A 55,342-nucleotide genomic window follows, 5' to 3' on the forward strand; every position below is an offset into this window, starting at 1 on the left:
GCCCGGCCCTACGCCGACCGGCTCGTCAACCCCCTGGAGGAGGATCTCCTTTCCGTGGTGGAGGAGGTGACGGGAAGCGGGGTGGAGGTCCTCCTGGAGTTTTCCGGGAATGAGGTGGCCATCCACCAGGGGCTTAAGGCCTTGATCCCGGGGGGGGAGGCCAGGATCCTGGGCATTCCCTCGGACCCCATTCGCTTTGACCTGGCGGGGGAGCTGGTCATGCGGGGGATCACCGCCTACGGCATCGCGGGAAGGAGGCTTTGGCAGACCTGGATGCAGGGCACCGCCTTGGTCTACTCGGGCCGGGTGGACCTAAGCCCCCTCATCACCCACCGCCTGCCCATGAGCCAGTACCGGGAGGCCTTTGGCCTCTTGGCCTCGGGGCAGGCGGTGAAGGTGATTTTGGATCCCAAGGCCTAGGTTCCCGGCCTCCAGGGGTGTGCGGGGTATACCCTGGGTGCCAGGTTCGTGTGTTAGACTTCCCCCAAAGGGGGTGGGCATGGTTTCCCGCAGGCGGGTGCTCCTGGGTTTTTTGGGGCTTTCCCTGGTTCGGGCGCAGGGGATTCGGGTGGAGGAGGTGGTGGGGGGCCTCGAGGTGCCCTGGGCCTTGGCCTTTCTGCCCGGCGGGGGTTTTCTCGTGTCGGAGAGGCCGGGGCAGATCCGCCTTTACCGCCAGGGGAGGCTCTTGCCTTACGCCAGGCTGGAGGTTTACGCCCGAGGGGAGTCGGGGCTTCTTGGCCTCGCCCTCCATCCCCAGTTTCCCCGGGTGCCCTACCTCTACGCCTACCGCACCGTGGAGGAGGGGGGCCTGAGGAACCAGGTGGTGCGCCTGAGGCACCAAGGGAATAGGGGCGTGCTGGACCGGGTGGTCCTGGACGGCATTCCCGCCCGCTTTCACGGCCTGCACTCCGGGGGACGGCTCGCCTTCGGTCCCGATGGGATGCTGTACGTGACCACAGGGGAGGTGTACGAGCGGGAGCTGGCCCAGGACCTGTCCTCCTTGGGGGGTAAGGTTCTCAGGATCACCCCGGAAGGCAAGCCGGCACCGGGGAACCCCTTCCTGAACCGTCCCGGAGCCAGGCCCGAGATCTATAGCTATGGCCACCGCAACCCCCAGGGCCTGGCCTGGCACCCGAGGACCGGGGAGCTTTTTGCCAGCGAGCACGGGCCCAGCGGGGAACGGGGCTTCGGCTATGACGAGGTAAACCTCATCGTTCCCGGGGGCAACTACGGCTGGCCCCGGGTGGTGGGACGGGGGGACGACCCCCGCTACCGCGACCCTCTTCACTTCTGGCCCGAGGGTTTCCCTCCCGGAAACCTGGCCTTCTGGAGGGGGGACCTGTACGTGGCGGGCCTCAGGGGGCAGGCCCTCTTGCGGCTGGTACTGGACGGGAACAAGGGCCACTGGCGGGTGGCGCGGGTGGAAACGGCCCTTTCGGGTTTTGGCCGCCTGAGGGAGGTGCAGGTGGGTCCCGATGAAGCCCTTTACGTCACCACCTCCAACCGCGATGGCCGGGGCCAGGTGCGCCCCAACGACGACAAGGTGTTAAGGCTGCGTTAGGCTTTAGGGGTGGAAAGGATCCTGCCCTTTCGCTTTGATGAGAAGGAAAGGGTCTTCTGGCTTCTGGACCAGAGGAAGCTTCCCCTCGAGGAGATCTGGGTTCCCGTGCGCACTGCCAAGGAGATGGCGGAAGCCATCCGGGCCATGGTGGTGCGGGGTGCCCCGGCCATCGGGGTTTCCGCCGCCTATGGCATGGTGCTGGCCCACCTGAGCGGGGAGGACCTGGAGGGGGCGGACCGCCTTCTAAGGCAGAGCCGGCCCACGGCGGTGAACCTCTTCTACGCCCTGGATCGCATGCGCCCGCACTGGGGGAACCTGGCGGGAAGCCTTAAGGAAGCCCAGGCCATCTGGCGGGAGGTGGAGGAAACGGAAAGGGCCATAAGCCTGCATGGGGCCAAGGTGCTAAGGGGCCAGGTCCTCACCCACTGCAACACCGGCCCCCTGGCCACGGGGGGGTACGGAACTGCTTTGGGGGCTATTGTGGAGGCTCACCGCCAGGGGCGGGTTTCCCATGTCTGGGTGGATGAAACCCGGCCCTACCTGCAAGGGGCCAGGCTCACCGCCTATGAGCTAAAGAAGGCTGGGGTTCCCGCCACCTTGATCGCGGACAACATGGCCGGCTTCCTCATGGCCCAGGGCCGGGTGGATGCGGTCATCGTGGGAGTGGACCGCATGGCCCTGAACGGGGACTTTGCCAACAAGATCGGCACCTATACCCTGGCGGTTCTCGCCCACCACCACGGGATTCCCTTCTATGCCGCCCTGCCCCTTTCCTCCGTGGACCCAGGCCTGGAAAGCGGGGAGGGCATCCCCATAGAGGAGCGTACGCCCGAGGAGGTCTTGGAGCTAAGGGGGGTGCGCCTTGCCCCCTTGGGGGTAGCTGCCTACCATCCTGCCTTTGACATTACCCCTCATCGCTACCTTACGGGCATCATCACGGAGAAGGGGATCCTCTACCCACCCTTTGACGAGGCCTTACGCCGTGCTCTGGGGATGGCTTGAAGGGCTTCTAGGGCACACCTGCCCGGGATGCGGGGGCAGGCTGGACGCCCCCCTTCTCTGCCAAAGTTGCCGCCAGGGTCTACGCGCCTTCTACGGGCAGGGCCTGGTTTACCTAGGTCTTTACGGCCGCATGGGAGGGGTGGTGCGGGCCTTGAAGTACCGGAGGCGGTTCGCCCTGGCCTCCCTTCTCGCAAAGCCCCTGGCGGAGGGCATCCAGGCCCGGGGCTGGGAGCTGGATGGGATTACGGCGGTGCCCACCCTGCTTCCCCGGTTGGTCCTGAGGGGGTACAACCCCCCGGAGGTCTTGGCCCAGGAGGTGGCGAGGCTCATGGGGATACCCTACCGGAGGGTGCTGAGGCGGATCCGTTACACCCCAAGCCAGCCCACCCGGGGCCGGGCCCGGCGCCGCCTGCCCGAGGATCTTTTTGTTCCCGTGCTGCGGGTGGAGGGAAGCTGGCTTCTCGTGGACGACGTCCTCACCAGCGGGACCACCTTCTTAAGGGCCAAGGAAGCCCTCCTTAAGGCAGGGGCAAGCCGGGTCTACGGGGCCTTTTTAGCGGTGCGGGACCCTGGGGCCCTGGGTCCTTACCGCTAAAGCCCACACTTTTCCCTATGCCTGGCCCTAGACTGAGGCAAAGGGGGTGGGTTTGCGTGAGGAAGTTTCGCAGGTTAACGGACCTTCTCCCCCACCTCCGGGAAGGCCGCTACCGTCTGGGGCCCCATGTGGCCAAGCACATGCTTCAGGAGGGCTTCACCGAGCTGGATGTGCTCAGGGCCTTGGAATGGGGCAGGGAGCTGGCCATCTACCCCGAGGACCAAAGGATGCTGGTCTTGGGCTACATGATCTTTCCTCCCCGGTTGAAGCTTCCCCTGCATGTGGTGCTGGAGTACGCCACCCCGCGGCACGTGGACATCGTGACCGCCTTCATCCCCAAGGAACCCTACCGGGTGTACTCCCGGGCCCGGCTGGCGGCCATCCTGCGCTTTGACGGGGCCTTGGAGGAGGTGCGTTGGAGTAGGCCCAAGGAGGCCTACCCCGCGTGGGACTAGGTGCACTCCGGGCAGCGGCCGTAGACCATGACCTCGTGCCCCTCGGCCAGGAAGCCCGGGGGCAGGGGGCCCTCCAAAGCCAGGTCGCAGCCCAAAAGCTCATACACCCTTCCGCAAAGGCGGCAGAGAAAGTGGTGGTGGTGCCCCTTTCCTGCGGGTTCGTAGCGGGAGGGTTCACCGGGAAGGGCCACCGGGGTGAGGAATCCCTCCTCCACCAGCCCCTTCAGGGTGCGGTACACGGTGGCGAGGCCCAAGGAGGGCACCTTCTTCCGGGCGAGCTCCAGGACCTCCTGGGGGGAAAGGGGACGGCCCGCCTCCAAAAAGGCCTCCCGGATGGCCCGCCGTTGCCGGGTGGAGCGCTCCATGGCCTTAGGATAGCAAGTTGAGAAGAAGTTTTCATCGTGGCCGGGTAGAGTGGGGGTATGCGCCCTTGGATACTTTTGGGGCTCCTTCTTTTTCCCGCCTTAGCCCAGGGGGATGGAAGGTATCTGGTGGGAAGGATCCTGGCCCTCGAGGCCCAACGGGATGTGGCCCTGGTGGAGGTGGAGGGCGGGAGGCTGGAAGCCCTTCTACCCGTGGACGGGGGCGGGTACCGGGTGGGCCAGCGGGTGGTCCTCTACCAGGAGGGCGGTAAAACCTACGTGACCGAGCCGGATCGCATGCCCTGGCTTCTTGGGCTCTTGGGCCTATTTGCCTTTCTGGCAGCACTTTTGGGCCGGGGGAAGGGGGTTAGGGGGCTTCTAGGTACCTTCCTGAGCCTTTTGGTGGTGGTCTACTTCGTGGTTCCCAGGGTGGCGGCGGGTGGAAATCCCCTTCTCTACGCCTTTTTGGGAAGCGTGGGGGTGCTTCTTCTCACCGTCTACCTGGTCCACGGGGTGAACCGCAAGACCACCGCCGCCCTTTTGGGCACCCTGGCCTCGGTGGCCTTCGTGTTGTTCCTGGCCCTCTTCTTCACCCGAAGCATGGGGTTTACAGGCCTGGCCTCGGAGGAAGCCCTGCTCCTCAGGCAATGGGGAGGTGTGGACCTCCTTTCCCTCTTCCTGGCAGGGGTGGTGGTGGGTACGCTGGGGGCCTTGACCGACGTGAGCGTGACCCAGGCGGCGGTGGTCCAGGCCCTGGCCCACGCCAACCCCCGCTTTGGTCTTGGAGAGCTCTACCGTAGGGGCATGGAGGTGGGCTACGACCACATCGGCAGCCTGGTGAACACCCTGGTCTTGGCCTACGCCGCAGGTTCCTTGCCTCTTTTCCTGCTGCTTACCAAGGACCCCACCCCCTTGCGCTTCCTCCTGAACACCGAGCCCTTTGCCGCGGAGATCGCCTCCATGGTGCTGGGTTCCTTGGGGCTTCTTCTGGCGGTGCCCCTCACCACCCTGATGGCGGCCTGGCTCTTCCAAGGGGGGAAGGGCGGGCCTCCCGAGGACCATGGCCATACCCATTAAGGCGGAAGACCGGTGGCTGGCATAATGGAAGCCGTGCGCCTATTGCACACCGCGGACTGGCATCTGGGCAAGGTATTAAAGGGTGTGGACCGCACTTTCGAGATCGGGGAGGCGTTGAAAACCCTTCTGGAGATGGTGGCCAAGGAGGGGGTGGACCTGGTGGTGGTTTCCGGGGATCTCTTTGACCGCCCCCAGGTTTCCGCCGAGGCCGAGGCCATGGCGGTGGAGTTTTTCCTGCGCCTTAGGGAGCTTGGGGTGCCCGCCTTGGTCATCGCCGGCAACCACGATCCCAAGGAGCGCCTCGAGGCCCTTGCCCCCCTCTTCGCCCTGGCGGGGGCGGCGGTGCGGGGAAGGCCCCTTTTCCGGGAGGAAGGAGGGGTGGTGGAGGTGGGAGGGCTCAGGGTGGCCCTTCTCCCCTTTGTATCCGAGCGCATCCTGGTGAAAAAGGTCCTGCAGGAGGCCGAGGAGCGCCACCGCACCTATGCGGAGGCCATGCGGCGGATCCTTGCCAACCTGGAAAGCCCCCTTATGCTGGGGCACTTTGCCCTGGAGGGGGTTCGCCCGGGGGCGGGGGAGTTCGTCTTCCACCTCACGGGAAGCTACGCTGTTCCCCCTTCCACCCTGCCCCTGGGAGCCCGTTACGTGGCCTTGGGCCACATCCACCGCCAGCAGCAGGTGTCCGAGGCCCCCGTGGCCTGGTATGCGGGAAGCCTCATCCAGCTGGACTTCGGCGAAGGGGAGGAGGCGGAGCGGGGGGCTTTGCTGGTGGAGGTGCCCGAGAGGGGGCCCGTCCGGGTCCACCCCATAAGGGAGCGCTGGGGGAAGCCCCTTAAAACCCTCCGCCTGAAGCCCGAGGAGCTGGACGGCCGGCTTCCCGAGCTGGAGCGCTTTCCCGGGTACCTCAGGGTGGTGGTGGAGGGCCGGCTTTCCCCGGCGGTGAAGGAGAGGCTTTTCCAAGTGCTTCCCCGTCTCCTGGCGGTGGAAACCGCAGGAGGGCCTGAGGAGGGGGGGAATGGGACCTTGGCCCCGGAGCTGGGTTTGGTGGAGGCCTACGACCGCTATCTGAAGGAACGGGGGCGGGAGGAGGAAGGGCTTCTGGAGCGGTTTAACCAGGTGCTCAAGGAGGTGGAGCTTGAGGCCCTTGCGCCTGGAGCTTGAGGGGTTTGGCCCTTACCGGGAGCGGCAGGGGGTGGACTTCTCCGATGTGGAGCTTTTCGCCATCACCGGGCCCACGGGGAGCGGGAAGAGCACCCTCCTGGACGCCATGGCCTTTGCCCTCTATGGGGTGGTGCCCCGGGTAGGGCGGAACGTGGGGAGCCTGGTCCACCCGGGTGCCAGCGAGGCCCGGGTCCGCCTCACCTTCCAGGTGGGGGGAAGGGTCTTCAGGGTGGAGCGGGTGCGGGGGAAGCGGAGCGAAGGGCGGCTCTTCGAGCTGGGTCCGGTGGGGGAGCGGCTTTTACCCTTGGAGACCCTGGACGCCTTGAACCGGGCCTTGGAGGAGCTTTTGGGCCTCACCTACGAGGCCTTTACCTGGGCCCTCCTCCTTCCCCAGGGGGAGTTCGACCGCTTCCTTAAGGGAGAGGCCAAGGAGAGGCGCAGGATTCTCCTGGATCTCTTTGAGCTTACCCGGCTGGAAAGGGTCAGGGAAAAGGCGGCTTCCCGCAAGGCGGCCCTGATGGAGGAGAAGGGCCGGCTGGAGGGGGAACTTGCGGGGCTTCTTGGGGTGAGCCTCGAGGCCAAGGAGAACTTGGAAAGGGCCCTGGCGGACCTAACCCGGGAGATCGCCCGCCTTCAGAACGAGAAAAGGCGCCTGGAGGAGGCGGTTTTGGAGCTCAAAGGCCTTCAGGCGCTTCTCCTTCGCAAAGGGGAGCTGGAAGGCCGCCTGGGCCGCCTCAGGGCCGAGGCTTCCCGCATGGCGGAGGTGGAGGAAAGGCTCAAGAAGGCATTGGAGGCGGAGGCCGCCCTGCCTTTGTGGCAGGACTTGAGAAGGAAGGAGGAGGCCCTGGCGGCCACAGCGCAGGAGCTCCAAAGGGTGCGCGCCCGGCTTGCCCAGCTGGAAGGGGACCGCCGGGCCCTGGCCTTTGACCCCGAGGCCCTAAAGGAGGCGCAAAGGGCTCTTCTGCAGGCGGAGGGGCTAAGGGCCCTCGAGGCCCTTTGGCGGCGGGTGGGAGTGAAGGAGCACCTGGCTCCCAGGCTGGGCCTGGCTCCCGAGGCCTACGCGGGGGCCTTGGAATCCCTCCTCCAGGAGGAAGCCCTTTTGGCGGACAGGGAGCGGGAGTTATCCCGCCTGGTGGAAGAGCAAGGGCGGCTAAGGGAGAAGGAAGAAGCCCTGAACCGGGTTAGGGAGGCCCTTAAGGCCTTGGTGGAGGAGGGAGGGCAGACCCGAGCCCAGGTGGAGGCTCTGGAGAAGGCTCTTAGGGGTGCGGAAGCCCACCGGCTTCGGCAGGAGCTGGAGGAGCTAAGGAGGAGGCGGGAGTTTTTGGAGGAGGAAAAAAAGCGCCTCGAGGCGGAGCTTGCCCAGCTGGCCAAGGAGGAAAGGCGCCTGGGGCTTCTCGCCTACCGCGATCTTTTGCAACCGGGGGAGCCCTGCCCCTTGTGCGGCGGTGTGGTTCACCACCTGCCCCCTCTAGTGGAGGGGCCCGGGGCTTCTGACCTCAGGAAAAGGCGGGAGGTGGGGGAGAAGGCCTTACGGGAGCTCCTGACCCGGCTTGGGGCCGTGGCGGAGGAGGAAAGGGCCAAGCGGGAGGCCCTGGAAACCCTGGGCGTGGAGCCCATCCCCGGGGACCCCAAGGAGCTGGAGGGGAAGCTGCAGGAAGCGCAGGTGAGGCTTCAGGAGCTAAGGGAAAAGTACCGGGAAAAACAGGGGGAGGCCCGGGCCCTCGAGGAGGAGGTGAAGCGGCTATCCCAGGAGAAGGAGCGTTTGCGCCAGGGGTTTTCTCGCCTGGAGGAGGCGGAAGTCGCCTGGGAAAAGACCCGGGAAGCCTTGGCCTCCCTGCGCTGGGAGAAGGAGGCCCTGGCGGCCGGGCTTTACCGCCTGCTTTGGGAGAGGACGGGGGGCAGGCCGGTGCCGGAGTACATCGGGGCCCTTTCCCGGAGGGTGGAGGAGCTGGAGAAAAAGGAAAAACAGGACCGCGATCTCGCCCGGGCCTGGGAGGAAGCCTCCCGGACCCTGGCGGGGCTTTTGGCCCAGGAGGAGGAGCAGCGAAAGGCCCTCGAGGAGGTCAAGGGCCGGGTGGTGGGCCTGATGCCCGAGGAGGAGGCCAAGGCCCTTTACCTTCCCCCCAAGGAGCGGGAGGCCCTGGCGGAGAGGATCCGGGCCCACCGGGAGGAGCTTGCCCAGGTGGAAGCCCTCCTGGAGGAGGTGGAGCGGGAGGCCAGGGCTCGCTTCCCCGGTTCCCTTCCCCCTTTGGCGGAGGTGGAGGCCCGCTTGCGGCGGGAAGAGGAAAGGCTTTCTGAGATACAGGGGAGCCTCGAGACCAGGATGGGAGAAAGGGCCGTTTTGGAGGAGCGGCTTAAGGAGGTGGGGGAAAAACTCCACCGCCGCCGGGAGCTGGAAGCTCGCCTGGCAGAGGTGGTGCGGGAGATGGGCCTCTGGGAGAAGCTGGCCTTTGACCTCCAGCAGAACAACTTCCCCGCCTACCTCCTGGGCCTCAGGCAGAGGAACCTGGTGGAGCGGGCGGATGAGCTCATGGCTACCCTTTCTGCCGGGCGTTACCGCCTGCGCTCCAAGGAGGATGAGTACCAGGTCCTGGACCTCTGGACCGAGGCGGTGCGCCCGGTGAGGACCCTTTCCGGGGGGGAAAGCTTCCTGGCAAGCCTCTCCTTAGCCCTGGCCCTCTCCGAGGAGCTTTCTCGGGGGCGGCTTGGGGCTTTGTTTTTGGACGAGGGCTTCGGTACCCTGGACCCGGAAACCTTGGAGGTGGTGGCGGGGGTGCTGGAGGCGCTTCCCACCCGGGGGCGGCTGGTGGGCATCGTCACCCACGTGGCCGCCCTTGCGGAGCGGTTTCCCGCAAGGCTCGTGGTGGAGAAGCGCCCCGCGGGGAGCCGGGTGTACTGGGCGTGACCTCTGCTTGGGTTTCGGGTGTGGAGCGCAGAGGGTTTAGCCAAGGGGTGTTTTGTGGCTTTTCTTGACCTATATTTAAGTTCTTCCTTAAAATGGGGCTCGGAGGTAAAAAGGATGAAGCGGCTTATCTCCCTGGTGTTCCTGTTGGCCCTGGCTCTGGCCCAGGGCCTCGAGGCCGTTTGGAAGGCAGTGGAGGTTCCAGGTGGCGTATGCTCTGACGGTTCCCCCTACCGGTTCTACGTGAGCCCGGGGGATCCCAAAAAGGTGGTCATCGACTTCCAGGGGGGTGGGGCCTGCTGGAATGCCGCCACCTGCGGCCCGCAAAGCCAGACCTACCGCAAGCGGGTGGATGTGCAGGAGCTTCTTCTGGCCCAGGGCATCTACAACCGCCTGAGCGTGGCCAACCCCTTCTACGGCTGGACCCATGTCTTCGTGCCCTACTGCACGGGGGATCTCCACGTGGGCCGGGCCACGGTGGACTATGGGGGCTTCAAGGTCCACCACCAGGGAGCCAGGAACGCCCTGGCGGCCTTGGAGTACGTTTTCCGCAACCACACCAACCCGGAAAAGGTCTTCGTGACCGGCTGCTCCGCCGGGGCTTACGGGGCGGTATTCTGGGCGGATAAGGTGCTTTCCACCTACAAAAACGCAAAGGTGGCGGTCTGCGGGGATGCTGGGGTGGGGGTGCGCACCCGGGACTTCCCGGGGTTTGGCGTGTGGAACCCGCGCCTGCCGGAGGTTCCTGGCCTCTCCCAGAACCCGGAGGTGGCGGAGATCTACCTGGCCCTGGCCAAGGCCTTCCCCCAGGCGCGCATCGCCCAGTACACCACCCTTTTGGACGGCACCCAGATCTTCTTCTACGGCCTCATGAAGGGGGAGCGGACTCCTTCGGAGGCCACGGCGCGGGAATGGGCGGAAGGCGCCATGAGGGCAGTCCTGGCCCCGGCCCAGGCGGAAAACTACACCTTCTACCTGGCCCCCGGTAGCCAGCACTGCATCCTGCCAAGGCCGGAGCTTTACACCTTGAAGGTGGGAGAGGTTTCCTTCCTGGAGTGGCTTAGGGCCCTGGCGGAGGGGAAGGCGGCGCCTCGGGTGCGCCCTTAAGCCCGAAGGCAGCAAACCAGGCCTTGAGTTCCGGGTAAAGCTCCAGTAGAAGCCGGTGCCCTTTCTTCCGGTCCAGGGGGGCGGCCTCGAGGAAGGCCAGGAGGAGGCCGTCCCCCTTCCTCTCCAGGATTTCCCGGGACTTCAGCGTGAACTGGGCCTGGAACCAGAGGGCGCTTTTCAGGTCCCCCCGCCTCCTCTCGTAGGCGGAAAGGCTTCGCCTTTCCGGTTCCAGGCGGCTTAGGTAGCGGCTAAAGGCCAGGAGGGATTCCGCTAGGTCCGGCCTGGCCTTGGCCAAGCCCAAGAGGAAGAGGTAGTTGGCGAAGAACTCGTCCAGCCACCTTGCCCCTGTCCTCAGGCGCCAGGCCACCTGCAGGGCGTGGGCGTACTCGTGGCCCAGGTTTAGGTCCAAGAAGGCAGGGATTTCCATGGGAGGAGGCCCTAGGGGAAGCAGGACCTCCCGGAAACGGTGGAGGAGCCTTTCGGGGTAGGTGAGGGGAGCAAAGAGGGAAAGCCTTCCCCCCTCGCTTCGCTGGAAGGCCAGGCCGTAGGGGTAGGGCACCAGGGCCCGCCAGTCCCCCTCGGAGAGCACGTAAAGGGTCACGGAGGGTACCGGGGCGTAGGCGGTGTAGGCCTCCCGCAGCTCAAGAAGGTAGCTTCGGAGGCCTTCGGCCCGCAGAACCCCTCCTTCAGAGGCGAAGGCGGGGATATGGGGATGGGGCAGGGCCCTCATCCCGGTGCTTCCCACCTCCCCTGGGTCGTTTCCAAAAGTCCGTTTCCTTCCTCAGGCATCCTTCTAGATAACCTCCCGGAAGCCGATGCGCTCCGCCTGGGCCCGGAGTTCCTCCTTAAGAGCCTGGTGCTGGGGCAGGGAAAGGTCGGGGTCCATCTCCAGGATGCGCTTGGCCAGGGCCCGGGCTTGCTCGATGACCTCGGTGTCCTGGGAGAGGTCCCCGAGCTTCAGCTCTGGGTAGCCGGACTGCCGGGTGCCCCTGAGTTCCCCAGGACCCCTTAGCTTCAGGTCCATCTCGGCGATGTAGAAGCCGTCTCCCGATTCCTCCAGGACCTTAAGGCGCTTTAGGGTCTTCTGGCTGGCTTCCCCGGCGATGAGGATGGCGTAGCTTTCGAGCCCCCCTCGCCCCACCCGGCCCCTAAGCTGGTGGAGCTGGGCCAGACCGAAGCGCTCGGCGTTTTCCACGATGATGAGGCTGGCCCTGGGGATATCCACCCCCACCTCCACCACGGTGGTGGACACCAGGAGGTCGAATTCCCCCTTTCGGAAAGCCTCCATGACGCTATCCTTTTCCCGTGCGGGCATCCTGCCGTGGAGAAGGGCCATGCGCACCTCGGGGAGCAGGCCCTTTAGCTCCTCGTAGAGGGCGGTGGCCGCCTTTAGGTCCAGCTCCTCGGATTCCTCGATGGCCGGGGCTACCACGAAGACCTGGTGCCCCTTTCTCACCTCCTCCCGGGCGAAGGCGTAGGCCTGGAGGCGGAGGCGGTGGGGAAGGACCTTGGTCTTCACGGGCTTGCGGCCCGGGGGCATCTCGTCCAGGATGCTGACCTCGAGGTCCCCGTAAAGGGTCAGGGCCAGGGAGCGGGGGATGGGGGTGGCGGACATCACCAGCACATCGGGGGGAACCTTGGCCAGCTTCAGGAGGGCCCGCCGCTGCAACACGCCGAAGCGGTGCTCCTCGTCCACCACCGCAAGGCCCAGGTCCTTGAACCCTACCCCCTCCTGGATCAGGGCGTGGGTGCCCACCGCCACCTGGGCCTCCCCGGAAAGAAGCCTCTCGATAACCCCCTCCCGCTCCTTGGGGGTCATGGAGCCCAGAAGGAGCTCCACCCGCACCCCCAGGGGGAAGAGGTAGCGGCTGAGGTTCTGATAGTGCTGCTTGGCCAGGATCTCCGTGGGGGCCATAAGGGCTCCCTGGGCCCCGTTCAGGGCGGCGAGGTAGAGGGCGTAGGCGGCCACCACGGTTTTACCCGAGCCCACGTCCCCCTGGAGGAGGCGGGCCATCTGCCTGGGGCTTTGCATGTCCTGGGCGATCTCCGCCATAACCCTTTCCTGGGCCCGGGTCAGGGGGAAGGGAAGGGTTTTCTTGAAGGTTTCCGTCCAGGTTTCCTCCACCTTAAAGCTTCGGCCCAGGACCAGCCCCCCGGCGTCCAAGAGGGCTTTTAGCTCCAAGAGCACGTACTCGTCAAACTTAAGGCGGAGGAGGGCCTTCTTGAGGGCCTCCTCGTCCTCGGGGAAGTGGATCTGGCGAAGGGCCTCGGAGTAGGGAAGAAGGCGGTGCTCCTCCCGGTAAGGCTCCAGGGGGTCGGGGAGGGGGAGGGCCGTTTCCAGGGCCCGGTGGGCGGTGCGGCGCAAAAAGGCCTGTCCGATGCCCTCCTTGGCAGGGTAGATGGGCACGATCCGGCCCGTGGAGAGGGACTCGGTGCCCTCGTTCTCAAAGTGCTCCACGTAAAGCTGCACCCCGTTTCGCCTCTGTACCCTTCCCGTGACGATGAGGGTCTCCCCCTCTTGGATCTGGGAAAGGACCCAGGTCTGGTTGAACCAGACCAGGGTGATGCGGAATCCCCAGGCGTCCTGGGCCCGCACCTGCACCAGCTGCATCCCCTTCTTGGGGGTCTTCACCAGCTCCTTGCTCAGGACCTTTACGGAGAGGGTGGCCTTCTGGCCGTCCTCCAGGAAGCGTACCCCGGGGAGGGTCCTGCGGTCCTCGTAGCGGCGGGGATAGTAGTGGAGGAGGTCCCGCACCGTGTGGAGGGAAAGTTCCGCAAGCTTTTTCCGGCTTTGCGGGGGAACCAGGAGGTGGGCGGGGTCCTGGGGGGTAAGGCGGCGGGATGGGGAAGGGAGGGAGGCCGCCTGTGCCCTGGGGGGAGGGGCCGTCAGGCCGTCTTTAAGGAAGCGGATGGCCTCCAAGAGGATCTCCTTTCGTTCCTCCGGGGTTTTTCCCCCATACCCCTGGAAGAGGCTCTGGAGCCTGGGGAAGGGTTTGGCCAGGTTCTGGATGAGGTTTTCCAAGCCCCCCACCACCACCTGGTCCCTGGCTCCGTCCTTTAGCTCCCGCAATAGGGGCCTGAGGAGCCGTTCCCGAAGTTCCCCTTCCCTCACGCCCTTCATGATACCCTTAGGCCTGTGAGCCGCGTGGAGCGACTACCCAATGGGCTTGTTCTGGCCCTCGAGGAGCGGGACTACCCCGGGGTGGCCTTCCAGCTACTGGTGCCCGCCGGGGCGGTGAACGAGCCTGAGGGGCTTCTGGGGGCCAGTACCCTCATTGAGGGCTGGTTATGGAAGGGGGCTGGGGAGCTGGATGCCCGGGGCCTGGCCCAGGCCCTGGACTCCCTGGGGGTCAGGCGGCAAAGCGGGGCGGGGCTGGAGTACACCCTTTTTGCCGCCGCCTTTTTGCCGGAGGTGCTGGAGGAGGTTTTCCGGCTCTATGCCCTTCTTCTCCTGAATCCCCGGCTTCCCGAGGAGGGCTTTGAAGCGGTGAGAAGCGTGGCCCTGCAGGCCCTTCTTTCCCAGGAGGACCAGCCCGCCAGGAAGCTTTTCTCCGAGCTCCGGAAAAGGGTCTTCCTCTCCCCCCACGGCCGGGACCCCTTGGGGGAGGAGGAAAGCTTGAAGCGGGCTACCCCTGAGGCGGTGCGGGAGGACTATCGGCGCCGCTACACCCCTAAGGGGGCCATCCTGGCGGTGGCGGGAGGCATTTCCTGGGAGAGGCTTCTTGGAGCGGTGGAGCCCCTTTTGGCCTGGGAGGGGGAGGAGGCCTTTTACCCAACCCCCCTTCTTTCGGAGCCCCATTCCTTTACCCTCAAGCGACCCACGGCCCAGGTGCAGATCGGCCTGGCCTATCCCGATGTGGGCCCCGAGGACCCCCGGTTTTACGCGGCCAGGCTGGCCTTGGAGGTGCTTTCGGGAGGTATGAGCAGCCGCCTTTTCACCGAGGTGCGGGAGAAAAGGGGCCTGGTCTATGCGGTGAGCGCCTTCCCCGCCGGGGTCAGGGGGCAGGGCCTCCTCATGGCCTACGGGGGCACCACCAAGGAGAGGGCCAGGGAAACCCTAAGGGTCATGCTGGCCGAGATGGAGCGCCTGGCGGAGGGCGTCACGGAGGAGGAGCTTTCCCGGGCCAAGGTGGGGCTGAAGACCGCCTTGGTGATGGCGGATGAATCCATCCGTAGCCGGGCAGGTTCCATGGCCCGGGACCTCTACATGCTGGGGCGGATCCGGCCCCTTTCCGAGATCGAGGGGGCCATAGAGGCCACGGGCCTAAGGGCGGTGAACGCCTTCTTGCGGGAGCATCCTTACCGCAACCCCTGGGTGGGGCTTTTGGGAGAGGTGGACGATGTTTCGTGAGGCTGAGCTGAAAAACGGCCTAAGGGTCATCGCCGAGGTGCTTCCGGAAGCCCGAAGCGTGGCCCTGGGCTACTTCGTCAAGACCGGGGCCCGGGACGAGGCGAAGGAGGAGAGCGGGGTAAGCCATTTCCTGGAGCACATGGTCTTCAAGGGCCCTGAGGGAATGGACGCCCTTTCGGTGAACCTGGCCTTTGACCGCCTGGGGGCCCAGTACAACGCCTTCACCTCCGAGGAGGCCACGGTCTTCTACGGGGCCGTGTTGCCGGAGTTCGCCTTTCCTCTTCTGGAACTCTTTTCCAGGCTCATGCGCCCCGCTTTGCGCCAGGAGGATTTTGACACCGAGAAGAAGGTGATCCTCGAGGAGATCGCCCGCTACCAGGACCGGCCGGGCTTCATGGCTTACGACTGGGCCCGTGCCCGCTTTTTCCAGGGGCACCCCTTGGGGAATAGCGTCTTGGGCACCGTGGAGAGCATCACCGCCCTGACGCGGGAGGCCATGGCCGCCTACCACAAAAGGCGCTACCTGCCCAAGAACATGGTGCTGGCCGCCACGGGAAAGGTGGACTTTGAGGCCCTGGTGGCCGAGGCGGAAAGGCTTACGGAGGATTGGCCCTTGGGCGAGGCGGGAAGGGCCTACCCGCCCTTAAGCCCCGCCCAGGGGGTGGAGGAGCGCCCCTATGAGAAGGCCCGTACCCTCTACCTGGTGGGCCTTTTCCCCGGGGTAAGCTACCAGGAGGAGGAACGCTTTGCCGCCCAGGTCCTGGCCCATCTGTTGGGAGAGGAGGGTTCGGGAAGGCTCCACTTCGCCCTGGTGGACAGAGGCCTTGCCGAGGTGGCCTCCTTCGGCCACGAGGAGGCGGACCGGGCAGGCTTCTTCCACGCTTACGTGCAGGCGGACCCGACGAACAAGGAGGCGGTGCTGGCCGTCCTTCAAGAGGAGCTTGGCCGGATCGCCCGCGAGGGCGTGCGGGAGGAGGAGGTGGAGAGGGCCAAGACGCCCCTGGCCACGGCCTTGGTGTTTGCGGGGGAAACCCCCATGGGGAGGCTGTTCCACCTGGGGATGGAATACCTTTACACGGGGCGCTACCTTTCCCTTTCCGCGGTCAAGGAGCGGGTGAGCCAGGTGGGGGCTAAGGAGGTGAGCGCCCTTTTGGAGAGGGGTTTTTTGCACCAGGGCCTCTACTATTTGGTGGGTCCTTATGGAACCTAAGGCCCTGGCAGCCGCCTTCCTCACCATCCTCTTCTGGGCCAGCGCCTTTGCGGGCATCCGCGCGGGGTTAGAGGGCCTGAGTCCAGGCCACCTGGTCCTCCTGCGCTTTTTGGTGGCCAGCGCCCTTCTCCTCCTCTATGCCCGTTTTCAGGGCCTCCGTCAGACTTGACCGCTATACCGCATAGAGCCCCAGGAAGCGCAGGGCGGAGAGGGGGTTGAAGGAGAAGGCCTCCAAGGCCGCCTTCTTCTCCCTGACCCCTTGGCGGTGAAGCATGGAGACCAGAAAGGCCCGGAGGGCCGCCAAGACCTGTGCCCCCACCCCCCGCACCTGGCAGGCATCCTCGTGGAGGAGAACGTCCCGTACCCAAAAGGACCGGTTCTCTACCTCCCACCGGTAAAGGAGAAGCTCCCCAAGCCGCCTCGCCTCCGCCTCCTCGGCTCCCAAGCTGGTGAGGGCGTAGCTCACCGTCCGCCGCACCTCCCCCGTCCCCTTGTGCCTCACCTCCCGCTCCATCCGCACCACCTGCCGGCACCCGGGAAAGGCCCGCACCTCTTCCGGCAGGTAGGGGGAAGCCCAAACCCGGTAGGTCCACACCTCCCCATCCCGCACCAGATTCCACACCGCCTCGGTCTCGCCAGGAAGCCGCCTCTCCTCCATGCCCTTGAACACCTCCAAGGCCCACTCCAAAAGTTCCCCCTGGTTAGCCTTCAGGACAAAGAGGTACGCCCCCCTTTTTGCACCACCTTCCCCGCTAACTCCGGGTACAGGTACCCCGCGTCCCCCACCACCACCTTCCCCTTGAGCCCCTCCGCCCCCAGGCGGTCCAGGAGCTCCAAAAGGGCTTGGTCCTCCCTCCCCTCCGCCCGGGCCTGGGCCAGGGTGGTATGGAGGTGCAGGGCCAGGACCTCCACCAGCTTCACCTGGGCGCTTTTCCCCTTGCCGCTTCCCCGCAGGTGCTTCCCGTCTACCACCAGGACTTCCCCAAGGTCGGCTTCGGGGAAGACCTGGAGGAGGGCCGCTTGGAGCTTTTCAGGATCCAGGCGGTGAAGGAGAAGGGTGATGGCGGTGTGGCCTGGGGCCTTGCGCAGGCCCAGGTGGGGCAAGAGGTGGGGGTTGGCGCGGGCGAAGCGTTCCACGCCCCTCAGGGAGTCCACGCGGGAAAGAAAAGCCACCAGGATGAGGGCCAGGAGGCCCCAAAGGGGGTACTGCCGGTTGCGGGCCCGGGGGTCGGGGATCTGGGACAGGGCTTCGCGCAGGGTCATGCCCCCTCTTTACTCCAGGAGCCGCATATAGGTCAAGTCTGGGCCTCCGTCCACCCAGGAGGGAGGACCTTCCCCGGCTTTTCCTCCTGGGGTTTTTGGGCATCACCGTGTACCACACCGCCTTGGTTTACGGGGAGCTAACGGTGAGCGCCGGGGCGGCTAGCCTCCTCATCGCCACTGGGCCGGTGTTTACCGCACTTCTCTCCTATTTCCTCCTGGGGGAGCGGCTTAAGCCCATGGGGCTTCTGGGATTTGCCCTGGCCTTCATGGGTTCCTTGTTCATCGCCTTTGGCGAGGGGGGTGGGGTGTCTTTGAGCCCGGGGGCTTTTTTGATCCTGCTTTCCGCCCTTTCCACCTCCTTGTACTTCGTCTGGCAGAAGCCCCTTTTTGCCCGTTACGGTAGCCGGGAGATGACGGTCTACACCATGGTGTTAGGTACGCTGCCCCTTTTCGTCTTCTTTCCCGGCCTGGGGGAGGCCCTTCTCGCCGCGCCTCGCCCGGCCCTTCTCAGCACCCTCTATTTGGGGATTTTCCCTGGCGCCTTGGCCTACCTCACCTGGACCTATGCCCTTTCCCGTACCCCGGCCTCCCGTTTGTCCAGCTTTTTGTACCTTTCCCCAGTCCTGGCCATCCTCGTCGCCTACCTTTGGCTGGGCGAGGTGCCTTCCCCCTTATCCCTGGTGGGCGGGACCCTGGCCCTGGCGGGCGTCCTTTTGGTGAACCTTAAGGGCGTAAAATAGCCCCCGAGGTGCCGTTATGGAGGTAAGGAAAATCGGCGTGGTGGGCGCAGGGCAGATGGGAAGCGGGATTGCCCAGGTGGCGGCCCAGGCGGGTTTTGAGGTGGTGCTGGTGGACGTGGCCGAAAGCTTCCTGGAAAGGGGCCTGAAGGCCATCCAGCGTTCCCTAGGCAGGTTCGTGGAGAAGGGGCGGATTGCCCCGCAGGACCTCGAGGCCACCTTAGGGCGGATCCGCACCACCGTGGTCCTGGGGGACCTGGCGGAGGCGGACCTGATCGTGGAGGCCATCGTGGAGGACGAGGGGGAAAAACGCCGCCTCTTTGAGCGCCTGGGAAGCCTGGTGAAGCCCGAGGCGATTCTCGCCAGCAACACCTCTTCCATCCCCATCACCGCCTTGGCCCGCTACTCGGGTAGGCCGGAGCGCTTCATCGGCATGCACTTCTTTAACCCCGTGCCCCTCATGCAGCTGGTGGAGGTGATCCGGGGGGAGCTTACCTCCGAGGAAACCCGGGATGTGGTGGTGGAGGTGGCGAGGCGGATGGGGAAGACCCCCCTCGAGGTGCAGGACTACCCCGGCTTCGTCTCCAACCGCCTCCTCATGCCCATGATCAACGAGGCCATCGAGGCCCTGAGGGAAGGGGTGGCCACCAAGGAGGCCATCGACGGGGTCATGCGCCTGGGGATGAACCACCCTATGGGTCCCTTGGAGCTGGCTGACCTTATCGGCTTGGATACCTGTTTGGCCATCATGGAGGTGTTGCACCGGGGCTTTGGCGACGACAAGTACCGGCCTTCTCCTCTTCTCCGCCGCATGGTGCAGGCGGGGCTTCTGGGCCGCAAGACCGGCCGAGGGTTTTACACCTACGACGAGAAGGGGAACAAGGTGGGCTAGGCTTTGGCTTGCCCGATTCCCTGGTGGACCCAAACCGCTTAGGCTCTGTCAGCCTCTGGAAGGGTTTCCAAACCTGGGGTAAACTGGGACCATGGAGCTTCCGCGCGCCTATGGCCTGCTTCTGCACCCCACCAGCCTTCCCGGACCCTATGGGGTTGGCGTTCTTGGGGAGGAGGCTTTTGCCTTCCTCCGATTCCTGGGGGAGTCTGGGGCCCGCTACTGGCAGGTTTTGCCCTTAGGGCCCACAGGATACGGAGACTCCCCCTACCAGTCCTTCAGCGCCTTTGCCGGGAACCCCTACCTCATCGACCTCCGCCCTCTGGCGGAGGCGGGGTACCTCCGCCTCGAGGACCCCGGTTTTCCCGAGGGCCGGGTGGATTACGGCTGGCTCTACGCCTGGAAGTGGCCGGCGCTTAGGGAAGCCTTCCGGGGTTTCCAGGAGCGGGCTAGCCGGGAGGAAAAGGAGGCCTTTCAGGCCTTTTGGGACCGGGAAAGGAGCTGGTTGGATGACTACGCCCTCTTCATGGCCTTGAAGGCCCACCACGGAGGCCTTCCCTGGAACCGCTGGCCCATGCCCCTCCGCCTGAGGGAGGAAAGGGCTTTAAGGGAAGCATCTTTGGCCCTCTCCCAAGAGGTGGCCTTCCACGCCTGGACCCAGTGGTTTTTCTTCCGGCAGTGGCAGGCCTTGAGGGAGGCGGCGGAGGCCTTGGGCCTCTCCTTGATCGGCGACATGCCCATCTTCGTGGCCGAGGACTCCGCGGAGGTCTGGGCCCACCCCGAGTGGTTCCACCTGGATGAGGAGGGAAGGCCCACGGTGGTGGCGGGGGTGCCGCCGGATTACTTTTCGGAAACGGGCCAGCGCTGGGGGAATCCCCTGTACCGCTGGGAGGTGCTGGAAAGGGAGGGGTTCTCCTTCTGGATAGAGCGCCTGAGGAAGGCCTTGGAGCTTTTCCACCTGGTGCGCATCGACCACTTCCGGGGCTTTGAAGCCTACTGGGAGATCCCTGCCTCCTGCCCCACGGCAGTGGAGGGACGCTGGGTGAAGGCCCCGGGGGAGAAGCTCTTTCAGAAGATTCAGGAAACCTTTGGCCGGGTGCCCATCCTGGCGGAGGACCTGGGGGTGATCACCCCCGAGGTGGAGGCCCTGAGGGACCGGTTTGGCCTTCCGGGGATGAAGGTCCTGCAGTTCGCCTTTGACGGGGGGATGGAAAACCCCTTCCTGCCCCACAACTACCCCTCCCACGGCCGGGTGGTGGTCTACACCGGCACCCACGACAACGACACCACCTTGGGCTGGTACCGCACCGCCAGCCCGCACGAAAGGGCTTTTATGGAGCGTTACCTGGCGGAGTGGGGCCTCGGTTTTCACAGGGAGGAGGAGGTGCCTTGGGCCCTCATGCACCTGGGGATGAAGTCGGTGGCCAGGCTGGCCGTCTACCCCGTGCAGGATGTGTTGGCGTTGGGAAGCGAGGCCCGGATGAACTACCCTGGGCGCCCCTCGGGCAACTGGGCTTGGCGGCTTAGGCCCGGCCAGCTCCTGCCCGAGCACGGGGAACGGCTTCGCTGGATGGCCGAGGCCACGGGCAGGGTGTAAAAACACCCCACCCTGGCTCGGCCAGGGTGGGAGGCTTAAGGGCTTTTAGCCCAAGGCCTTCTTCACCAGGTCCACGATTTCGTCGATGGTGTCGGCCACGGGGATACCTGCCTCGGCGAAGGCCTTCAGCTTGGACTCCGGGGTGCCCACGTTCCCCATGATGATGGCTCCGGCGTGGCCCATGCGCTTGCCCTTCGGGGCGCTACGGCCGCCGATGAAGCCCACCACGGGCTTTTTCATGTTCTCCTTGATCCAGGCTGCGGCCTCCTCCTCGTCGGATCCCCCGATCTCCCCGATGAGGACCACGGCCTCGGTCTCGGGGTCCTGGTTGAAGAGGGGGAGGAGGTCCTTAAAGGTGGTGCCGATCACCGGGTCGCCTCCAATGCCCACCGTGGTGGTGGTGCCCAGGCCCGCCTGGGAAAGGGCGGCGGCGGCCTCGTAGGTGAGGGTGCCGGAGCGGCTTATGAGCCCCACCTTCCCCCGCTTGAACACGTGGCCGGGCATGATGCCGATCTTGCTCTCCTCGGCGCTGATGATGCCCGGGCAGTTGCCCCCGATGAGGCGGCTTCCCAGGGCCTTGATCTCCTCCACCGCCTTCACCATGTCCAGGATGGGGATGCCCTCGGTGATGAGGACGATGAGGGGGATGCCGGCGTGGGCCGCCTCGAGGGCCGCATCCGCTGCGGCAGGCGCCGGCACGAAGATGATGGAAGCGTCAATAGCATGGTGGGCCACGGCTTCCTTTACCGTGTCGTACACGGGAAGACCCAGGACCTCGCTACCCCCTTTGCCCGGGGTCACGCCGGCCACCACCTTGGTGCCGTATTCCAGCATCTGCCGGGTGTGGAACTGCCCCTCCCGGCCGGTGATGCCCTGGACCAGGACGCGGGTTTCACGGTTGATCAGGATCACGCCGCACCTCCCACCATGGCCACGATGGCCTTGGCCGCCTCGATGGACGTGGGGTACATGTAGATGGGTTTGCCTTCCAGAAGCTTTTTGGCCTCCTCCTCGGCGGTTCCCGCCACCCGCATGACCACGGGCTTGGTGAGAAGCCCCTCCTCCAGGGCCCGGATGACGCCCTTGGCCACCTCGTCCGCGCGGGTGATGCCGCCGAAGATGTTGATGAACACCCCCTTCACGTCGGGGTCCTTAAGGACCAACTTGAGGGCGTTATAGACCACCTCCGCCTTGGCCCCGCCCCCGATGTCCAGGAAGTTGGCGGGCTTACCCCCCACCCGGTTCACCAGGTCCAGGGTGTACATGACCAGGCCGGCCCCGTTGCCGATGATGCCGATGTTCCCCTGAAGCTTCACGTAGGCGAAGCCGTAGTTGCTGGCCTCCACCTCCAGGGGGTGTTCGGCTTCGATCTCGCGAAGCTCGGCCAGATCGGGATGGCGGAAGAGGGCGTTGTCGTCCAGGACAATCTTGGCGTCGGCGGCCACGATCTGGCCCTCGGTGGTGACCACCAGGGGGTTGATCTCGGCGATGAAGGCATCCACCCCCTCGTAGGCCCGGTAGAGGGCCACCAGGACCTGGGCCAGCTTGTTGAGGTTGCCCTCGAGGCCCGCTTGTTTCACCATCTCCCGGGCCTCAAAAGCCCGAAAGCCCTTGTGGGGGTCGATCCAGAACTTGTGGATGGCCTCCGGGCGCTCCGCCGCCACCTCCTCGATGTCCACCCCCCCTTCCTTGGAGAGCATGAGGACCACCCGTTTTTGGGAGCGGTCCAGGATGAGGCCGGCGTAGTACTCCTTGGCGATGTCCACCGCCTCGGCCACCAGGACCTTCTTCACCGTAAGGCCCTTGATGTTCATCCCCAGGATGGCCTGGGCCTTCTCGTAGGCTTCCTGGGGGGTGTCCGCCAGCTTCACGCCCCCGGCCTTACCTCTCCCGCCCACGTGCACCTGGGCCTTGATCACCACCCGCTTGCCCAGCTCCTCCGCGATCCTTTTGGCCTCGTCGGGGGTGTAGGCCACCTTGCCGGGCGGCACCGGTACCCCATAACGGGCCAGGATCTCCTTGGCTTGATACTCGTGCAGGTTCAAGCTTTCCACCTCCTTGGCCGGCCAAGGCCGTTAGGCATTATAAGCTACCGGGCTTTCGGCCATTAGCTTTGCGCTTCGGCGGCAGGCTGGGCGAAGAAGAGGCGGCCCACCTGGGTCTGGATGGCCTGGGTGATGACCACCTCCACCTCCTGGCCCCGGTAGCGGATCCCCCCATCCACCACCACCATGGAGCCATCCTCCAGGTAGCCCACCCCCTGGTGGGGCTCCTTACCCTCCTTCAGGATGAGGAGCTTCAGGGTGTCCCCCACCTTGAGCTGGGGACGGAGGGCCTGGGCCAGGGCCTGGACGGAAAGGGCTTTCACCCCGTAGATCCTGGCCATCTGTAAGAGGGCCAGGTCGTTGGTTACCAGGGCGGCTGTTAGGTCCCGGGCCAGGAAGAGGAGCTTCTCGTCCACGCTTTCCCCCTTGAGGGCTTCCTCCAGGACCTCGAGGACCACAAGCTCCTTAAGCCTCTCCAGGGTTTCCAGCCCCCGCCTGCCCTTGGCCCGCTTGAGGGGGTCGGGGCTGTCGGCGAAGTGCTGGAGCTCCTTGAGGACAAAGTGGGGCACGTAAAGAGGGCCTTCCAGGAACCCCGTGGCCGCCACCTCCGCTACCCTGCCGTCCACCAGGACGCTGGTGTCCAGCACCTTGCCCCCTTGGGGGCGGCGGGGGGTTTGGGGAAGGCGCAGGTAGTCCTTGTAGCCCAGGGCCAGGTAGGAGAAAAGCCCCACCAGAAAGAGGGCCAGGAGGAGGCTGTGGTAGGGGGAGAAGCCCGGCACCTGGGAGAGGAGGGTGGTGAGCAAGACGGTGAGGAGGAGGCCAAGGGTGGCCCCTAGGGTCAGGGCCACGGGCACTTCCGGGGGGAGCTCCCTTAGGCGGCGGAGCCGGTTTTGCAAGAAGGCCTCGAGGCGGGGGGCCAAAAGGACCCCGGTGAGGAAACCGGCCAGGGTCAGGTAAAGCCGGTTCAAGGAGAGAAGGCCCGCCGAGCGGGGGAGAAGCCCGAGTCCCTCCAAGCCCACCGCCAGCTGGTAGCCTAAAAAGGCAAAAAGCAGGTAGAAAAGAAGTGGGGAACTCATCCCAGGTATTGCTCCACGGCTTCCTTGAGGGCCTTGGTGTTCCCGGGGTGGAGGATGCGGAAAAACCCCGCCCGCTCCCCTTCCCTAAGCCGCCTTTCCAATCCTATGACGCTCCTCACCTCGCCTAGAAGCCCCACCTCCCCCACCACCGCCAGGTCCGGGGGCAGGGCCTTGCCCACCACCGCAGAATACACCGCCAAGGCCACCGCCAGATCCAGGCCCGGGTCCTGCACCTTAAGCCCTCCTGCCAGGTTCACGTAGATGTCCAGGTTCCCTAGGGGAAGGCCCAGCCGCCTTTCCAGGACCGCCAGGACCATGTCCACCCGCCTGGCATCCAGGCCCTGGACCACCCGCCTGGGGGCGGGGAAGGGGGTTTTGGCGGCCAGGGCCTGGACCTCGAGGGCCAGGGCTCTTTCTCCCGCCAGGGCCAGGGCGATGGCGCTTCCCGGAACCCCGAGGGGCCTTTCCAGAAGGAAGGCCTCCGAGGGATTCTGCACCTCCACCAGGCCCTCCTCCTCCATGCGGAAGACCCCGAGCTCCCCCACGGGGCCGAAGCGGTTCTTGGCGCTGCGCAAGACCCGGTAGACCCCGGCGCTTTCCAGGTAGAGGGTGGCGTCCACCGCATGCTCTATGCTCTTGGGCCCGGCCACCACCCCCTCCTTGGTCACGTGGCCCACCAAAAGGGTGGTGATGCCCTCCTCCTTGGCCAGGCGCACGAAGGCGTGGGTGGCCTCCCGCACCGCCACCAGGCTACCTGGGCTTCCCCCGGCCTCAATGGTCTGGATGGAATCCACGAAGAGCACCTCTGGCGGCTCCCTTTCCAGGAGGGTCAAAAGGGGCTCCAGGCGGGTTTCCTTTAGGAGAAGGAGCTCTTTTACCCCAAGCCTCCTCGCCCTCAGCTTGATCTGGGCCGGGGATTCCTCTCCGGCCAGGTAGTAGACCTTCCTGGTGAGGTGCTTGGCCAGCTCCAGAAGGAGGGTGCTCTTGCCCACCCCGGGTTCTCCCCCCAGGAGGACCACCTCCCCCGGCACGAACCCCCCGCCCAAGACCCGGTCCACCTCGGAAAGACCAGAGGAGAAGCGCTTCTCCTCGGCCTCGTTCACCTGGGAGAGGGAAATCGGCGAGGGGGCTTCCAGGTGGGCTTGGCGGGATGGGGCACGGGGGGAGGGGGCTACCTCCTGGAAGCTCTCCCAGGCACCGCAGGCCGGGCACCGTCCCAGGGGCTTGGGGGTGCGGTAACCGCATTCCACGCAGGTATAGGAGGTCTTGGCCATGGGTTCAGGCCTCGAGGGGCCCGAGAAAAAACGGCCCCCTCGAGGGGAGGAGGCAGGGCCTTGGGATTCCTGGGAACATCTAAACCAAAAGCTCTTCCCCCTCCACCTCGTGGAAGGCCAGGTGCCCATCCTCCACGTTCACGTAGAGGTGGCCGGTGGGTTTTTTGAGGAGGGCCAGGGAGAGGGGATCTTCGATGCGTTCCCGGATGATGCTCCGGATGGCCCGGGCGCTCCCCGTCTTGGGGGCCTGCTCCACCACGAACCGGGCCACCTCGGGGGCAAAGCGCACGGTGATGTCCCGGGATTGCAGCTCCTTCTGGATGTCGTCCAGCATCATCCGGGCCACCTGCACCAGCTCCTCCTCCGTGAGGGGGCGGAAGCGGATCACCTCGTCCAGCCGGTCCAGGAACTCGGGGGTAAAGAGGGACTTGAGGGGGGATTCCGTGTCCACTTCCTTGCTGGTGAAGCCGATGGCCGGGCCCACGTTGTAGCCGGTGTTGGAGGTCATGATGAGGATGACTCGGCGGAAGTCCACGGTCCGCCCCATGCCGTCCGTGAGGCGGCCCTCGTCCAGCACCTGCAGGAAGGTGTTGTAGATGTCGGGGTGGGCCTTCTCAATCTCGTCCAGGAGGACCACGCTGAAGGGCTGGCGGCGCACCGCCTCCGTGAGCCGGCCCCCCTGCTCGTAGCCCACGTAGCCGGGAGGGGCCCCGATCAGCTTGGAAACGGAGTGGGGCTCCTGGAACTCGGACATGTCAAAGCGGATGAGGGCCCGCTCGGAGCCGAAGAGCACCTCGGCCAGGGCCTTGGCCAGCTGGGTCTTGCCCACCCCGCTTTGGCCCACGAAGAGGAAGCTGGCTGCCACCCGGGTCCGGCCTCCCAGACCCACCCGGGCCCGCCTAAGGGCGCTGGCCAGAGCGCGGATGGCCTCCTCCTGGCCCACCACCCGCTTTCTAAGCTCCTCCTCGAGGCGCATGAGCTTCTCGTCGTCCTTGTCGTCCACGTAGATCCCGCCCCAGGAGTCCACCACCGCCTCGATGTCCTCCCGGGTCACCACGGGGGTCCCGTCCTCCTCCTCGGCCACGGGCAGGCCCAAGGAGGCGTTCAGGCGGACCCTCGAGGCCGCCTCGTCAATGAGGTCGATGGCCTTGTCGGGGAAGTTGCGCCCTGGGAGGGAACGGATGCCGATCTTGACGGAAAGCTCCAGGACCTCGTCGGGGATGATGACCCCGTGGTGGGCCTCGTAGCGGGGACGGAGGCCTTTGAGGATCTCCAAGGTTTCCTCCGGGGAGGGCTCCAGGACGATCACCGGCTGGAAGCGCCGCTCCAGGGCCGCGTCCTTCTCTATGTAGCGGTGGTACTCCCCGGTGGTGGTGGCCCCGATCACCTGGATCTCCCCCCGGGCCAGGGCGGGTTTCAGGATGTTGGCGGCATCTAGGGTACCCTCGGCCCCGCCGGCCCCGATCAGGGTGTGGAGCTCGTCAATGAAGGCGATGACCTTGGCGTTTTTGAGCTCTTCAATGATCTGGCGCAGGCGCTCCTCAAACTCGCCCCGGTATTTGGTCCCCGCCACCACCCCGGCGAGGTCAATGGCCACCACCTGGGCTCCTTTGAGGATGGGGGGAACCCGGCCCTCCACGATGGCCTGGGCCAACCCCTCCACGATGGCGGTCTTGCCCACCCCGGGGTCCCCGATGAGGACGGGGTTGTTCTTGGAGCGCCGGGCCAGGATCTGGATCACCCGGTTGATCTCCTCCTGCCGGCCGATGACGGGATCCAGCTTGCCCTCCCGGGCCTCCTTGGTGAGGTCACGGCCGTACTCGTCCAGGAAGGGCGTGTTCACCGGCTTTTCCCGCTCCCGGCTGTCGGCCATGGCCAGGATGCGCCAGCGAATGGCGTCCACGTCCTTGGCGAAGTGGGAGAGGATGCGGTAGGCGATCCCGTCACCCTCTCGGATGATGCCCAGGAGGATGTGCTCGGTGCCGATCACCGGGGCCCCCATGTTGCGGGCCTCGGCGCTGGCCAGCTCCATGACCCGCCTGGCCCTGGGCGTAATGGCAGGGGGTTCTCCGGTGCGGCTCCCCTCGCCGCGGCCCACCAGCTCCTCCACCATGCGGCGCATGGCCTCGAGGCTTGCCCCGTACTCCTGGAGGATGCGGGCCGCCGTACCCCCCTCGCGCATCAGGCCCAGGAGGAGGTGCTCTGGGCCGATCATGGAGTGGCCTAAGCGGCTCCCCTCCTCCCTTGCGTAGTGGAAAACCAGCCTGGCGCGATCGTCGTACCTGTTCATGCTCCCCTCGTCACCTATTCTAGCGTAAGCCGGGCATGGGCGGGGGTTTGCGCCTGGGCTCACCATGGGTTCCCGTGGTGCCTTGGCCCCTCCTTCCGGTAATATGCCCTGTAACCGGGGGCCTAGGCCCCCTTTGGGAGGAACGATGCCGGCGAGCAGCCTTGACGAACTGGTGGCGCTTTGCAAACGCAGGGGGTTTATCTTTCAGGGCTCCGAGATCTACGGGGGCCTCCAGGGGACCTACGACTACGGTCCTTTGGGGGTGGAGCTCAAGAACAACCTGAAGCAGGCCTGGTGGCGAAGGAACGTCTACGAGCGGGACGACATGGAGGGGTTGGATGCTAGCGTCCTCACCCACCGCTTGGTCCTGTACTATTCCGGCCACGAGGCCACCTTTGCCGATCCCATGGTGGATAACCGCATCACCAAGAAGCGCTACCGCCTGGATCACCTCCTCAAGGAGCAGCCGGAAGAGGTGCTCAGGAGGCTCTACCGGGCCATGGAGGTGGAGGAGGATAACCTTCATGCCCTGGTCCAGGCCATGATGCAGGCCCCGGAAAGGGCTGGGGGGGCCATGACCGCAGCCGGGGTGCTGGATCCCGCCACCGCTGAGCCCGGGGACTGGACCCCACCCCGTTACTTCAACATGATGTTCAAGACCTACGTGGGCCCGGTGGAGGACGAGGCTTCCCTGGCCTACTTGCGCCCGGAGACCGCCCAGGGCATCTTCGTGAACTTCAAGAACGTCCTGGACAGCACCAGCCGCAAGCTTCCCTTCGGCATCGCCCAGATCGGCAAGGCCTTCCGCAACGAGATCACCCCCAGGAACTTCATCTTCCGGGTGCGGGAGTTCGAGCAGATGGAGATCGAGTACTTCGTCCGCCCGGGGGAGGACGAGTACTGGCACCGTTACTGGGTGGAGGAGAGGCTTCGGTGGTGGCAGGAGATGGGCTTAAGCCGAGATAACCTGGTCCCCTACGAGCAGCCCCCCGAGGAGCTGGCCCACTACGCCAAGGCCACGGTGGACATCCTCTACCGCTTTCCCCATGGCCTCGAGGAGCTGGAGGGGATCGCCAACCGCACGGACTTTGACCTGGGGAGCCACACCAAGGACCAGGAGGAGCTTGGCATCACCGCCCGGGTGCTTAAAAACGAGCACTCCACCGCCCGCCTGGCTTACCGGGACCCCGATACCGGCAAGTGGTTTGTCCCCTACGTGATCGAGCCCTCGGCCGGGGTGGACCGGGGGGTCTTGGCCCTCCTCGCGGAGGCCTTCACCCGGGAGGAGCTTCCGAATGGGGAGGAACGCATCGTCCTAAAGCTTAAGCCCCAGCTCGCCCCCATCAAGGTGGCGGTCATCTCCCTGGTCAGGAACCGCCCGGAGATCACCGAGTACGCCAAGCGTTTGAAGGCCCGGCTCCAGGCCCTGGGGTTGGGCCGGATCCTCTACGAGGACACCGGCAACATCGGCAAAGCCTACCGCCGCCACGACGAGGTGGGCACCCCCTTCGCCATCACCGTGGACTACGACACCATCGGGCAGAGCAAGGATGGGACCACCCGGCTCAAGGACACGGTCACCGTGCGGGACCGGGACACCATGGAGCAGATCCGACTTCACGTGGAGGAGCTGGAGGGGTTTTTGCGGGAGAAGCTCAGGTGGTAGGGGAGGTCTTGGTCCTAAGGGGCCCTTTGGTCTGCCCCACGGGTCCGGTTCTCCTGCAAAGCGTTTGGTATCGTGGGGAGGGAGAGGATACCTTTCGCTTGGTGACCGCCTACCCGTGGAGGGAGAAATGATCCGCGAGCACGATCTGGTGGTTCTTAAGCGCGACCACAGGGAAGTGGGCCTCGAGGCGGGGGATGTGGGTACGGTGGTCCTGGTCTATCCCAAGGGTGGCTACATGGTCGAGTTTGTGGACCATGAGGGAAACACCCTGGCTTTGCTGGATCTAAAGGAGGACGAGGTCCTTCCCCTGCGGGGTCCAGCCCTTCTGCGGGCCAAGGTGCTGGGGTAGCCCTTTGGGTGAAGAAGGTCTGGGAGGCGAAACCATGGTGGGCTTCTGGGTGGCCAGCAAGGAGGAGAGAGGATGAGGGTGGCCGTGGTAGGGGCCACGGGGGCCGTGGGGCAGGAGATCCTCAAGGTCCTCGAGGCCCGGAACTTTCCCTTGAGTGAGCTTAGGCTGTACGCTTCCCCCCGCTCTGCGGGCAAGACCATGGTCTTCCGGGGGGAGGCCATTCCGGTGGAGCCCCTTCCCGAGGGGCCTCTGCCCGTGGACCTGGTGCTGGCCAGCGCCGGAGGGTCCCTTTCCAAGGCCCTGGCCCCCGTTTGGGCCCAAGGGGGAGCCTTGGTGATCGACAACTCCAGCGCCTGGCGCTACGAGCCCCATGTGCCCCTGGTGGTGCCAGAGGTGAACCGGGAGCGAATCTTCCAACACCAGGGCATCATTGCCAACCCCAACTGCACCACGGCCATCCTGGTCATGGCCCTTTGGCCCCTGCACCGGGCCTTTCGGGCGAAGCGGGTCATCGTGGCCACCTACCAGGCGGCCAGCGGGGCCGGGGCCAAGGGGATGGAGGAGCTATTAAGGGAAACCCACCGCTACCTGCACGGGGAAAGCCCGGTGGCCGAGGTCTTCGCCCACCCTTTGCCCTTCAACGTCATCCCTCACATAGATACCTTCCAGGAAAACGGCTATACCCGGGAGGAGATGAAGGTGGTGTGGGAGACCCACAAGATCTTTGGGGATGACTCCCTAAGGATCAGCGCCACCGCGGTGCGGGTGCCCACCCTTAGGGCCCATGCCGAGGCGGTGAGCGTGGAGTTTGAAAGGCCCGTCTCCCCGGAGGCGGCCCGGGAGGTGCTGGCCCAGGCCCCAGGGGTGGAGGTGGTGGACGAGCCCCAGGCCAAGCGCTACCCCATGCCCCTCACGGCCAGCGGCAAGTGGAATGTGGAGGTGGGGAGGATCCGTCAGAGCTTGGCCTTTGACAACGGCCTGGACTTTTTCGTGGTGGGGGACCAGCTCTTAAAGGGAGCTGCCTTAAACGCTGTGCAGATCGCGGAGGAGTGGCTTAAAGGCGCTTAGCTTGTTCGTATCCTTCCCCGGGGTTGACAACCCCGGGGTTTGCCTTTACGATGATATCCAAATCGTTTTGGAGGATGCCGGTGCGCCTTAAGGATCTTGCCGCCCATCTTGGCCTTTCCGTGACCACAGTTTCCCGGGCCCTTGCAGGTTACAGCGACGTGGCTCCCGAGACCCGGAAGCGGGTTCTCGAAACGGCGGAGGCCCTAGGGTACCGCCCCCATCCCCTGGCCCGTCGCTTGCGCAAGGGCCGTACGGAGGCGGTGGGGATAGTGATTCCAGCTCCCAAGGGGCAGTTCGCTGATCCTTTTTTTCTGGAGCTCCTGACAGGGATTGGGGAAGCCCTCGGGGAAATAGGGTTAGACCTTCTGGTAACCGCTTGCCCCCCGGGTCCAGAGGAGCTGGACTGTTACCGGCACCTGGTGGAGGAACGACGGGTGGATGCTTTGGTGGTGGCCCGCACCCGGGTGCGGGATGAAAGGATCCTTTACCTTTTGGAGAAAGATTTTCCCTTTGTAGCCCACGGCAGGAGCCAGGGGGTGACGAAACCCTTTCCCTTTTTGGATATGGACGGTACCCTAGGATTCTACCGGGCCACGGTTCACCTCCTGGAGCTGGGCCACCGGCGAATTGCCTTTATCGGCGCTCCTCCCGAACTCAACTTCGCCCGGCACCGGCTTGAGGGTTACCTTTGGGCCATGCGGGAGGTGGGGCTAGAACCCCCAGAGGAGTACCTGCAGCAGGGGGATCTCACTGAGGAAGGGGGTCTGATGGCTGCTGAGGCCCTTTTAAGTCTCCCTGAGCCCCCCACTGCCATTTTGGCCGCCACCGACCGCATGGCCTGGGGAGTCCTGCATGCCCTCAAGAAGCGGGGTCTAAGGCCGGGTCAGCAGGTTTCCCTCATCGGCTACGATGACCTTCCCTTCAGCTCTTATACTGATCCGCCCCTTTCCACCCTGCGGCAACCCTTCAGGGAGGAAGGGCGCCGGTTGGTGGAGCTTCTCCTTGCCCGTCTCGAGGGAAGGCCGGTGGAGGAGCTCCGGGAGGTCTGGGTTCCGGAGTTGGTCCTGAGGGGCACGGATGGTCCGGCCCCTGTGTGACCCCTGAGCCGGGCGGGGAAAGGCCTGGCGAGAGGAGGTTTGGAATGCGCTGGCTGGTTTTGGGGTTGGTTCTGGCGGGGTTGGCCTGGGGCCAGGGAGGCGTGGTCTTCCTCTCCACCCAGCTTAGACCCCTGGAGGAGGCCCAGAAGATGCGCCAGGTGATCCTTAAGGACTTCCCGGGTCGGGTGGAGTTTATCCCGGAGGACACGGGTCCCTTCACCGACCGGGTTCTAGCTGAGGTCAGGGCAGGCCGGATTAGTGTGAGCCTTTTGGGTGGACTGCACGGGGATTTCCCCCCCTTCCTAGCTGCAGGAGCCTTGGATCCCTTGGACGATTTCTTGCCTCGCTTGGCTGATCGCCGCTTTCCCCAAAGCTTCCTGGGCTTGGCTAAGCTGGGCACTGGGAATACCTATTACGTCCCTTGGATGCAGGCCACTTACATCATGGTAGCTCACCGGGAGGCCCTCCGGTACTTGCCCCCCAGAGCGGACCTGAACGCCCTTACCTACTCCCAGCTTAAGGAATGGGCAGCCAATATGCAGCAGGCTACGGGAAGGAGGCTTTTGGGCTTTCCGGCGGGCCCCAGGGGATTGATTCACCGCTTCTTCCAGGGATACCTCTACCCCTCCTACACGGCGAGCGCGGTGGTGAGGTACCGGAGTCAGGAGGCAGAGGCGATGTGGCGGGAGTTCCGGGAGCTCTGGCGCTACGTTAATCCCCAGTCCACCACCTATGACTTTATGCAGGAGCCTCTTTTGGCCGGGGAGGTTCTGGTGGCCTGGGATCACACCGCCAGGCTTCTGGATGCGTTAAGGCAACGTCCCCAGGACTTCGTGGCCTTCCCTGCCCCCATCGGCCCCAGGGGAAGGGGCTTCATGCCGGTCCTGGCAGGGCTGGCGGTGCCCAAAGGAGCCCCTAACCGGGCGGGTGCTTTGGAGCTCATTGAGTACCTGACCCGGCCTTCGGTGCAGTTGACTACCCTCCGGGAAGTGGGTTTCTTCCCCGTGGTGGACGTGCGCCTACCCCCGGACCTTCCCCAGGGCATCCGTATGGCTGCGGAGGCCATTGCCCGCCAGGCGGGTGGAAGCGCTGCCTTGCCAAGTCTCCTTCCCGTGGGTCTAGGGGCCAAGGGCGGGGAGTTCAATAAGGTTTACGTGGACACCTTTGCCCGCATCGTTCTTAGAGGCGAGGACATCCGCCGGGTTCTGGATCAGGAAGCGGCTAACTTGCGGCGGATCATGCAGGAGACCGGGGCTCCCTGCTGGGCTCCCGATCCCCCGAGCCGAGGGGCTTGCCCGGTGGAGTAGGCCATGCGGCGGGAGGCCCTCACCCCTTACCTCTTGGTTCTTCCTGCTACCCTCTTCCTGCTTTTCCTGTTCCTGGCCCCCCTGGTGGAGGTGGTTCTCCTCTCCTTGCGGGAGGGAGAGGGGTGGGGCCTCCAAGCCTATCAACGGATGGGCAGGGACCTGTACTTTAAAGATGCTCTGAGGAATACCCTTCTCCTCACCGCAATCGTCGTTCCCCTCCAGGTGGCTTTGGCCCTGGTTATGGCCCTCCTGGTGCAGGGGCTTAAACGGGGACGGGACCTCTTCCTCTACTTCTGGACCCTTCCTTTGGGCATTTCCGACCTGGCGGCGGGAATTGTGTGGCTGGCGATTTTCACCGAGAGGGGTTACCTGAACACCTTCCTCCAGGCCTTTGGGCTTCTGGAGATGCCCAGACTATGGCTTAGCTACGAGACCCCTCTTTTTCTCTTTCTGGCGGTGGTGGTAGCCGAGTTGTGGCGGGCCACGGCCCTGGTCTTCGTGATCCTGGTCGCAGGGGTGCAACTTATACCCAAGGAGTACGGGGAAGCGGCGGAGGTCTTCGGCGCCACACCCTGGCGACGCTTCTTGCGGGTTACCCTGCCTCTTCTCAAACCCAGCCTCCAGGCTGCCCTTATCCTCAGGACCATCTTGGCCTTTGAAGTCTTTGCCGTGGTCCTGGCGTTGGGTGGGCGGAATCTTCCGGTGCTGGCGGGAGAGGCCTACTACTGGTACACCGCTTACCAGAACCCTCAGGTGGCGGCGGCTTACGCGGTTCTTATTCTCCTCATCTCTGTTCTGGCGACTTTGGCCTATCTGCGCCTTCTCCGGGTGCGGCCGGAGGTGGGAGCATGAGGCGGGTGGCCCTGGTTTACTACAGCTTGGCCCTCCTTCTGGTTCTTTGGGTGGCGTTCCCTATCTACCTCCTGGCCTCCCTGGCCCTATCCGAGCGCCAGGCGGTTTTCGCCTACCCCAAACCCCTTTACCCCTCCCCCCTTTCCCTGGAGGTCCTAAGGGCTTTCCTGGAGGTGCCTGGGGTGGGGAAGGCCCTGGGCAACAGCTTGCTGGTGGCGGCCCTCACCATGCTGTTCTCCCTCCTTTTGGGAGCCCCTGCGGGCTACGCTTTGGCCCGCTACCGTTTTCGGGGGGCTGATCTCTTCCGGATCCTGGTGCTCATGACCCGGGCCTTTCCCTTGGCCATCCTGGCCATTCCCCTGGCGGTGCGCTTCATCCGCTTGGGCCTTTACGACACCCCTTTGGGGGTGGCCTTGGTGCACACCGCCTTGGCCCTGCCCTTTGCGGTCCTGGTCACCTATAGCCTCTTCGTTTCCGTTCCCAGGGAGCTGGAGGAGGCTGCCTGGACCCTGGGTTGCACCAAGGTGCAGGCCTTTTTCAAGGTGGTTCTCCCCCTTGCCCTCCCCGGGCTTGCGGCCACGGGGATCTTCGCCTTCATCATCTCCTGGAACGAGGTTTTCGCTGCCACCCTACTTACGCTGAGGGAGAGGACTTTGACCGCCTTACTGCTGACCTTGCTTCACGATTCCCCTTTACCCTTCCGCTTTGCTGGGGGGTTTATCCTGGTGGTTCCGGCCCTGCTCTTCATCTTTGCCATGAGACGCTATCTGTTTGCCCTGTTTGGCATCGCTAGCCGTTAGGAGGTAGGGAGTGGCTCGAGTCCTGGTGGAAGGAGTGGAAAAAAGCTTCGGGCGCACCCGGGTGCTGAAGGGGGTGGACCTCGAGGTCCAAGACCGGGAGTTCCTGGTGCTCCTGGGGCCCTCTGGTTGCGGCAAGACCACCCTCCTGCGCATCGTGGCCGGGTTGGAGTGGCCGGATAGGGGCCGGGTTTTCCTGGGGGAAAGGGAGGTGACCCACCTCCCCCCGAGGGCCCGGGGTCTGGCCATGGTCTTCCAAAACTATGCGGTCTTCCCCCATCTCACAGTTTTTGAAAACATCGCCTTTGGCCTTAGGATGCGCCGCCTGCCGGAAAGGGTGGTACGGGAGAAGGTGGGGTGGGCGGCGGAGCTTCTGCGCATCGGTGAGCTTCTTTCCCGGTACCCGGCCCAGCTTTCCGGAGGCCAGAGGCAACGGGTGGCGGTGGCCAGGGCTTTGGCGGTGGAGCCTGAGGTGCTTCTGATGGACGAGCCCCTTTCCAACTTGGATGCCCTTTTGCGGTTGGAGCTCAGGGCTGAGCTCAAGCGCCTTTTAAAGGAGGCGGGAATCACCACCCTCTACGTGACCCATGACCAGGTGGAGGCCATGGGCATGGCGGACCGCATCGCGGTGATGCGGGAAGGGGAGATCGTCCAGTGCGACCTCCCCCTCGAGGTGTACCGGAACCCTCGGGATACCTTTGTGGGGGGCTTTCTGGGAAATCCTCCTATGAACTTCCTGCGCCTGGGGCCAGGGGCTGCTTCTACCCTTCTGGGGAGGTCCTTTTCCTGTGAGGTCCTGGTAGGGGTGAGGCCTGAGGACCTGGAGGTGTATGGGGCGGAGGTGCCGGGGGCTTTTCCCGGGCGGGTACTGGTGGTGGAACCCCTGGGTCCCCACCAGTTGGTTACCCTGGAGGCCTTTGGCCAAGCCCTGAAGGCCACGGTGCCTTCTTCCCTTCCCCTGAGGCCAGGCGAGGAGGTGTGGCTTAAGGCTTCCCCCGAAGGGGTGCGCCTCTTTGATCCCCAGACGGGCCGGGCCTGGTCGGAGGTGGAGCGTGCCCCTTGACCGGGTTAAGGAGGCCGAGGGCATATTACGGGCCAACGACCGGGGCGGGTACACGGTGCCCGCCCAGGGTCTCTATCCTTTCCAGTGGCTCTGGGATAGTGGCTTTGTGGCTCTGGGCTGGGCGGTTCTGGACGGGGATCGGGCCTTTGCTGAGCTGGAAACCCTATTCCTGGGACAGTGGGAAAACGGGTTCCTCCCCCACATCGTCTTCCACCGGGAGGACGCTGGCTACTTTCCAGGGCCTGAGATTTGGGGAAGCGGGCGGAAGCCCCAGACCTCAGGTATCACCCAGCCTCCTTTTCTAGCTCCGGTGCTCCTTCACCTGGCTCGCAAGTTTGGAGAGAAGGGTAAGGCCCAGGCCCGGAAACTTTACCCCCGGCTTCTGGCCCTCCACCGCTTTCTTCACCTTTATCGGGATCCTGAGGGCACGGGCCTGGTGGCGGTTCTTCACCCTTGGGAAACAGGGATGGACAATAGCCCCGCTTGGGACCTGCCCCTGAAGAGGGTCCCCCGCTACCCCGTCCCCCCTGAGGCCCGGCGGGACACAAAGCACGTGCCCCCAGAGGAGCGCCCCCGGCTGGAGGATTACGAACGTTACCTTTACCTGGTTTCCCTCTTTCGGAGCCTAAACTACGACCCAGCCTCTTGCTACCGCGAAAGCCCTTTTCGGGTGGTGGATGTAGGGTTCAACGCCCTCTTGTTGTTTGCCGACGAGGCTCTGGTGGAGCTGGCCGGGCTTTTGGGGGAGGATCCCTCGGAGCCTCGAGGCTGGTGGCAGAGGGGTCTTTCGGCCTTGGAGGCCCTTTGGGATGAGGAGGCCGGGCTTTACCGTTCCTTGGATCTTTTCTCCGGCAAGAGGATTCCCCGGGCCACCTCGGCGGGTTTTCTCCCCCTTTTGCTTCCTTTGCCCCGTTCCCGAGCGGAGCGTCTCCTCACTACCTTCCGGTCCTGGGCAGGGGAAGCCAGGTACCTTTTCCCCAGCGTCCTTCCCTCAGCCTTGTACTTTGAGGCCAGGCGCTACTGGCGGGGCCCGGTCTGGGCTCCGGTCAACTGGCTTTTGGCTTGGGGGCTGGTTCGCCAGGGTTTCCACGAGGAGGCGGCCCGTCTAAAGAAGGACCTTCTGGCCTTGGTGGAGGGATCGGGTTTCCGCGAGTACTACCACCCCTTCACGGGGGAGGGCTTGGGGGGGCGGGGGTTTTCCTGGACGGCAGCCCTTTACTTGGCCTGGGTCCAGGGTCAGGATTCGCTTCCCGTGGGGTCAGGGTAAGGGAACTCCTGAGGTTTGCGCAACCTAAGCCAGAACTCCCGGTTTCCCTCCTTCCCTGGCAAGGGGCTTTCCCTTTCCCCCAGCACCTGAAAGCCCAGCTCCCGGGCCTCCTCCCGCACCCGGACCAGGGCCTTTTGCCGGAGGCCTTCCTCCCGCACCACTCCCTTGTGCACCCCGGGGCCCAGCTCAAACTGGGGCTTCACCAAGATGAGGGCCTCGCCTCCCGGCTTAAGGAGCTCCTTTACCTTGGAAAGAAGCAGGGTGGAGGAGATGAAGGACACGTCCATCACCACCAGGTCCACGGGCTCGGGAAGAAGGAGGCTCCTGGCGTCCTGCTCCTCGAGGCTCACCACCCGGGAATCCTCCCTTAGGCGGGGGTGGAGCTGATCCCTGCCCACGTCCACCGCATAGACCCGCCTGGCACCCCTTTCCAGGAGCACCTGGGTGAACCCGCCGGTGCTGGCCCCGATGTCCGCGGCCACCTTGCCCTTCGCCTCTAGGGAGAAGGCCTCGAGGGCACCCAGGAGCTTGTACGCCCCCCGGCTCACGTACCGTTCCGGGGAGAGGACCTCCACCTGGGCTCCTTCCGGCACCCTGTGGGCGGGCTTGGTCACCACCTGCCCGGCCACCTTGACCTGGCCGGATTGGATGAGCCTCTGGGCCTTCTCCCGGCTTTCCGCCAGGCCCCTTTCCACCAGGTAGCGGTCCAGCCTCACGAGGGGTATTATGCCGGGGGATGGATCTCTCGGGGCCCTGGTACATCCTGGAGGGGGAGCCTGGGGAGCACCTGGTTTTGGAGGTCTTGGGGCAGAGGCTTTCCGGCATCTGGACCTCCGAGGCCCTGGCCCAGGGCTTCCTGGCCCGGCATCCTGAGCTAGGGATGCGGGTGAGCGCCCTAGAGACCCGGGCCTTGAAGGAGGCCTTCCTCAGGGCCCTGGGGATGCTCAAGGTGGATGGGGTCCTGGTGGATTACGAACCCGGGGCCCACCGGGCTCGCATGGCCCGGGTGGAAGTGCTTTTGGAGGAGGTTCGGCATGCGTAGGTGGCTTGCGGCGATTGTGGTGGTTTTGGCCTTGGGTCTGGCCCAGCGGGCTGAGGTGAGTGGAGGAAGCCCCTTTGGAGTGCAGGGGGGGTTGCGCTTCCCCCTGGTGCCCCTCCTGCTGGATGGGCGGGTGTACGGAGGTGTGGGCCTCGAGGCTATGGGAGGTGGGGTGGACCTGCTTCTTAAGCTTCCCCTCACCGATTTCTACCTGGGCCTTGGGGGGTTTTATGGCACGGGGCCGGCCCTTACCCTGCCCCAGGATGCCCGGGGCCATGCGGGCCTACGGGCGGTCTTGGGCACCTGGCTGAACCTACCCCTGCCTCTTCTCGGGGTGTACGTGGAAGTGCACCCCACCCTTTACCTGGTCCCGAACACGGGCTTCGGGGTAGGGGGAGCGGTGGGGGTTAGCGTGGGGCTTTAGTCCCCTCTACTGAAGCCGGTAGCCCTCCTTGAGGGGCACGATGCGGTTCATCACCAGCCGCCCTGGGCGGGAGTCCACCGGGTCCTGCCAGAAGTAGCCCAGCCTCTCCAGCTGGTAGCGGGTGTCCGGAGGATCCTGGGCCACGCTGGGTTCGATGAAGCCCTGCTTGACCTCGAGGGCCCTTGGGTTCAGGTTCTTCAGGAAATCCCCACCCTCCTCGGGGTCCTCGGTCAGGAAAAGCCTGTCATAAAGCCTGAACTCCACGGGCAGGGCGTGCCGGGCGGAAACCCAGTGGATGACCCCTTTGGGCTTGATGCCGTCCTCGGGGTTGGCCCCCAGGGTGCCGGGAACGATGCGGGCCTTCAGAAGCTTTACCTCGCCGTTTTCCTCCACCACGTCTTCCAGCTCCATCACGTAGGCGTGCCGCAGGCGCACCCTTTGCCCCGGGGCGAGGCGCTTCCAGCCCTTGGGGGGATTGAGGCTGAAGTCGGACCGCTCTATGTAAATCTCCTGGGAGAAGGGTAGGGGTCTATTCCCCTCCTTGCCGATGTCCCTGGGCCAGTAGGGGGCATCCACCCACTCCTCCCCCTGGTAGTTGGTGAGGACCACCCTTAAGGGTTCCAAAACCCCCAAGACCCTGGGGGCAATGGGGTTCAGATCGTCCCGCACCACCTCCTCAAAGAGCTCCATCTCGATGCGGGCCTCGTTGCGGGAGATGCCGGTGCGCCGCACGAACTCCCTGATGGCCTCGGGGCGCACCCCCCGCCGCCTTAGGGCCCTTAGGGTGGGAAGCCTGGGGTCGTCCCAGCCAGAGACGAAGCCCCCCTCTACCAGCTTGATGAGCTTCCGCTTGGAGAGCACCGTGTGGGTGAGGTCCAGGCGGGCGAACTCGTACTGGTAGGGCCTGGGGGAAAGGGGAAGGCCGCACTTCCCCTTCAGGTTCTCGATCACCCAGTCGTAGATGGCCCGGTTGTTCTCGAACTCCAGGGTGCAAAGGGAGTGGCTGACGCCTTCGATGAAGTCTTCCAGGGGATGGGCGTAGTCGTAGAGAGGATAGATCACCCAGCGGTCCCCCGCATGGTAGTGGGGGGCGTGCACGATGCGGTAGAGCACGGGGTCCCGCAGCTTGAAGTTGGGGTGGGCCGGGTCGATCTTGGCCCTTAGGACCCGGCTCCCCGTGGGGAACTCCCCCCGGCGCATCCTTTCAAAGAGTTCCAGGTTTTCCTCCACACTCCGGTTCCGGTAGGGGCTTGGCTTTCCCTGGGCCCTGAGCTCGCTCATCTCCTCTTCCGAGAGGTCGTCCACGTAGGCCTTGCCCTCCCGAATCAGCTCGAGGGCGCACTGGTACATGGTTTTAAAGTAGTCGGAGGCGTAGAGGACCCTATCGGGGGTGAAGCCCAGCCAGCGCACGTCCTCCTCTATGGCCCGGGCGTACTCCTCCTTTTCCGTTTCCGGGTTGGTGTCGTCGTAGCGCAGATTGCACTCGCCTCCATAGTCCAGGGCCAGGCCGAAGTTCAGCAGGATGCTCCGGGCATGGCCGATGTGCAAATAGCCGTTGGGCTCCGGAGGAAAGCGGGTAAGGAGCTTTTTGTACTTCCCTTCCCGCAGGTCCTTTTCCACGATTTCGGTGATGAAGCAAGGGGGAACGAGGCCCATAAGGGGAGTATAGCCCTTGCCAGCTGCTCAGAACCTTCCTGAGGCCCCAAGGCTATGCTTTTCAAAACCTAGGCGACCGTTTCTCGAAGAAGGCCCGGATGCCCTCTTTAAGGTCCCCGGTTTCCCGGACCCAAGCGTTGGCCAAGGCCGCCAGGCGGAAGCCATCCTCGAGGCCCATCCCCGGCAGGGCCAGGAGAAGCTCCTTGGTGAGGCGCAAGGAGGTGGGGGCGTTCTTGGCCAACTCCTCCGCAAGAGCCAGGGCTTCCTCCAGGGCTTTACCGGGCCTGGCGATCCGGTTGGCCAGGCCCAACGCCTTGGCCTCCTCCGCCCCCACCAGGCGGCCCGTGAGGAGGAGGTCCTTGGCCACCTTTTCCCCCACGGCCCGCACCAGGATCACGGAAACCAAAGCGGCCACAAAGCCGATCTTCACCTCGGTGTAGCCCAGCTTGGCCTCCTGGTCCATGACCAATAGGTCGCAGGCGGTGGCCAGACCCGCCCCGCCCGCCACCGCCGGCCCGTTCACCGCGGCCACCGTGGGCTTGGGGAAGGTGTAGAGACGGTGGAAGAGGCGCATGAGGGAAAGGGAGTGGCGGTAGTTCTCCTCGGCCCCAAGCTCCGTCACCTTCTCCAAAAAGGCTAGGTCAGCCCCGGCGCTGAAAGCGCTTCCCCGCCCCGAAAGGACCAGGACCCGGGCCTTGGGATCCTTCTCCGCTTCCTCGAGGGCCTGCAAAAGCCCCTCCACCATCTCCGGGGAAAGGGGGTTACGTCGCTCTGGGTCGTTGAGGAAAACCCGATAGATCCGACCTCTCTCCACCTGAACCATGCCCCCATTGTAGGGGCGGGGGTTTTCCTGCTACACTCCCCTTAGCCCGCAAGCCATGCAGGGAGAGCCCGCGGGCTAGGAGGTGGTGTAGATAAAGGAGTATCTGGTTAACGAACGCATTCGAGCACGGCAGGTGCGGGTGATCGGGGCCGATGGGCAGCAGCTGGGCATCATGGACACCCGGGAGGCCTTGCGCCTGGCCCAGGAGCAGGACCTGGACCTGGTGCTGGTGGGCCCCACCGCCGATCCTCCCGTGGCCCGCATCATGGACTACTCCAAGTGGCGCTACGAGCAGCAGGTGGCGGAGAAGGAGGCCCGCAAGAAGGCCAAGCGCACCGAGGTGAAGTCCATCAAGTTCCGGGTCAAGATCGACGACCACGACTATCAGACCAAGCTGAACCATATCAAGCGCTTTCTGGCCGAAGGCCACAAGGTCAAGGTCACCATCATGTTCCGCGGACGGGAGATGTCCCATCCCGAGCTGGGGGAGAGGCTTCTCGAGCGGGTGGCCGAGGACCTGAAGGGCCTGGCCGTGGTGGAGATGAAGCCCGAGCTTTTGGGCCGGGATATGAACATGCTCCTGGCCCCGGCCAAGGTATCCGCCTAGGCCAGCCCCGTAAGGGCTAGATGGCGTAAGCCTAGGTCAGCCCCATGGGGGCTAAATGGCATAAGCCTAGACCTTTCCGTTGCCCTTTGGTATAGTGTGAGGGCTTTGGGGAGCCCGCAAGACCCCGTTTGGGGCGCTTCCCAGGGCTTGGAGGAAGGGTATGCCGAAGATGAAGACCCACAAGGGCGCCAAGAAGCGGGTGAAGGTGACCGCTTCGGGCAAGGTGATGGCCATGAAGACCGGAAAGCGGCACCTCAACTGGCACAAGTCGGGGAAGACCATCCGTCAGAAGGGGCGGAAGTTCGCCCTGGCCCAGGCGGAGGCGGAGCGGATCAAGCTCCTGTTGCCCTACGAGTAGGAGGTAGAGGATGCCGCGCGCCAAAACCGGTGTCGTTCGCCGCAGGAAGCACAAGAAGATCCTCAAGCTGGCGAAGGGGTACTGGGGCCTCCGCTCCAAGAGCGTCCGCAAGGCCCGGGAGACCCTTTTCGCTGCGGGCAACTACGCTTATGCCCACCGCAAGCGCAAGAAGCGGGATTTCCGCAAGCTCTGGATCGTGCGCATCAATGCCGCCTGCCGCCAGCACGGCCTGAACTACTCCAGCTTTATCCACGGCCTGAAGAAGGCGGGGGTGGAGCTGGACCGCAAGGTGCTGGCCGATTTGGCGGTGCGGGAGCCCCAGGCCTTTGCCGAGCTGGTGGAGAAGGCCAAGGCGGCCCGCGCCTAAGGCATTGTTTCCCGTGACCCGCCGTCCGGATCCCGTCCCGATCTGGCGGCGGGTTTCCTTTTGTGAGCATGCCTCCTGAACTCTACGTGATCCTGGTGGCCGCCCTGCCGGTGGTGGAGCTGAGGGGAGCCATTCCCCTGGGGGTGGCCCTGGGGCTTTCCCCAGGAGAGGCTTTCCTTTTGGCCCTCCTGGGCAACCTGCTGGTGGCCCCGGTGGCCCTCTTCCTTTTGCCTTGGGCGGTGGCGCTTCTGACCCGGGTGCCCTTCCTGGACAAGCTCTGGGCGGCCCTCGAGGCCCGGGTGCGCCTCAAGGGGGAGGAGCAGGTGCAGCGCCTGGGGGCCCTGGGCCTTTTCCTCTTCGTGGCCGTGCCCTTGCCGGGCACCGGGGCCTGGAGCGGGGCGGTGCTGGCGGTGGTCTTGGGTCTAAAAGGGCGCTACGCCCTCCTGGCCATCTCCCTGGGGGTGCTGGCTGCTGGGCTTATCGTTCTCCTCCTTACCGGTGGGGCGGTGGTCGGGCTAAACTACCTGCGATGATGTTCGTCCTCTTGCCCCTTTCCTATGCCCTGGGCGCCTTGCCCTTGGGGTACTGGCTGGCCAGGCGGCGGGGCGTGGACCTGCGCACGGCAAGCCCCTACACCCTGGGTTTGGAAACGGCCTTGAGGCGGCTTGGGCCGGGCCTTACCCTTTTGGCCTTCCTCCTGGACTTCGCCAAGGGGTACTTGCCCCTGGCCCTGGGGAGAGGCTTGGGGCTTGGCGTGGAGGAGCTTTTGGCCCTGGGGGTGGCGGTCTACCTGGGCCACCTTTATCCCCTCTTCTTCCGGGATCCCTGGCCCCTTCGGGCCAAGGGGGCGGGGGTTCTTTTGGGGGTGCTGGCGGGGCTACCCCTGGAGCCAGCCTGGGGCATGGTCCCCGTGGCCTTGGGCCTTGCCCTTTACGCCCTCACGGGCTATGCCTCCTTGGGGGCCCTGGGGCTTCCCCTGGGCCTCTTTGGCGTCCTCCTTTTCGGTGGGTTTCCCCTTGGAGCCAAGGTCCTTGGGGGCTTGCTTTTTCTCCTGGCCCTTTGGCGCTACAAGGAGAACCTGGGCCGTATCCTGGAAGGCACCGAGCCCAGGCTGGGTAGTCCCCTGCCCCTGCCCTCGGAAAGGCAGGTGGTTTGCGCCTTTCTCATCCATCCCCTCACGGTGGAGGATTTCTGGCAAAGCCCCCGTTTCCGCTGGGCCCGGCCCCTGGTGCGCCTGGGGCTTTTGAAACAGGCCTGGATAGAGCGCCTGGCGGAGCTTTTCCGCCCCATGAAGGTGGGGGAGGTGAGGGGGGTGAGGACGGCGGATGGCCGGGAGGTTTTGTGCCACCTCATCTCCGCTCCCCTGCTACCCCACCAGATCAAGGCCAAGCCGGAGCTGGCGGTAAGGCGGGCCGTCCAAGGGGCCAGGCTCGCCAAGGAGCTTGGGGCCACGGTGGTAGGCTTAGGGGCCTTTTGGAGCGTGGTGGGGGAGAAGGGCAAGAGGGTACAGGAGGCGGTGCCGGATATAGAGGTGACGAACGGGGGGGCCTACACCGCAGGCACCGTCAAAGCAGCCATTCCCGGCATCCTGGCCCATTTTGCCCAAAGCGGCAAGGACCTTAAGAAGACCACGGCGGCGGTGGTGGGGGCGAACGGGGTGGTGGCCTTCGGCATTGCCCGGCAGATCGCTCCCTTGGTGGGGCGGCTCATCCTGGTGGGAAGGGATAGGGAAAGGCTGGAAAAGGCGGCGGACAGCCTGCGCAAGAACCTGGAGCGCAAGGGGCAAGCCCCCGAGATCGCGGTGACCACCGAGGTGGCCGCCATCCGGGAAGCGGATCTGGTCTTCACCGCCACCAGCGATCCGAACCCGGTGATCTACCCTGAACACGTGAAGCCGGGAGCCTGGATCTACGACGAGGGCGTGCCCCCCGACGTGCACCCCTCGGTGAGGGAGGTGCCGGGGGTCAGGGTCATCCCCGGGGGGGTGGTGCGGCTTCCCGGGAGGGCGCGGGCCACCTTGGACCTGCACTTCGGTGCCCCCGACCAGGTGCCCGCCTGCCTGGCGGAGACCATGATCCTGGCGGCAGAGGAGGCCTTTGAGCGCAAGAGCCTGGGGGGCGAGGTGAAGGCGGAGAACATCCAGTTTTTCGTGGAGCGGGCGGAGGCCTTGGGGTTTAAGGTGGTGGAGTGATGTGGCTCCTCCTCTCCCCCACGGCCCTCGAGGCCTCCTTCCTCCGGGGCGAACCCTTCTCCTTCCTGGGGAGGAAGGGGCTTAGGGGAGAGGGCTTTGTCTGGCTGGAAACCGGGATCGGCAAGGTGAACGCGGCCCTTACCCTGGCCGCCTGGGCCGGCCGAAACCCGGTGGAGAAGGCTTTGCTTTTCGGCATTGCCGGGGCCTACCCGGGCTCGAGCCTCCTTCCTGGGGATGTGGTCCTGGTGGGGGAGGAGGTGGAGGCGGACCTGGGTACCCAGGAGGGCCTTAAGCCCTTGGGCTTTCCCGCCTTGGAGGTGGCGGGGAAGGCCTACTACAACCGGTTTCCTCTGGATTCCAGCCTTACCCGGGCGTTGGCCCGGGTGTTGGACCTCCAGGTGGTGGTGGGGCTCACCCGGGACCGGGTTTCGGAAAACCCGGGGGAGGCGGAGGCTTTGGCCTCGCGCTGGGGGGCCCAGGTGGAGAGCATGGAGGGAGCTGCCTTTGCTCGAGCGTGCCTGGCCCTGGGCATCCCGGGGGTGGAGGTCCGGGCTATTTCCAATCCGGCGGGGGTGCGGGACAAGGGAGCGTGGAGGATTCCCTTGGCGGTGAGGTCCTTGGAGGGAACCCTGGCCCCCATTCTTGGGGGAGCCTTCCCTGCGGGACTCCAAGGATAATCCCGTTGTTGGTTCCCTGGCCGATAGCAAGGTTGGCTTTGAAGAGGAGCTTTTCCAGAGGCTCACCCACCAGGTAGCCCTGGGCGGACGGCGGAACCGGGGGAGAAGACAAACCCCCACCCGAGGGGTCCGGGTGGGGGACTATAGAGGATTTCCCTTAGCCCTTCCGGAAGAAGGCCTCTGCCTTGTCCCAGTTCAGCACGTTCCAGATGGCCTGGAGGTAGTCGGCCCGGCGGTTTTGGTACTTGAGGTAGTAGGCGTGCTCCCACACGTCGATGCCCACGATGGGGGTGAACCCCTCCATGACGGGGTTGTCCTGGTTGGGGGTGGAGATGACGTGGAGCTTGCCGAAGGGATCCTTGACCAGCCAAGCCCAGCCGGAGCCGAAGCGGGCCATGGCCGCCTGGGTGAGCTTCTCCTTCAGGGCGGCGAAGCCCCCAAGCTGCTCGTCGATGGCCTTCTTAAGTTCCCCCACCGGCTCCTTGGCTCCCCCGGGGGTTAGGAGCTCCCAGAAGAGGCTATGGTTCAGGTGCCCACCCCCGTTGTTGCGCACCGCGGTCTGGATGTCCGCGGGCAGGGCGGCCAGGTGGCGCAGGAGCACCTCCACCTCCGCCCCGTGCAGGTAGGGGTACTTCTCCAGGGCGGCGTTCAGGTTCGTCACATAGGCCCCGTGGTGCTTCTGGTGATGGATCTCCATGGTCTTGGCGTCGATGTGGGGCTCGAGGGCCTCGTACGGGTAACCCAGTTCCGGTAGCGTAAACGGATACGGCATACCTCACCTCCCAAACCTTACTATAACCCAAGTTGCTACCCAAGCATTTGTTGAGCCAAGAGATTTAGGTTGTGGGCCAAGATGAAGGAGAACACCTTGATCACAAAACCCTCCTGGGTCACCGCATGGATGCGCCGCGGGAAGAGGGCATGGAGCATACTGCCCACCGTCTCCACCACCCCCTAGGTGTTTCCCTCACGGGAAAGCAGCCGCCCCACAATGGCCAGGTACTGCAACCAAGGCACATACCGCCGGCTGTTCCTTCTACGGATGACCATGGGCACAATCCCCCCCGCCTCCCGGAGGAGGTCTTCATAGAAGTGGCTTTCGTACCCCCGGTCCAGGTAGAGCTCCGCCCCCTCGGGAAGGTCCAGGGGAAGAAGGAGCAAAGAGCTCAGATCATGTAGGCTTCCCGGGGTCAGGCTCACTTCATGGATAAACTTCCCGTCGTCCACCAGGAGGTGGAGCTTGGGGCCGTGGAAGTAGACCCGTTTGCTGGGGATGAAGCCGCGGTAGGCCTTGTCTGGGAAAAGGCGGGAGCGGGGGGCGCGGATATTCTCGCAGGCGGGGAGGGGGAAGGTGTCCAAGGCGTAGGCCTGGGCCTGGTGGAGGTTTTTCCAGGCCTGGGCTAGGAGGTGGGTCAGCCCCGAAGGGGCTATCTTGCGAAGGGGGAGGAAGAAGGGGTATAGGGCGTGGAGTCTGCGGTTGAAGCGACTTGGGGAGGGGACGTAGGTAAAGAGGCGCAGGTCTTTGGCGAGGGCCAGGGCCTTGTTGTGCTTGCCGCCCAGTTCCATGGCGGCCAGGATGGCGAGGGTCAGGATGGCGGAGGCTGGGGTCTTGGCTTGGGGGTCGTCCTTGTAGCCCAGGGCCTGGAGGGCATCGTCTATAATGCAAAAGGCCGCTATGATGCGCGACAGCATAGCGGCCACTATTTTTTCAGGCCTCGGGATAGGTAGCAACTTGGGTTAACATAGCACGGCGGGCGCCCGCTGTCCAGCGATCCATCTGGCGGTCCTTCCCGGACGGCGGGCGGTGCACTATAGTTTGGCCAAAGCTCCGGCACCGGGGCCGGTGCCGCGCCGCGGGGGGATGGCCGATGACGGGTGCACACTGGGACGCCGTGTTCGACGAGGATTACCTGTACTTCTACGAGACCTTCTTGCACGACGAGCGCAACGAGAAGGAGGCCGAGCTCATCGCCCGGCTCCTCGACCTCGGTCCGGGGGCGGATGTGCTGGATGTGCCTTGCGGGCACGGCCGCATCGCCGTGCGCCTGGCGCGCCGAGGCTGCCGCGTGACCGGCCTCGACGCCAGCCCGCTGTTCCTGGAGCGGGCCCGCCAGGCCGCGGCGGCCGCGGGCGTCGGCGTCGAGTGGGTCCACGGCGACATGCGGGCCCTGCCGTTCGGGCGAGACTTCGACGCCGTGGTCAACTGGTTCACCTCCTTCGGCTACTTCGACGACGAGGAGAACCGCCGCGTGCTGGCGGAGTTCCGGCGCGTGCTGCGGCCCGGCGGCCGGCTGCTGATCGAGACGGTCCACCGCGACCGGATCCTGCGCAGCCTGCCGCCCGGCGAGCCGGTGCGCTTCGACGTGGTCCGCCGGGGCGACGACCTGATGATCGACCGCACCGGGTACGAACCGCTCACCGGGCGCGTGCAGACCGACCGCACCATCGTCCGGGACGGGCGTGTGCGCCGGTTCGCGTACGGGCTGCGGCTGTATACGCCGGTGGAGCTGCGGGACGAGCTGCTGCGGGCCGGGTTCGCCCGCGTCGAGCTGCTGGGCGACGAGGGCGGACCACTCACGCTCGACAGCCGGCGGCTGCTCGCCGTCGCGCAGGCGTGAGCGAGGGCGCCGAACCGCTGGTGCGCGCCGCGACCCGGGAAGGCAAGCGGCGCCCGGTGGCGAACCCATGGTGCGGCCAGTTCCGTGGTGCGCAGCGACCGTTACTATAGTAGTGCCCACCCCGCTTGGGGGTGGGCGTTCTCACAAATGGCCCTCAGGCCTCATGGGGCTTGGCTAGCTTCACGGGCACCACGATGCGGTCAAACTCCTCCTCCGTGAGGTAGCCCAGCTCCAGGGCAGCTTGCTTGAGGGTTTTCTTCTCCTTGATGGCCTTCTTCACGATCTCCGCCGCCTTGTCGTAGCCGATGGCCTTGTTTAAGGCGGTGGCCAGCATGGGGTTTTTCTGGAGGTGTTCCTCTATCCGCTCCAGGTTGGGCTCTATCCCCTTGGCCAGGTTCTCGTTGAAGGACTCCATGGCGTCGGCCAGAAGCTTGATGGACTCGAGGGCCGCATCCACCATCACCGGCTTGAAGACGTTGAGCTGGAAGTTGCCCTGGCTTCCGGCGAAGGCCACGGTGTGGTCGTTGCCGAAGACCCGCACCACCACCATGGTGAGGGCCTCCACCTGGGTAGGGTTCACCTTGCCGGGCATGATGGAGGAGCCGGGCTCGTTGGCGGGGATGAAGATCTCCCCAATGCCCCCGTAGGGCCCGGAGGCCAGCCAGCGGATGTCGTTGCCGATTTTCATCAGGGCCCCGGCCAGGGTCCGGAGGGCCCCCATGGCGAAGACCAGCTCATCGTGGGCGGCCAAGGCGGCGAAGCGGTTTTCCGCCACCCGGAAGGGAAGGCCCGTCTCCTCCGCCAGGTACTTGGCCACCAGCTCCCCGAAACGGGGGTGGGCGTTGAGGCCCGTCCCCACCGCGGTGCCCCCGATGGCCAGGTTATGAAGCCCTTTTTCCGCCTCCTTGACCATGGCCAGGGTGTTCTTAAGCTGAGCCGCCCAGCTTCCCACCTCCTGTCCCAGGGTAATGGGCACGGCGTCCATCAGGTGGGTGCGCCCCACCTTCACGATGCCGTCAAAGGCCTTGGCCTTTTCCTCAAAGGTGGCGATGAGGGCCTCTGCCGCCGGGTAAAGCCTTTGGCGGAGAGCCAAAGCCACGGCCACGTACATGGCGGTGGGGAAGGTGTCGTTGCTGCTCTGGCCCCGGTTCACGTGGTCGTTGGGGTGAACGTACTTGGAGCCCAGGGGCTTCCCCAGAAGCTCCGAGGCCCGGTTGGCGATCACCTCGTTCACGTTCATGTTGGTCTGGGTGCCGCTTCCCGTCTGGAAGACCACCAGGGGGAAGTGGTCGTCCAGCTTCCCGGCGATGACCTCTTCCGCCGCCTGGATGATGGCCCGGGCGATTTCCTCTGGAAGCTCACCCAGTTCCAGGTTGGCTCTGGCCGCCGCTTTCTTCAGCATGCCGTAGGCGCGGATCACCTCCAAGGGCATCCGGAAGCGCCAGGCGCCGATCTTGAAGTGCTCGAGGGAACGCTGGGTCTGGGCACCCCAGTAGCGGTCCGCCGGTACCTTGACCTCGCCCATGGTGTCCCGTTCGATCCGGTATTCCATACCGCACCTCCAGCCCGATTTTACGCCTCCTCCTCGTAGGGCTCGTGGAGCTTGACGGGTTTCCCCCTAAGCCCCGCACGAAGGTTTAGCCACTCCACCAGCACGGAGAAGCCCATGGCGAAGTACACGTACCCCTTGGGGATGTGCACCCCCGTGCCCTCGGCCACCAGGGTGAAGCCCACCAAAAGGAGAAAGGAAAGGGCCAGCATCTTCACCGTGGGGTGCCGGTTCACGAAGGCGTAGATCCCCTTGGAGGCGAGAAGCATAATGGCCACGGAGATCAGGATGGCCGCCACCATGACGGGTACGAAGCGGGTAAGCCCCACGGCGGTGATGACGGAATCTATGGAAAAGACGATGTCCAAGAGGAGCACCTGGCCGATCACCGAGGCGAAGGAGGGAGCGACCCTCTTGAGGGCGTGGCCCGGCTCCCCTTCCAGCTTCTCGTGGATTTCCTTTACCGCTTTGTAGATGAGGAAAAGCCCTCCGGCGATCAGAACCAGGTCCTTGCCCGTGACCTCGTGGCCCAAGACGGCAAAGAGGGGTTTTTTCAAGGCCATGATCCAGGCGATGGAGAGGAGAAAGAGGATGCGGGTGAGGGCGGCCAGGGAAAGGCCTATAACCCGGGCCCGGTCCTGCTGTTCCTTGGGGAGCTTGGAGGCCAGGATGCTGATGAAGATCACGTTGTCTATGCCTAAGACCACTTCCAGTACGGTGAGGGTGACAAGGGCGATCCAAACCTCGGGGTTGGTGAGCCACTCCATGGGAAAGAGTTTACATGGCCCTGTAGACTGGGGGTCATGGTGGACGTGCTCGTGGTGGGTGCCGGTCCGGTGGGCCTGGCTGCGGGGATAGAGGCCAAGCGCCAGGGCCTGAGCCACCTGATCCTGGAAAGGGGCACGGTGGCGGAAACCATCTACCGCTTTCCCCGGCAGATGGTCTTCTTCTCCGAGTCCAAAAACATCGAGATTGGGGGCCATCCCCTGGTGTCCCAGGGGCCCAAGCCCACCCGCCTCGAGGCGCTCCTTTACTACCAGAAGGTGGCGGAACGCGAGGGCCTTCGGGTCCTCACCTATACGGAGGCGGTGGGTGTGGAAGGGGAGGAGGGAGCCTTTAAGGTCTTGGCCCGGGACCGGTTTGGGGAGAAGGCCTTCCCTGCCCGGTACGTGGTGGTGGCCACGGGCTACTTCGGGAACCCTAACCGCCTAGGGGTGCCGGGGGAGGACCTGCCCCACGTGCTGTACCGCTACGAGGAGGCGGCCCCCTTCTTCGGCCGCAAGGTGGCGGTGGTGGGGGGAAGCAACTCGGCGGTGGAGGTGGCCTTGGACCTGTACCGGGGCGGGGCCCAGGTGGCCTTGGTCCACCGGGGCAAGTGGGTGCGCCCCAGCGTGAAGTACTGGCTTCTTCCCGACTTTGAGAACCGGGTGAAGGAGGGAAGCATTCTGGCGGTGATGGAGGCCAGGGTAAAGGCCATTACCCCGGAGGGCCTCGTCCTGGAAAGACCCCAAGGGGAGGAGTTCTTGGAGGCCGACTTCGTCCTGGTCCAGATCGGCTACCGGGCGGAAGACCATCTCCTTAGGGGGGCCAGGGTGCGCTACGAGGGGGAGAAACCCTGGCTTTCCCCGGAATGGGAAACCTCGCGCAAGGGGCTTTTCGCCATCGGCTCCAGTGCCTTTGGGCCGGACACCCGCACGGTATTTATCGAAAACGGCCGGGAGCACGCACGGGTGGCCATAGCCGCCATCGCCCGCCGCCTGGGCTCTTGACACCCTTCACAAAGGGGGCTAGGATAAAGCCCAAGATGCGCTTCGGCCTCGTCCTATCCCTAGGCCTGGTCCTAATCGTAGGGCCAGCGGGGGGTAGGGTGTAGCGTTTTAGGGCGCATCCAAAACCCCCCGGAGAACCCGGGGGGTTTTGGTTTAGGAGGGGGAGATGAAGGGAGCGGAGGCACTTTTGAAGGCGCTGGAGCGGGAAGGGGTGGAGGTCATCTTCGGCCACCCGGGTGGGGCCATCATGCCCACCTACGACGCCCTGTATGACAGTCCCATCCGCCACATCCTGGTGCGGCACGAGCAAGGGGGAGTCCACGCCGCCACCGCCTATGCCCGGGCTTCCGGCAGGGTGGGGGTGGTGATGGCCACCAGCGGTCCCGGGGCCTTGAACCTGGTGACCGGCCTGGCGGATGCCTACATGGACTCCACCCCGGTGGTGGCCATCACCGGGAACGTCCCCCGGGCCCTCATCGGTACCGACGCCTTCCAGGAGGCGGACGTCACCGGGGTGACCATGCCCATCACCAAGCACAACTACCTGGTGCAGGAGGTAAACGACATCCCCCGGGTGGTGAGGGAGGCCTTCCACATCGCCTCCAGCGGGAGGCCGGGGCCGGTGCTGATCGATCTGCCCAAGGATGTGCAGCTTTCCGAGTTCACCGGCACCTTTGACGTGGAGCTGGACCTTCCCGGGTACAAACCCACCACCAAGGGCCACCCCAAGCAGATCGAACGGGCCCTGGATGCCCTGGAGAAGGCGGAGAGGCCGATCCTGATGGTGGGGGGTGGGGCCCAGCACGCCCACGGGGAGCTTCTGGCCTTTGCCGAGCGGACGGGAATCCCCGTGATCACCACCCTCATGGGCCTGGGGGCCTTCCCCGGGAACCATCCCCTGTGGCTGGGGATGCCGGGAATGCACGGCACCGTGGCCGCCAACCGGGCCATCCACCATGCGGATGTGATCCTGGCCATCGGCCTCCGCTTTGACGACCGGGTCACGGGGAAGGTTTCCCGCTTTGCTCCCCATGCCCACACCATCATCCACGTGGACATCGACCCGGCGGAGATCGGGAAGCTGGTGCGCACCCACATTCCCATCGTGGGGGATGCCCGCTCCGTGCTTCGGGAGATGCTGAAAGGGGCTAAGCCCCTGAAGCTGGCCTCCTGGTGGCGGCAACTGGAGGAGTGGCGCACCCGTTATCCCTTGCGCTGGAAGCCTAAGCCTTACCTGCAAAGCCAGGAGGTCATCAAGGCCTTCGCCGAGGCCACGGGGGGGCATGCCATCGTCACCACCGGGGTGGGGCAGCACCAGATGTTCGCCGCCCAGTTCTTCGCCGTGACCCGGCCGAGGAGCTTCATCACCTCCGGGGGCTTGGGCACCATGGGGGTGGGTCTTCCCTTCGCCATCGGGGCCAAGGTGGCCCGGCCGGAGGAACTGGTCATCGACTTCGACGGGGATGGCTCCTTCCAGATGACCCTCCAGGAGCTGGCCACCGTGGTCAAGTACAAGCTGGATGTGAAGGTGGTGATCCTCAACAACGGCTACTTGGGCATGGTGCGGCAGTGGCAGGACCTCTTCCACGCCAAGCGCTACTCCGAGGTGTACCTGGCTGACTCCAACCCCGACTTCGCCCGCCTGGCGGAGGCCTACGGCATCAAGGGGGTCAGGGTGGAGCGCAAGGAGGATCTGATGAAAGGGGTGGAGGCCGTGCTTTCCGCCGATGGGCCCGTGGTGGCCGAGTTTAAGGTCTACCACGAGGAAGGGGTCTTCCCCATGATTCCGGCCGGGGGAGCGGCGGAGGACATGATCCTCGAGCACCCGGCGGAACGGGAGGAGGTGGAGGCGTGAGGCACGTGATCTCGGTGTTGGTGCAGGACCACCCCCGGGTCTTGAGCCGCATCACGGGCCTTTTCGCCCGCCGGGGCTTCAACCTGGAGAGCCTGGCGGTGGGGACCACCCATGTGCCGGGGCTTTCCCGCATCAGCCTAGTGGTCTCGGGGGACGACCACACCCTGGAGCAGGTGGAAAAACAGCTAAACCGCCTGATCGAGGTTTTGAAGGTGACCGACCACTCCGAGCCCCATGTGGAGCGGGAGCTTTGCCTGGTGAAGGTCCACGTGGCTGGGGTGGAGGAAAGATTGGCGGTGAAGGACATCCAGGAAGCCTTCCGGGCTCGGGTGGTGGATGTGGCCCAGAAGAGCCTGATCCTGGAGCTCACCGGGGACTCCAAGAAGATAGACTCCTTCATTGAGGCCCTTAGGCCTTATGGGATCCTCGAGGTCATGCGCACCGGAGCGGTGGCCATGAGCCGAGGGGAGCGCACCCTTAAGGTCAGGGAAAAACGGGAGGCGGTATGAAGATCTACTACGAGCACGACGCGGACCTAGGCTTCATCCAAGGCAAGAAGGTGGCGGTGCTGGGCTTCGGCTCCCAGGGGCACGCCCATGCCCTTAACCTCAAGGACTCGGGGGTGGATGTGCGGGTGGGCCTTAGGCCGGGGTCTAAAAGCGCCGCCAAGGCGGAGGCTATGGGCCTCCGGGTCCTTCCCGTGGCCGAGGCGGTACGGGAGGCGGACATCGTCATGGTCCTCCTTCCCGACGAGACCCAGGGCCGGGTTTACCGGGAGGAGATCGAGCCCAACCTTAAGGAGGGAGCGGCCCTAGCCTTCGCCCACGGCTTCAACATCCACTTCGGCCAGATCAAGCCCAGGAGGGATCTGGACGTCTGGATGGTGGCCCCCAAGGGCCCTGGCCACCTGGTGCGGAGCGAGTACGTGAAGGGAAGTGGGGTGCCGGCTCTGGTGGCCGTGCACCAGGATGCTTCGGGTTCGGCCTTCCCCACCGCCTTGGCCTACGCCAAGGCCATAGGGGCGGCCCGGGCTGGGGTCATCCCCACCACCTTCAAGGACGAGACGGAAACCGACCTCTTCGGGGAGCAGGCGGTGCTGTGCGGGGGGCTTACCCGGCTCATCCAGGCGGGGTTTGAAACCCTGGTGGAGGCGGGCTACCCTCCGGAAATGGCCTACTTTGAAACCGTGCACGAGGTGAAGCTCATTGTGGACCTCATCTACGAGGCGGGCTTCGCCGGGATGCGCTACTCCATCTCCAATACCGCCGAGTACGGGGATTACACCCGGGGCGAGGTTTCGGTGCCGGTGGAGGAAACCAAGAAGCGCATGCGGGAAATCCTCCGGCAGATCCAGTCCGGGGAGTTCGCTCGGGAGTGGATGCTGGAAAACCAGGTGGGCCAGCCGGTCTTAGAGGCGAACCGCAAGCGCTGGAAGGAGCACCCCATCGAGGAGGTGGGGGCCAGGCTTCGGGCCATGATGCCCTTCCTGCGGGCAAGGGTATTGGAGGAGGTAGGCTAGGTGGGTACCAAGGGCCCCCCAATCTGGGGGGCCTAGTGCGTTTTAGGGAGGGAGAAGATGGAAAGGCACATCCGCATCTTTGACACCACGCTTAGGGATGGGGAGCAGAGCCCAGGGGTAGCCCTTTCCCTGGACCAGAAGCTGGAGATCGCCCACGCCTTGGCCCGACTCAACGTGGACATCATCGAGGCGGGCTTCCCCGTATCCGGGCCCTTGGAGTTTGAGGCGGTAAGGCGGATCGCTGAGGAGGTAAGGGGCCCTATCATCGCCGCCTTGGCCCGCACCCACACCCTGGACATCGACCAGGCGGCCAAGGCCCTGGAGAAGGCGGAAAAACCCCGTATCCACGTCTTCACCTCGGCTTCCAAGATCCACCTCGAGTACATGCTGAAGAAAACCGAGGAGGAGGTCTTGGAGATGGCGGATCAGATGGTCCGCTACGCCAGGAGGTATGTGGACGACGTGGAGTTTTCCGCCCAGGACGTGATGCGGGCGGACTGGGACTTCGTGAAGCGCCTCTACGAGGTGGCCATTGAGGCCGGGGCCACCACCATCAACATTCCCGACACCACTGGGTACGGTACGCCCGGGGAGTATGGGGCCCTGATACGGCGCATCCGGGACGAGGTGGTGCGGGGTAGGGATGTGATCATCTCCACCCACACCCACGACGACCTGGGCCTGGCCACCGCCAACGCCCTGGCGGGCATCGAGAACGGGGCGGGGCAGGTGGAGTGCACCATCAACGGCATCGGGGAGCGGGCGGGCAACACCTCCTTGGAGGAGGTGGTCATGGCCCTTTACGTGCGCCGGGACTGGTACAAGGCCAAGACTCAGATCAACACCCGGGAGATCTACCGGGTTTCCCGCCTGGTGGAGCGCTACACCGGGATGCCCGTGCCCCCCAACAAGGCCATCGTGGGGGACAACGCCTTCGCCCACGAGTCGGGGATCCACCAGGACGGGGTCTTAAAGCACCGGGGCACCTACGAGATCATGGACGCCGAGCTCATCGGGAGGCGGCCTGCGGTCTTGGTGCTGGGCAAGCACTCGGGCCGGGCCGCCTTCAAGAAGGCCCTCGAGGACCTGGGCTATAAGGACCTTACGGAAGAGCAGCTTAAGGTGCTCTTCTCCCGCTTCAAGGAGATCGCCGAGAAGAAGGGACCTTTGTCTGCCGAGGAGCTTCAGGCCCTGGTGGAAAGCGAACGGGAGCCCGCTTCCCAGTTCTTCGCCCTAGAGCACGTGCAGTTCTTCTCGGGCTCGGGACTTCTGCCCACGGCCACGGTGAAGGTGAGGACCCCGGATGGGGAAAGGGTGGCCACGCACACCGGGGATGGGCCCGTGGATGCCGTGTACAAGGCCATTCAGGACGCCATTGGCTTCAGGCCCGAGCTGGAGCTCTACCGGGTGGAGGCCATCACGGGTTCCACCGAGGCCCTGGGCCAGGTGACGGTGAGGCTCCGCCTGGGGGAG

54 protein-coding genes and 2 pseudogenes (2 of these 56 cut by a window edge) are annotated in these 55,342 nt (G+C 65.1%); 38 read left to right on the plus strand and 18 right to left on the minus strand.

Translation table 11 applies throughout. From position 1 onward, the window contains the following. The 5 genes from tdh to MI302_RS04695 form a co-directional block, all read left to right on the plus strand. Positions 1-420 carry the 3' end of an L-threonine 3-dehydrogenase gene (gene tdh, locus MI302_RS04675; protein WP_239726363.1) on the plus strand. It extends 612 nt beyond the left edge of the window, so only the last 420 of its 1,032 coding nucleotides appear in the window; its start codon lies off the left edge, out of view; it ends in the stop codon at positions 418-420. A gap of 79 nt (positions 421-499) precedes the next feature. After that, positions 500-1,561 carry a PQQ-dependent sugar dehydrogenase gene (locus MI302_RS04680; RefSeq protein ID WP_239726364.1) on the plus strand — a complete coding sequence of 354 codons (1,062 nt, stop codon included), beginning with the start codon at positions 500-502 and terminating at the stop codon, positions 1,559-1,561. A gap of 9 nt (positions 1,562-1,570) precedes the next feature. Then, the gene (gene mtnA / locus MI302_RS04685; protein WP_239726365.1) at positions 1,571-2,563 is read left to right on the plus strand and encodes an S-methyl-5-thioribose-1-phosphate isomerase; all 993 of its coding nucleotides are present in this window, start codon (positions 1,571-1,573) and stop codon (positions 2,561-2,563) included. After that, complete coding sequence (locus tag MI302_RS04690; RefSeq protein WP_126206270.1) at positions 2,544-3,158, plus strand: ComF family protein; 615 nt, start codon at positions 2,544-2,546, stop codon at positions 3,156-3,158. Before mtnA ends, MI302_RS04690 begins: the two co-directional genes overlap by 20 nt. Before the next feature lie 56 nt (positions 3,159-3,214). Then, on the plus strand, positions 3,215-3,613 hold the full coding sequence (locus MI302_RS04695) for a DUF4258 domain-containing protein (protein ID WP_015716696.1): 399 nt from the start codon (positions 3,215-3,217) through the stop codon (positions 3,611-3,613). Here the strand turns inward: MI302_RS04695 and MI302_RS04700 are convergent. Next, positions 3,610-3,978 carry a zinc uptake transcriptional regulator gene (locus tag MI302_RS04700; RefSeq protein ID WP_019551417.1) on the minus strand — a complete coding sequence of 123 codons (369 nt, stop codon included), beginning with the start codon at positions 3,976-3,978 and terminating at the stop codon, positions 3,610-3,612. The two genes, MI302_RS04695 and MI302_RS04700, sit on opposite strands and share 4 nt — an antisense overlap. Before the next feature lie 57 nt (positions 3,979-4,035). On the opposite strand from MI302_RS04700, the gene MI302_RS04705 reads away from it, so the two are divergent. The 4 genes from MI302_RS04705 (at position 4,036) to MI302_RS04720 (ending at position 10,219) form a co-directional block, all read left to right on the plus strand. Further along, positions 4,036-5,052, plus strand: a complete 1,017-nt coding sequence (locus tag MI302_RS04705) for a YibE/F family protein (protein ID WP_239726366.1) — start codon at positions 4,036-4,038, stop codon at positions 5,050-5,052. Positions 5,053-5,085: 33 nt separating this feature from the next. Continuing rightward, complete coding sequence (locus MI302_RS12175; RefSeq protein WP_304653896.1) at positions 5,086-6,210, plus strand: exonuclease SbcCD subunit D; 1,125 nt, start codon at positions 5,086-5,088, stop codon at positions 6,208-6,210. Further along, positions 6,185-9,115 (plus strand): AAA family ATPase, encoded by a 2,931-nt coding sequence (locus MI302_RS04715; RefSeq protein ID WP_239726367.1) that lies wholly within the window; start codon positions 6,185-6,187, stop codon positions 9,113-9,115. Before MI302_RS12175 ends, MI302_RS04715 begins: the two co-directional genes overlap by 26 nt. A 114-nt stretch (positions 9,116-9,229) precedes the next feature. Next, complete coding sequence (locus MI302_RS04720; protein ID WP_239726368.1) at positions 9,230-10,219, plus strand: pectinacetylesterase family protein; 990 nt, start codon at positions 9,230-9,232, stop codon at positions 10,217-10,219. Here MI302_RS04720 and MI302_RS04725 read toward each other — a convergent pair. Together MI302_RS04725 and recG are read right to left on the minus strand one after the other, a co-directional pair. After that, on the minus strand, positions 10,173-10,949 hold the full coding sequence (locus tag MI302_RS04725; RefSeq protein ID WP_126186929.1) for a hypothetical protein: 777 nt from the start codon (positions 10,947-10,949) through the stop codon (positions 10,173-10,175). The two genes, MI302_RS04720 and MI302_RS04725, sit on opposite strands and share 47 nt — an antisense overlap. Positions 10,950-11,012: 63 nt before the next feature. Then, positions 11,013-13,340 (minus strand): ATP-dependent DNA helicase RecG, encoded by a 2,328-nt coding sequence (gene recG / locus MI302_RS04730; RefSeq protein WP_019550020.1) that lies wholly within the window; start codon positions 13,338-13,340, stop codon positions 11,013-11,015. Between the two features lie 15 nt (positions 13,341-13,355). On the opposite strand from recG, the gene MI302_RS04735 reads away from it, so the two are divergent. From MI302_RS04735 to MI302_RS04745, 3 genes and pseudogenes are all read left to right on the plus strand, one after another. Then, positions 13,356-14,570: a pitrilysin family protein gene (locus MI302_RS04735; RefSeq protein ID WP_126207069.1), complete on the plus strand. Its 1,215-nt coding sequence runs from the start codon at positions 13,356-13,358 to the stop codon at positions 14,568-14,570. Further along, a complete protein-coding gene (locus MI302_RS04740) occupies positions 14,560-15,780 on the plus strand; it encodes a pitrilysin family protein (protein WP_015716708.1) in 1,221 nt (406 codons plus the stop codon). Before MI302_RS04735 ends, MI302_RS04740 begins: the two co-directional genes overlap by 11 nt. After that, a pseudogene (locus MI302_RS04745) lies at positions 15,770-15,937 on the plus strand (EamA family transporter); the annotation flags it as partial. The gene MI302_RS04740 and the pseudogene MI302_RS04745, both read left to right, overlap by 11 nt. A gap of 15 nt (positions 15,938-15,952) precedes the next feature. On the opposite strand, the gene MI302_RS04750 reads toward MI302_RS04745, so the two are convergent. Both MI302_RS04750 and MI302_RS12110 read right to left on the minus strand, forming a co-directional pair. Continuing rightward, the gene (locus tag MI302_RS04750) at positions 15,953-16,468 is read right to left on the minus strand and encodes a DDE transposase family protein (RefSeq protein WP_239725297.1); all 516 of its coding nucleotides are present in this window, start codon (positions 16,466-16,468) and stop codon (positions 15,953-15,955) included. Positions 16,469-16,488: 20 nt separating this feature from the next. Continuing rightward, the gene (locus tag MI302_RS12110) at positions 16,489-17,043 is read right to left on the minus strand and encodes a transposase family protein (protein WP_014629763.1); all 555 of its coding nucleotides are present in this window, start codon (positions 17,041-17,043) and stop codon (positions 16,489-16,491) included. Positions 17,044-17,084: 41 nt separating this feature from the next. Between MI302_RS12110 and MI302_RS04760 the strand changes: the two are divergent. The 3 genes and pseudogenes from MI302_RS04760 to malQ all read left to right on the plus strand — a co-directional run. Further along, positions 17,085-17,783, plus strand: a pseudogene (locus MI302_RS04760) (DMT family transporter); the annotation flags it as partial. A gap of 16 nt (positions 17,784-17,799) precedes the next feature. Beyond that, on the plus strand, positions 17,800-18,672 hold the full coding sequence (locus tag MI302_RS04765; RefSeq protein ID WP_015716710.1) for a 3-hydroxybutyryl-CoA dehydrogenase: 873 nt from the start codon (positions 17,800-17,802) through the stop codon (positions 18,670-18,672). A gap of 91 nt (positions 18,673-18,763) precedes the next feature. Continuing rightward, positions 18,764-20,266, plus strand: a complete 1,503-nt coding sequence (gene malQ, locus MI302_RS04770; RefSeq protein ID WP_126188013.1) for a 4-alpha-glucanotransferase — start codon at positions 18,764-18,766, stop codon at positions 20,264-20,266. A 45-nt stretch (positions 20,267-20,311) separates the two neighbouring features. Here malQ and sucD read toward each other — a convergent pair whose 3' ends face one another. The 5 genes from sucD to MI302_RS04795 form a co-directional block, all read right to left on the minus strand. After that, positions 20,312-21,178 (minus strand): succinate--CoA ligase subunit alpha, encoded by an 867-nt coding sequence (gene sucD / locus MI302_RS04775; RefSeq protein WP_126207066.1) that lies wholly within the window; start codon positions 21,176-21,178, stop codon positions 20,312-20,314. Beyond that, positions 21,175-22,311: an ADP-forming succinate--CoA ligase subunit beta gene (gene sucC, locus MI302_RS04780; protein WP_239726369.1), complete on the minus strand. Its 1,137-nt coding sequence runs from the start codon at positions 22,309-22,311 to the stop codon at positions 21,175-21,177. The genes sucD and sucC overlap by 4 nt, the downstream gene beginning before the upstream one ends. A 62-nt stretch (positions 22,312-22,373) precedes the next feature. Next, positions 22,374-23,387: a PIN/TRAM domain-containing protein gene (locus tag MI302_RS04785; protein WP_239726370.1), complete on the minus strand. Its 1,014-nt coding sequence runs from the start codon at positions 23,385-23,387 to the stop codon at positions 22,374-22,376. After that, entirely contained in the window at positions 23,384-24,661 is a 1,278-nt protein-coding gene (gene radA / locus MI302_RS04790; RefSeq protein WP_239726371.1) for a DNA repair protein RadA, read from the minus strand. The genes MI302_RS04785 and radA overlap by 4 nt, the downstream gene beginning before the upstream one ends. A gap of 79 nt (positions 24,662-24,740) precedes the next feature. Continuing rightward, positions 24,741-26,951, minus strand: coding sequence for an ATP-dependent Clp protease ATP-binding subunit (locus MI302_RS04795; protein ID WP_239726372.1), 2,211 nt, complete (start codon positions 26,949-26,951; stop codon positions 24,741-24,743). 145 nt (positions 26,952-27,096) lie between these two features. Here MI302_RS04795 and MI302_RS04800 point away from each other — a divergent pair, with 145 nt between their 5' ends. From MI302_RS04800 to MI302_RS04840, 9 genes are all read left to right on the plus strand, one after another. Further along, positions 27,097-28,617 (plus strand): glycine--tRNA ligase, encoded by a 1,521-nt coding sequence (locus MI302_RS04800; RefSeq protein WP_239726373.1) that lies wholly within the window; start codon positions 27,097-27,099, stop codon positions 28,615-28,617. A 127-nt stretch (positions 28,618-28,744) separates the two neighbouring features. Further along, the gene (locus MI302_RS04805; RefSeq protein WP_015716720.1) at positions 28,745-28,966 is read left to right on the plus strand and encodes a DUF4926 domain-containing protein; all 222 of its coding nucleotides are present in this window, start codon (positions 28,745-28,747) and stop codon (positions 28,964-28,966) included. Between the two features lie 72 nt (positions 28,967-29,038). Continuing rightward, complete coding sequence (locus MI302_RS04810) at positions 29,039-30,034, plus strand: aspartate-semialdehyde dehydrogenase (protein WP_239726374.1); 996 nt, start codon at positions 29,039-29,041, stop codon at positions 30,032-30,034. Positions 30,035-30,114: 80 nt separating this feature from the next. Then, positions 30,115-31,131: a LacI family DNA-binding transcriptional regulator gene (locus MI302_RS04815; protein ID WP_028493135.1), complete on the plus strand. Its 1,017-nt coding sequence runs from the start codon at positions 30,115-30,117 to the stop codon at positions 31,129-31,131. Between the two features lie 44 nt (positions 31,132-31,175). Next, on the plus strand, positions 31,176-32,438 hold the full coding sequence (locus MI302_RS04820) for an ABC transporter substrate-binding protein (RefSeq protein ID WP_028493136.1): 1,263 nt from the start codon (positions 31,176-31,178) through the stop codon (positions 32,436-32,438). A gap of 3 nt (positions 32,439-32,441) precedes the next feature. Next, on the plus strand, positions 32,442-33,290 hold the full coding sequence (locus MI302_RS04825) for a carbohydrate ABC transporter permease (protein ID WP_028493137.1): 849 nt from the start codon (positions 32,442-32,444) through the stop codon (positions 33,288-33,290). Continuing rightward, positions 33,287-34,090 carry a carbohydrate ABC transporter permease gene (locus MI302_RS04830; protein ID WP_028493138.1) on the plus strand — a complete coding sequence of 268 codons (804 nt, stop codon included), beginning with the start codon at positions 33,287-33,289 and terminating at the stop codon, positions 34,088-34,090. Before MI302_RS04825 ends, MI302_RS04830 begins: the two co-directional genes overlap by 4 nt. Before the next feature lie 10 nt (positions 34,091-34,100). Further along, positions 34,101-35,150: an ABC transporter ATP-binding protein gene (locus tag MI302_RS04835; RefSeq protein WP_028493139.1), complete on the plus strand. Its 1,050-nt coding sequence runs from the start codon at positions 34,101-34,103 to the stop codon at positions 35,148-35,150. After that, complete coding sequence (locus MI302_RS04840) at positions 35,140-36,417, plus strand: trehalase family glycosidase (protein ID WP_028493140.1); 1,278 nt, start codon at positions 35,140-35,142, stop codon at positions 36,415-36,417. The genes MI302_RS04835 and MI302_RS04840 overlap by 11 nt, the downstream gene beginning before the upstream one ends. On the opposite strand, the gene MI302_RS04845 is transcribed toward MI302_RS04840, so the two are convergent. Continuing rightward, positions 36,387-37,133 (minus strand): TlyA family RNA methyltransferase, encoded by a 747-nt coding sequence (locus MI302_RS04845; protein ID WP_239726375.1) that lies wholly within the window; start codon positions 37,131-37,133, stop codon positions 36,387-36,389. The two genes, MI302_RS04840 and MI302_RS04845, sit on opposite strands and share 31 nt — an antisense overlap. A gap of 20 nt (positions 37,134-37,153) precedes the next feature. Here MI302_RS04845 and MI302_RS04850 point away from each other — a divergent pair, with 20 nt between their 5' ends. Both MI302_RS04850 and MI302_RS04855 read left to right on the plus strand, forming a co-directional pair. Then, positions 37,154-37,459, plus strand: coding sequence for a DUF3234 domain-containing protein (locus MI302_RS04850; protein ID WP_015716729.1), 306 nt, complete (start codon positions 37,154-37,156; stop codon positions 37,457-37,459). Continuing rightward, a complete protein-coding gene (locus MI302_RS04855) occupies positions 37,452-37,880 on the plus strand; it encodes a hypothetical protein (RefSeq protein ID WP_126165037.1) in 429 nt (142 codons plus the stop codon). Before MI302_RS04850 ends, MI302_RS04855 begins: the two co-directional genes overlap by 8 nt. 6 nt (positions 37,881-37,886) lie before the next feature. On the opposite strand, the gene MI302_RS04860 is transcribed toward MI302_RS04855, so the two are convergent. Both MI302_RS04860 and MI302_RS04865 read right to left on the minus strand, forming a co-directional pair. Beyond that, positions 37,887-39,536, minus strand: a complete 1,650-nt coding sequence (locus tag MI302_RS04860) for a glutamine--tRNA ligase/YqeY domain fusion protein (RefSeq protein WP_239726376.1) — start codon at positions 39,534-39,536, stop codon at positions 37,887-37,889. A gap of 61 nt (positions 39,537-39,597) precedes the next feature. Continuing rightward, complete coding sequence (locus MI302_RS04865) at positions 39,598-40,359, minus strand: enoyl-CoA hydratase/isomerase family protein (RefSeq protein WP_019550042.1); 762 nt, start codon at positions 40,357-40,359, stop codon at positions 39,598-39,600. A gap of 91 nt (positions 40,360-40,450) precedes the next feature. Here MI302_RS04865 and infC point away from each other — a divergent pair, with 91 nt between their 5' ends. The 6 genes from infC to mqnB all read left to right on the plus strand — a co-directional run bounded on the left by infC (position 40,451) and on the right by mqnB (position 44,559). Further along, positions 40,451-40,966, plus strand: a complete 516-nt coding sequence (infC, locus tag MI302_RS04870; RefSeq protein WP_081454909.1) for a translation initiation factor IF-3 — start codon at positions 40,451-40,453, stop codon at positions 40,964-40,966. Between the two features lie 160 nt (positions 40,967-41,126). Next, on the plus strand, positions 41,127-41,324 hold the full coding sequence (rpmI, locus tag MI302_RS04875; RefSeq protein WP_015716735.1) for a 50S ribosomal protein L35: 198 nt from the start codon (positions 41,127-41,129) through the stop codon (positions 41,322-41,324). 10 nt (positions 41,325-41,334) lie between these two features. Beyond that, positions 41,335-41,691, plus strand: coding sequence for a 50S ribosomal protein L20 (rplT, locus tag MI302_RS04880; RefSeq protein ID WP_015716736.1), 357 nt, complete (start codon positions 41,335-41,337; stop codon positions 41,689-41,691). Positions 41,692-41,759: 68 nt separating this feature from the next. Continuing rightward, positions 41,760-42,224: a small multi-drug export protein gene (locus MI302_RS04885; RefSeq protein WP_126205220.1), complete on the plus strand. Its 465-nt coding sequence runs from the start codon at positions 41,760-41,762 to the stop codon at positions 42,222-42,224. Then, positions 42,221-43,882 (plus strand): glycerol-3-phosphate acyltransferase, encoded by a 1,662-nt coding sequence (locus tag MI302_RS04890; RefSeq protein WP_239726377.1) that lies wholly within the window; start codon positions 42,221-42,223, stop codon positions 43,880-43,882. The genes MI302_RS04885 and MI302_RS04890 overlap by 4 nt, the downstream gene beginning before the upstream one ends. Further along, positions 43,882-44,559 carry a futalosine hydrolase gene (gene mqnB / locus MI302_RS04895; RefSeq protein WP_054392048.1) on the plus strand — a complete coding sequence of 226 codons (678 nt, stop codon included), beginning with the start codon at positions 43,882-43,884 and terminating at the stop codon, positions 44,557-44,559. Before MI302_RS04890 ends, mqnB begins: the two co-directional genes overlap by 1 nt. Before the next feature lie 157 nt (positions 44,560-44,716). Here mqnB and MI302_RS04900 read toward each other — a convergent pair whose 3' ends face one another. From MI302_RS04900 to MI302_RS04910, 3 genes are read right to left on the minus strand one after another with little or no spacing between them, the layout of a single operon-like run. Next, positions 44,717-45,331: a superoxide dismutase gene (locus MI302_RS04900; protein ID WP_126170104.1), complete on the minus strand. Its 615-nt coding sequence runs from the start codon at positions 45,329-45,331 to the stop codon at positions 44,717-44,719. Between the two features lie 35 nt (positions 45,332-45,366). Further along, positions 45,367-45,507, minus strand: a complete 141-nt coding sequence (locus MI302_RS04905) for a hypothetical protein (RefSeq protein ID WP_239726378.1) — start codon at positions 45,505-45,507, stop codon at positions 45,367-45,369. A 6-nt stretch (positions 45,508-45,513) separates the two neighbouring features. After that, on the minus strand, positions 45,514-46,251 hold the full coding sequence (locus tag MI302_RS04910) for a transposase (protein ID WP_234557260.1): 738 nt from the start codon (positions 46,249-46,251) through the stop codon (positions 45,514-45,516). A gap of 200 nt (positions 46,252-46,451) precedes the next feature. Here MI302_RS04910 and MI302_RS04915 point away from each other — a divergent pair, with 200 nt between their 5' ends. Next, positions 46,452-47,177 (plus strand): class I SAM-dependent methyltransferase, encoded by a 726-nt coding sequence (locus MI302_RS04915; RefSeq protein WP_169335130.1) that lies wholly within the window; start codon positions 46,452-46,454, stop codon positions 47,175-47,177. Positions 47,178-47,331: 154 nt separating this feature from the next. On the opposite strand, the gene fumC is transcribed toward MI302_RS04915, so the two are convergent. Together fumC and MI302_RS04925 are read right to left on the minus strand one after the other, a co-directional pair. Further along, the gene (fumC, locus tag MI302_RS04920; RefSeq protein ID WP_239726379.1) at positions 47,332-48,729 is read right to left on the minus strand and encodes a class II fumarate hydratase; all 1,398 of its coding nucleotides are present in this window, start codon (positions 48,727-48,729) and stop codon (positions 47,332-47,334) included. 20 nt (positions 48,730-48,749) lie between these two features. After that, positions 48,750-49,493: a TerC family protein gene (locus MI302_RS04925; RefSeq protein WP_126170102.1), complete on the minus strand. Its 744-nt coding sequence runs from the start codon at positions 49,491-49,493 to the stop codon at positions 48,750-48,752. 36 nt (positions 49,494-49,529) lie between these two features. Between MI302_RS04925 and MI302_RS04930 the strand changes: the two genes are divergently transcribed. The 5 genes from MI302_RS04930 to MI302_RS04950 form a co-directional block, all read left to right on the plus strand. After that, complete coding sequence (locus tag MI302_RS04930) at positions 49,530-50,495, plus strand: YpdA family putative bacillithiol disulfide reductase (RefSeq protein WP_015716743.1); 966 nt, start codon at positions 49,530-49,532, stop codon at positions 50,493-50,495. A gap of 166 nt (positions 50,496-50,661) precedes the next feature. Then, positions 50,662-52,350 (plus strand): biosynthetic-type acetolactate synthase large subunit, encoded by a 1,689-nt coding sequence (gene ilvB / locus MI302_RS04935; protein ID WP_126164621.1) that lies wholly within the window; start codon positions 50,662-50,664, stop codon positions 52,348-52,350. After that, a complete protein-coding gene (ilvN, locus tag MI302_RS04940; protein ID WP_019550053.1) occupies positions 52,347-52,859 on the plus strand; it encodes an acetolactate synthase small subunit in 513 nt (170 codons plus the stop codon). The genes ilvB and ilvN overlap by 4 nt, the downstream gene beginning before the upstream one ends. Next, a complete protein-coding gene (gene ilvC, locus MI302_RS04945) occupies positions 52,856-53,869 on the plus strand; it encodes a ketol-acid reductoisomerase (protein ID WP_019550054.1) in 1,014 nt (337 codons plus the stop codon). Before ilvN ends, ilvC begins: the two co-directional genes overlap by 4 nt. Positions 53,870-53,926: 57 nt before the next feature. Next, on the plus strand, positions 53,927-55,342 hold the 5' portion of the coding sequence (locus tag MI302_RS04950; protein WP_239726380.1) for a 2-isopropylmalate synthase. It continues 141 nt past the right edge of the window; the window shows 1,416 of its 1,557 coding nt (coding positions 1-1,416); its start codon is at positions 53,927-53,929; the stop codon falls past the right edge of the window.

Source organism: Thermus sp. NEB1569 (genome assembly GCF_022385295.1).
GTDB classification, from domain to species: domain Bacteria; phylum Deinococcota; class Deinococci; order Deinococcales; family Thermaceae; genus Thermus; species Thermus scotoductus.

What these genes read in the sequence shown, in the direction of transcription:
- MI302_RS04680 (WP_239726364.1), top strand. Translation starts at nt 500, where the DNA reads ATGGTTTCCCGCAGGCGGGTGCTCCTGGGTTTTTTGGGGCTTTCCCTG.
- MI302_RS04700 (WP_019551417.1), bottom strand. Translation starts at nt 3,978, where the DNA reads ATGGAGCGCTCCACCCGGCAACGGCGGGCCATCCGGGAGGCCTTTTTG.
- MI302_RS04705 (WP_239726366.1), top strand. Translation starts at nt 4,036, where the DNA reads ATGCGCCCTTGGATACTTTTGGGGCTCCTTCTTTTTCCCGCCTTAGCC.
- MI302_RS04720 (WP_239726368.1), top strand. Translation starts at nt 9,230, where the DNA reads ATGAAGCGGCTTATCTCCCTGGTGTTCCTGTTGGCCCTGGCTCTGGCC.
- MI302_RS04725 (WP_126186929.1), bottom strand. Translation starts at nt 10,949, where the DNA reads ATGAGGGCCCTGCCCCATCCCCATATCCCCGCCTTCGCCTCTGAAGGA.
- recG (WP_019550020.1), bottom strand. Translation starts at nt 13,340, where the DNA reads ATGAAGGGCGTGAGGGAAGGGGAACTTCGGGAACGGCTCCTCAGGCCC.
- MI302_RS04740 (WP_015716708.1), top strand. Translation starts at nt 14,560, where the DNA reads ATGTTTCGTGAGGCTGAGCTGAAAAACGGCCTAAGGGTCATCGCCGAG.
- MI302_RS12110 (WP_014629763.1), bottom strand. Translation starts at nt 17,043, where the DNA reads ATGACCCTGCGCGAAGCCCTGTCCCAGATCCCCGACCCCCGGGCCCGC.
- MI302_RS04765 (WP_015716710.1), top strand. Translation starts at nt 17,800, where the DNA reads ATGGAGGTAAGGAAAATCGGCGTGGTGGGCGCAGGGCAGATGGGAAGC.
- malQ (WP_126188013.1), top strand. Translation starts at nt 18,764, where the DNA reads ATGGAGCTTCCGCGCGCCTATGGCCTGCTTCTGCACCCCACCAGCCTT.
- MI302_RS04785 (WP_239726370.1), bottom strand. Translation starts at nt 23,387, where the DNA reads ATGAGTTCCCCACTTCTTTTCTACCTGCTTTTTGCCTTTTTAGGCTAC.
- radA (WP_239726371.1), bottom strand. Translation starts at nt 24,661, where the DNA reads ATGGCCAAGACCTCCTATACCTGCGTGGAATGCGGTTACCGCACCCCC.
- MI302_RS04795 (WP_239726372.1), bottom strand. Translation starts at nt 26,951, where the DNA reads ATGAACAGGTACGACGATCGCGCCAGGCTGGTTTTCCACTACGCAAGG.
- MI302_RS04800 (WP_239726373.1), top strand. Translation starts at nt 27,097, where the DNA reads ATGCCGGCGAGCAGCCTTGACGAACTGGTGGCGCTTTGCAAACGCAGG.
- MI302_RS04805 (WP_015716720.1), top strand. Translation starts at nt 28,745, where the DNA reads ATGATCCGCGAGCACGATCTGGTGGTTCTTAAGCGCGACCACAGGGAA.
- MI302_RS04810 (WP_239726374.1), top strand. Translation starts at nt 29,039, where the DNA reads ATGAGGGTGGCCGTGGTAGGGGCCACGGGGGCCGTGGGGCAGGAGATC.
- MI302_RS04820 (WP_028493136.1), top strand. Translation starts at nt 31,176, where the DNA reads ATGCGCTGGCTGGTTTTGGGGTTGGTTCTGGCGGGGTTGGCCTGGGGC.
- MI302_RS04825 (WP_028493137.1), top strand. Translation starts at nt 32,442, where the DNA reads ATGCGGCGGGAGGCCCTCACCCCTTACCTCTTGGTTCTTCCTGCTACC.
- MI302_RS04830 (WP_028493138.1), top strand. Translation starts at nt 33,287, where the DNA reads ATGAGGCGGGTGGCCCTGGTTTACTACAGCTTGGCCCTCCTTCTGGTT.
- MI302_RS04850 (WP_015716729.1), top strand. Translation starts at nt 37,154, where the DNA reads ATGGATCTCTCGGGGCCCTGGTACATCCTGGAGGGGGAGCCTGGGGAG.
- MI302_RS04855 (WP_126165037.1), top strand. Translation starts at nt 37,452, where the DNA reads ATGCGTAGGTGGCTTGCGGCGATTGTGGTGGTTTTGGCCTTGGGTCTG.
- MI302_RS04860 (WP_239726376.1), bottom strand. Translation starts at nt 39,536, where the DNA reads ATGGGCCTCGTTCCCCCTTGCTTCATCACCGAAATCGTGGAAAAGGAC.
- MI302_RS04865 (WP_019550042.1), bottom strand. Translation starts at nt 40,359, where the DNA reads ATGGTTCAGGTGGAGAGAGGTCGGATCTATCGGGTTTTCCTCAACGAC.
- rpmI (WP_015716735.1), top strand. Translation starts at nt 41,127, where the DNA reads ATGCCGAAGATGAAGACCCACAAGGGCGCCAAGAAGCGGGTGAAGGTG.
- rplT (WP_015716736.1), top strand. Translation starts at nt 41,335, where the DNA reads ATGCCGCGCGCCAAAACCGGTGTCGTTCGCCGCAGGAAGCACAAGAAG.
- MI302_RS04885 (WP_126205220.1), top strand. Translation starts at nt 41,760, where the DNA reads ATGCCTCCTGAACTCTACGTGATCCTGGTGGCCGCCCTGCCGGTGGTG.
- MI302_RS04890 (WP_239726377.1), top strand. Translation starts at nt 42,221, where the DNA reads ATGATGTTCGTCCTCTTGCCCCTTTCCTATGCCCTGGGCGCCTTGCCC.
- mqnB (WP_054392048.1), top strand. Translation starts at nt 43,882, where the DNA reads ATGTGGCTCCTCCTCTCCCCCACGGCCCTCGAGGCCTCCTTCCTCCGG.
- MI302_RS04900 (WP_126170104.1), bottom strand. Translation starts at nt 45,331, where the DNA reads ATGCCGTATCCGTTTACGCTACCGGAACTGGGTTACCCGTACGAGGCC.
- MI302_RS04910 (WP_234557260.1), bottom strand. Translation starts at nt 46,251, where the DNA reads ATGCTGTCGCGCATCATAGCGGCCTTTTGCATTATAGACGATGCCCTC.
- fumC (WP_239726379.1), bottom strand. Translation starts at nt 48,729, where the DNA reads ATGGAATACCGGATCGAACGGGACACCATGGGCGAGGTCAAGGTACCG.
- MI302_RS04925 (WP_126170102.1), bottom strand. Translation starts at nt 49,493, where the DNA reads ATGGAGTGGCTCACCAACCCCGAGGTTTGGATCGCCCTTGTCACCCTC.
- MI302_RS04930 (WP_015716743.1), top strand. Translation starts at nt 49,530, where the DNA reads ATGGTGGACGTGCTCGTGGTGGGTGCCGGTCCGGTGGGCCTGGCTGCG.
- ilvB (WP_126164621.1), top strand. Translation starts at nt 50,662, where the DNA reads ATGAAGGGAGCGGAGGCACTTTTGAAGGCGCTGGAGCGGGAAGGGGTG.
- ilvC (WP_019550054.1), top strand. Translation starts at nt 52,856, where the DNA reads ATGAAGATCTACTACGAGCACGACGCGGACCTAGGCTTCATCCAAGGC.